General features: G+C 47.3%; 50 protein-coding genes (1 of these 50 running past the window's edge). 29 read left to right on the forward strand and 21 right to left on the reverse strand.

Annotation, left to right across the window (positions count from 1 at the left end; all coding sequences use genetic code 11):
- Nucleotides 1-205: 205 nt before the first annotated feature.
- Together ACNA7P_RS04025 and ACNA7P_RS04030 are read right to left on the reverse strand one after the other, a co-directional pair.
- Nucleotides 206-538 (reverse strand): hypothetical protein, encoded by a 333-nt coding sequence (locus ACNA7P_RS04025; RefSeq protein WP_416257329.1) that lies wholly within the window; start codon nucleotides 536-538, stop codon nucleotides 206-208.
- Entirely contained in the window at nucleotides 538-903 is a 366-nt protein-coding gene (locus ACNA7P_RS04030; protein WP_416257330.1) for a PadR family transcriptional regulator, read from the reverse strand. The genes ACNA7P_RS04025 and ACNA7P_RS04030 overlap by 1 nt, the downstream gene beginning before the upstream one ends.
- Before the next feature lie 151 nt (nucleotides 904-1,054).
- On the opposite strand from ACNA7P_RS04030, the gene ACNA7P_RS04035 reads away from it, so the two are divergent.
- On the forward strand, nucleotides 1,055-1,708 hold the full coding sequence (locus ACNA7P_RS04035; RefSeq protein ID WP_416257331.1) for a hypothetical protein: 654 nt from the start codon (nucleotides 1,055-1,057) through the stop codon (nucleotides 1,706-1,708).
- A 54-nt stretch (nucleotides 1,709-1,762) separates the two neighbouring features.
- On the forward strand, nucleotides 1,763-2,314 hold the full coding sequence (locus tag ACNA7P_RS04040; protein ID WP_416257332.1) for a DUF924 family protein: 552 nt from the start codon (nucleotides 1,763-1,765) through the stop codon (nucleotides 2,312-2,314).
- 17 nt (nucleotides 2,315-2,331) lie between these two features.
- On the opposite strand, the gene pnuC is transcribed toward ACNA7P_RS04040, so the two are convergent.
- Complete coding sequence (gene pnuC / locus ACNA7P_RS04045; protein ID WP_416257333.1) at nucleotides 2,332-3,066, reverse strand: nicotinamide riboside transporter PnuC; 735 nt, start codon at nucleotides 3,064-3,066, stop codon at nucleotides 2,332-2,334.
- 104 nt (nucleotides 3,067-3,170) lie between these two features.
- On the opposite strand from pnuC, the gene ACNA7P_RS04050 reads away from it, so the two are divergent.
- The 3 genes from ACNA7P_RS04050 to ACNA7P_RS04060 all read left to right on the forward strand — a co-directional run bounded on the left by ACNA7P_RS04050 (nucleotide 3,171) and on the right by ACNA7P_RS04060 (nucleotide 7,841).
- Nucleotides 3,171-3,608: an energy transducer TonB gene (locus ACNA7P_RS04050; protein WP_416257334.1), complete on the forward strand. Its 438-nt coding sequence runs from the start codon at nucleotides 3,171-3,173 to the stop codon at nucleotides 3,606-3,608.
- Between the two features lie 198 nt (nucleotides 3,609-3,806).
- Nucleotides 3,807-5,990 (forward strand): OsmC domain/YcaO domain-containing protein, encoded by a 2,184-nt coding sequence (locus tag ACNA7P_RS04055; RefSeq protein WP_416257335.1) that lies wholly within the window; start codon nucleotides 3,807-3,809, stop codon nucleotides 5,988-5,990.
- A 42-nt stretch (nucleotides 5,991-6,032) separates the two neighbouring features.
- On the forward strand, nucleotides 6,033-7,841 hold the full coding sequence (locus ACNA7P_RS04060) for a hypothetical protein (RefSeq protein ID WP_416257336.1): 1,809 nt from the start codon (nucleotides 6,033-6,035) through the stop codon (nucleotides 7,839-7,841).
- On the opposite strand, the gene ACNA7P_RS04065 is transcribed toward ACNA7P_RS04060, so the two are convergent.
- Entirely contained in the window at nucleotides 7,838-8,812 is a 975-nt protein-coding gene (locus ACNA7P_RS04065; RefSeq protein WP_416257337.1) for a metallophosphoesterase, read from the reverse strand. The two genes, ACNA7P_RS04060 and ACNA7P_RS04065, sit on opposite strands and share 4 nt — an antisense overlap.
- Before the next feature lie 134 nt (nucleotides 8,813-8,946).
- On the opposite strand from ACNA7P_RS04065, the gene ACNA7P_RS04070 reads away from it, so the two are divergent.
- Together ACNA7P_RS04070 and ACNA7P_RS04075 are read left to right on the forward strand one after the other, a co-directional pair.
- Nucleotides 8,947-10,134: an exonuclease SbcCD subunit D gene (locus tag ACNA7P_RS04070; RefSeq protein ID WP_416257338.1), complete on the forward strand. Its 1,188-nt coding sequence runs from the start codon at nucleotides 8,947-8,949 to the stop codon at nucleotides 10,132-10,134.
- The gene (locus ACNA7P_RS04075; RefSeq protein WP_416257339.1) at nucleotides 10,131-13,250 is read left to right on the forward strand and encodes an AAA family ATPase; all 3,120 of its coding nucleotides are present in this window, start codon (nucleotides 10,131-10,133) and stop codon (nucleotides 13,248-13,250) included. The genes ACNA7P_RS04070 and ACNA7P_RS04075 overlap by 4 nt, the downstream gene beginning before the upstream one ends.
- A gap of 4 nt (nucleotides 13,251-13,254) precedes the next feature.
- Here the strand turns inward: ACNA7P_RS04075 and rnk are convergent, their stop codons facing one another.
- The 6 genes from rnk to ACNA7P_RS04105 all read right to left on the reverse strand — a co-directional run bounded on the left by rnk (nucleotide 13,255) and on the right by ACNA7P_RS04105 (nucleotide 23,666).
- Nucleotides 13,255-13,671: a nucleoside diphosphate kinase regulator gene (gene rnk, locus ACNA7P_RS04080; protein WP_416257340.1), complete on the reverse strand. Its 417-nt coding sequence runs from the start codon at nucleotides 13,669-13,671 to the stop codon at nucleotides 13,255-13,257.
- A 140-nt stretch (nucleotides 13,672-13,811) separates the two neighbouring features.
- On the reverse strand, nucleotides 13,812-15,101 hold the full coding sequence (locus tag ACNA7P_RS04085; protein WP_416257341.1) for a DEAD/DEAH box helicase: 1,290 nt from the start codon (nucleotides 15,099-15,101) through the stop codon (nucleotides 13,812-13,814).
- A 93-nt stretch (nucleotides 15,102-15,194) separates the two neighbouring features.
- Nucleotides 15,195-16,040 carry an EamA family transporter gene (locus tag ACNA7P_RS04090; protein ID WP_416257342.1) on the reverse strand — a complete coding sequence of 282 codons (846 nt, stop codon included), beginning with the start codon at nucleotides 16,038-16,040 and terminating at the stop codon, nucleotides 15,195-15,197.
- Nucleotides 16,041-16,059: 19 nt separating this feature from the next.
- Nucleotides 16,060-19,134, reverse strand: a complete 3,075-nt coding sequence (locus ACNA7P_RS04095) for an efflux RND transporter permease subunit (protein ID WP_416257343.1) — start codon at nucleotides 19,132-19,134, stop codon at nucleotides 16,060-16,062.
- Nucleotides 19,127-22,513 carry an efflux RND transporter permease subunit gene (locus tag ACNA7P_RS04100; RefSeq protein ID WP_416257344.1) on the reverse strand — a complete coding sequence of 1,129 codons (3,387 nt, stop codon included), beginning with the start codon at nucleotides 22,511-22,513 and terminating at the stop codon, nucleotides 19,127-19,129. Before ACNA7P_RS04100 ends, ACNA7P_RS04095 begins: the two co-directional genes overlap by 8 nt.
- Nucleotides 22,514-22,550: 37 nt before the next feature.
- Complete coding sequence (locus ACNA7P_RS04105; protein WP_416257345.1) at nucleotides 22,551-23,666, reverse strand: efflux RND transporter periplasmic adaptor subunit; 1,116 nt, start codon at nucleotides 23,664-23,666, stop codon at nucleotides 22,551-22,553.
- Nucleotides 23,667-23,946: 280 nt separating this feature from the next.
- Here ACNA7P_RS04105 and ACNA7P_RS04110 point away from each other — a divergent pair, with 280 nt between their 5' ends.
- Nucleotides 23,947-25,227, forward strand: a complete 1,281-nt coding sequence (locus ACNA7P_RS04110) for an O-acetylhomoserine aminocarboxypropyltransferase/cysteine synthase family protein (protein WP_416257346.1) — start codon at nucleotides 23,947-23,949, stop codon at nucleotides 25,225-25,227.
- Between the two features lie 81 nt (nucleotides 25,228-25,308).
- On the opposite strand, the gene ACNA7P_RS04115 is transcribed toward ACNA7P_RS04110, so the two are convergent.
- Both ACNA7P_RS04115 and ACNA7P_RS04120 read right to left on the reverse strand, forming a co-directional pair.
- On the reverse strand, nucleotides 25,309-26,172 hold the full coding sequence (locus tag ACNA7P_RS04115; protein WP_416257347.1) for a homoserine O-acetyltransferase/O-succinyltransferase family protein: 864 nt from the start codon (nucleotides 26,170-26,172) through the stop codon (nucleotides 25,309-25,311).
- A gap of 194 nt (nucleotides 26,173-26,366) precedes the next feature.
- Nucleotides 26,367-27,647: a citrate synthase gene (locus ACNA7P_RS04120; RefSeq protein WP_416257348.1), complete on the reverse strand. Its 1,281-nt coding sequence runs from the start codon at nucleotides 27,645-27,647 to the stop codon at nucleotides 26,367-26,369.
- Between the two features lie 292 nt (nucleotides 27,648-27,939).
- Here ACNA7P_RS04120 and sdhC point away from each other — a divergent pair, with 292 nt between their 5' ends.
- From sdhC to sucD, 8 genes are all read left to right on the forward strand, one after another.
- Complete coding sequence (gene sdhC, locus ACNA7P_RS04125) at nucleotides 27,940-28,314, forward strand: succinate dehydrogenase, cytochrome b556 subunit (RefSeq protein WP_416257349.1); 375 nt, start codon at nucleotides 27,940-27,942, stop codon at nucleotides 28,312-28,314.
- Nucleotides 28,308-28,655, forward strand: coding sequence for a succinate dehydrogenase, hydrophobic membrane anchor protein (sdhD, locus tag ACNA7P_RS04130; protein WP_416257350.1), 348 nt, complete (start codon nucleotides 28,308-28,310; stop codon nucleotides 28,653-28,655). The genes sdhC and sdhD overlap by 7 nt, the downstream gene beginning before the upstream one ends.
- Before the next feature lie 4 nt (nucleotides 28,656-28,659).
- Nucleotides 28,660-30,420 (forward strand): succinate dehydrogenase flavoprotein subunit, encoded by a 1,761-nt coding sequence (gene sdhA / locus ACNA7P_RS04135; protein WP_416257351.1) that lies wholly within the window; start codon nucleotides 28,660-28,662, stop codon nucleotides 30,418-30,420.
- An 11-nt stretch (nucleotides 30,421-30,431) separates the two neighbouring features.
- Complete coding sequence (locus ACNA7P_RS04140; RefSeq protein WP_416257352.1) at nucleotides 30,432-31,145, forward strand: succinate dehydrogenase iron-sulfur subunit; 714 nt, start codon at nucleotides 30,432-30,434, stop codon at nucleotides 31,143-31,145.
- Nucleotides 31,146-31,287: 142 nt separating this feature from the next.
- Nucleotides 31,288-34,095: a 2-oxoglutarate dehydrogenase E1 component gene (locus tag ACNA7P_RS04145; protein WP_416257353.1), complete on the forward strand. Its 2,808-nt coding sequence runs from the start codon at nucleotides 31,288-31,290 to the stop codon at nucleotides 34,093-34,095.
- A gap of 16 nt (nucleotides 34,096-34,111) precedes the next feature.
- Entirely contained in the window at nucleotides 34,112-35,725 is a 1,614-nt protein-coding gene (gene odhB / locus ACNA7P_RS04150; protein ID WP_416257354.1) for a 2-oxoglutarate dehydrogenase complex dihydrolipoyllysine-residue succinyltransferase, read from the forward strand.
- 131 nt (nucleotides 35,726-35,856) lie between these two features.
- Nucleotides 35,857-37,026, forward strand: a complete 1,170-nt coding sequence (gene sucC, locus ACNA7P_RS04155) for an ADP-forming succinate--CoA ligase subunit beta (protein WP_416257355.1) — start codon at nucleotides 35,857-35,859, stop codon at nucleotides 37,024-37,026.
- Nucleotides 37,026-37,898, forward strand: coding sequence for a succinate--CoA ligase subunit alpha (gene sucD / locus ACNA7P_RS04160; protein WP_416257356.1), 873 nt, complete (start codon nucleotides 37,026-37,028; stop codon nucleotides 37,896-37,898). Before sucC ends, sucD begins: the two co-directional genes overlap by 1 nt.
- A 124-nt stretch (nucleotides 37,899-38,022) precedes the next feature.
- Here sucD and ACNA7P_RS04165 read toward each other — a convergent pair whose 3' ends face one another.
- On the reverse strand, nucleotides 38,023-38,955 hold the full coding sequence (locus tag ACNA7P_RS04165; protein ID WP_416257357.1) for a LysR family transcriptional regulator: 933 nt from the start codon (nucleotides 38,953-38,955) through the stop codon (nucleotides 38,023-38,025).
- An 80-nt stretch (nucleotides 38,956-39,035) separates the two neighbouring features.
- On the opposite strand from ACNA7P_RS04165, the gene ACNA7P_RS04170 reads away from it, so the two are divergent.
- The 6 genes from ACNA7P_RS04170 (at nucleotide 39,036) to ACNA7P_RS04195 (ending at nucleotide 44,824) form a co-directional block, all read left to right on the forward strand.
- Entirely contained in the window at nucleotides 39,036-40,253 is a 1,218-nt protein-coding gene (locus tag ACNA7P_RS04170; protein ID WP_416257358.1) for an acyl-CoA dehydrogenase family protein, read from the forward strand.
- A gap of 8 nt (nucleotides 40,254-40,261) precedes the next feature.
- Nucleotides 40,262-41,335, forward strand: coding sequence for a phosphotransferase family protein (locus tag ACNA7P_RS04175; RefSeq protein ID WP_416257359.1), 1,074 nt, complete (start codon nucleotides 40,262-40,264; stop codon nucleotides 41,333-41,335).
- Nucleotides 41,335-42,027, forward strand: a complete 693-nt coding sequence (locus tag ACNA7P_RS04180) for a histidine phosphatase family protein (protein ID WP_416257360.1) — start codon at nucleotides 41,335-41,337, stop codon at nucleotides 42,025-42,027. Before ACNA7P_RS04175 ends, ACNA7P_RS04180 begins: the two co-directional genes overlap by 1 nt.
- Before the next feature lie 81 nt (nucleotides 42,028-42,108).
- On the forward strand, nucleotides 42,109-42,861 hold the full coding sequence (locus tag ACNA7P_RS04185) for an SDR family oxidoreductase (RefSeq protein WP_416257361.1): 753 nt from the start codon (nucleotides 42,109-42,111) through the stop codon (nucleotides 42,859-42,861).
- A gap of 41 nt (nucleotides 42,862-42,902) precedes the next feature.
- A complete protein-coding gene (locus ACNA7P_RS04190) occupies nucleotides 42,903-43,808 on the forward strand; it encodes a PhzF family phenazine biosynthesis protein (protein WP_416257362.1) in 906 nt (301 codons plus the stop codon).
- Between the two features lie 71 nt (nucleotides 43,809-43,879).
- Complete coding sequence (locus tag ACNA7P_RS04195; protein ID WP_416257363.1) at nucleotides 43,880-44,824, forward strand: alpha/beta fold hydrolase; 945 nt, start codon at nucleotides 43,880-43,882, stop codon at nucleotides 44,822-44,824.
- Between the two features lie 96 nt (nucleotides 44,825-44,920).
- On the opposite strand, the gene ACNA7P_RS04200 is transcribed toward ACNA7P_RS04195, so the two are convergent.
- Together ACNA7P_RS04200 and ACNA7P_RS04205 are read right to left on the reverse strand one after the other, a co-directional pair.
- Entirely contained in the window at nucleotides 44,921-45,619 is a 699-nt protein-coding gene (locus tag ACNA7P_RS04200; protein WP_416257364.1) for an OmpW/AlkL family protein, read from the reverse strand.
- A gap of 187 nt (nucleotides 45,620-45,806) precedes the next feature.
- The gene (locus ACNA7P_RS04205) at nucleotides 45,807-47,747 is read right to left on the reverse strand and encodes a PhoX family protein (RefSeq protein ID WP_416257365.1); all 1,941 of its coding nucleotides are present in this window, start codon (nucleotides 47,745-47,747) and stop codon (nucleotides 45,807-45,809) included.
- Between the two features lie 259 nt (nucleotides 47,748-48,006).
- On the opposite strand from ACNA7P_RS04205, the gene ACNA7P_RS04210 reads away from it, so the two are divergent.
- From ACNA7P_RS04210 to glnS, 5 genes are all read left to right on the forward strand, one after another.
- Nucleotides 48,007-48,408, forward strand: a complete 402-nt coding sequence (locus ACNA7P_RS04210) for a hypothetical protein (protein WP_416257366.1) — start codon at nucleotides 48,007-48,009, stop codon at nucleotides 48,406-48,408.
- Entirely contained in the window at nucleotides 48,401-49,162 is a 762-nt protein-coding gene (locus ACNA7P_RS04215) for a 5-oxoprolinase subunit PxpA (RefSeq protein WP_416257367.1), read from the forward strand. The genes ACNA7P_RS04210 and ACNA7P_RS04215 overlap by 8 nt, the downstream gene beginning before the upstream one ends.
- A gap of 24 nt (nucleotides 49,163-49,186) precedes the next feature.
- Nucleotides 49,187-49,948, forward strand: coding sequence for a 5-oxoprolinase subunit B family protein (locus ACNA7P_RS04220; RefSeq protein ID WP_416257368.1), 762 nt, complete (start codon nucleotides 49,187-49,189; stop codon nucleotides 49,946-49,948).
- Nucleotides 49,945-50,871, forward strand: a complete 927-nt coding sequence (locus ACNA7P_RS04225) for a biotin-dependent carboxyltransferase family protein (protein ID WP_416257369.1) — start codon at nucleotides 49,945-49,947, stop codon at nucleotides 50,869-50,871. Before ACNA7P_RS04220 ends, ACNA7P_RS04225 begins: the two co-directional genes overlap by 4 nt.
- Before the next feature lie 118 nt (nucleotides 50,872-50,989).
- The gene (gene glnS, locus ACNA7P_RS04230; protein ID WP_416257370.1) at nucleotides 50,990-52,660 is read left to right on the forward strand and encodes a glutamine--tRNA ligase; all 1,671 of its coding nucleotides are present in this window, start codon (nucleotides 50,990-50,992) and stop codon (nucleotides 52,658-52,660) included.
- Between the two features lie 75 nt (nucleotides 52,661-52,735).
- On the opposite strand, the gene ACNA7P_RS04235 is transcribed toward glnS, so the two are convergent.
- The 6 genes from ACNA7P_RS04235 to ACNA7P_RS04260 form a co-directional block, all read right to left on the reverse strand.
- A complete protein-coding gene (locus tag ACNA7P_RS04235) occupies nucleotides 52,736-53,770 on the reverse strand; it encodes a saccharopine dehydrogenase family protein (protein WP_416257371.1) in 1,035 nt (344 codons plus the stop codon).
- Complete coding sequence (gene fur / locus ACNA7P_RS04240; protein WP_416257372.1) at nucleotides 53,770-54,234, reverse strand: ferric iron uptake transcriptional regulator; 465 nt, start codon at nucleotides 54,232-54,234, stop codon at nucleotides 53,770-53,772. Before fur ends, ACNA7P_RS04235 begins: the two co-directional genes overlap by 1 nt.
- A 52-nt stretch (nucleotides 54,235-54,286) precedes the next feature.
- Entirely contained in the window at nucleotides 54,287-54,811 is a 525-nt protein-coding gene (gene fldA / locus ACNA7P_RS04245; RefSeq protein WP_416257373.1) for a flavodoxin FldA, read from the reverse strand.
- A gap of 23 nt (nucleotides 54,812-54,834) precedes the next feature.
- Complete coding sequence (gene ybfE, locus ACNA7P_RS04250; RefSeq protein WP_416257374.1) at nucleotides 54,835-55,113, reverse strand: LexA regulated protein; 279 nt, start codon at nucleotides 55,111-55,113, stop codon at nucleotides 54,835-54,837.
- 67 nt (nucleotides 55,114-55,180) lie between these two features.
- Nucleotides 55,181-55,399, reverse strand: a complete 219-nt coding sequence (locus ACNA7P_RS04255; protein ID WP_416257375.1) for a DUF2788 domain-containing protein — start codon at nucleotides 55,397-55,399, stop codon at nucleotides 55,181-55,183.
- Nucleotides 55,400-55,518: 119 nt separating this feature from the next.
- Nucleotides 55,519-56,316: an alpha/beta fold hydrolase gene (locus ACNA7P_RS04260; protein ID WP_416257376.1), complete on the reverse strand. Its 798-nt coding sequence runs from the start codon at nucleotides 56,314-56,316 to the stop codon at nucleotides 55,519-55,521.
- Nucleotides 56,317-56,456: 140 nt separating this feature from the next.
- On the opposite strand from ACNA7P_RS04260, the gene seqA reads away from it, so the two are divergent.
- Both seqA and pgm read left to right on the forward strand, forming a co-directional pair.
- Nucleotides 56,457-57,020, forward strand: coding sequence for a replication initiation negative regulator SeqA (gene seqA, locus ACNA7P_RS04265; RefSeq protein ID WP_416257377.1), 564 nt, complete (start codon nucleotides 56,457-56,459; stop codon nucleotides 57,018-57,020).
- On the forward strand, nucleotides 57,017-57,671 hold the 5' portion of the coding sequence (gene pgm, locus ACNA7P_RS04270) for a phosphoglucomutase (alpha-D-glucose-1,6-bisphosphate-dependent) (RefSeq protein ID WP_416257378.1). The gene runs 980 nt beyond the window's last position; 655 of the gene's 1,635 nt are visible here — the first part of the coding sequence; its start codon is at nucleotides 57,017-57,019; the stop codon falls past the right edge of the window. The genes seqA and pgm overlap by 4 nt, the downstream gene beginning before the upstream one ends.

Here is a 57,671-nt window from a genome sequence, read left to right on the forward strand (position 1 = left end):
GTTCAGAAGGAAAGTGTTCAGAAGGAAAGTGTTCAGAAGGAAAGTGTTTAGGTTCACACTTACTTATTGAACGAACTAAATACGCATTAATCGGCGTACATCGCGCACAATTTCATATGCAGCAATAAGTGCAACAAATAACACCGTCACCAGAATACTCAGTTCAATATGCTCAATGCTTATCGTACCTTGCCATGTTTCTGCGTTAATACTTAAAATTGGTGTATTGGCAGCAAGCCACATCGAAACGAGTAAAAATGCTCTGTAAGCTAATATGCTGCCAACTTTTACTTACCGATGGCAGTTTCTCTGGGCTCCATTCGCATTGCTTTTGTGCTTCGTTTTTCTCAGTGCGGCTAATAACCGCGAAACCTATAGTAATCCAAGAGATGGCGAAGTAGGCATTGGCGAGAAAATCACTCGCTATAGCTTCAATTTTGTCGAGAATATTGGCATTTAACTCGCGGCCGATATCTTCACGTTTTTGCTCTGGTAACTCCCGCTGCACTGCAGCTATATAACGTTCTACGATATCCATTAGTGGTGCTCCTTATCATTATTGCTGAACACGTTATTACCCAAGAGAAGAGGGCCAATCGCGTTATTTAGCGAGAGCCATTCCTGGGTTAATTGCTCTAGTAGCTCAGCACCTAACGTTGACAGTTGATAATAACGCCGTTCACGCCCTTCACCTTGCTTCCATTCACTATCAAGCAGGCCTTGATCTGCTAATCGTCTGATCAGTGGATATAGGGTTCCTTCATCAATATCTACTCCGGCGTCTTGCAGTTGTTGCCGTAATGAGTAGCCGTAATGAGCCTCTTTAAGTGACGCTAATACCGCAAGTACTAGTACCCCGCGGCGCAGTTCTAACTTAAGTTTATGCAATGGTGCAGTGCCCATAGTGTTTCCTTAGTCTTATACTATGTGATGCATACTGTTTAATGCACAGTATAGGTATACTAGGTGACGCATAGTAAAAATGCAAGAAGTTTCATGCAATAAAGGCAGTAGCAAAAATTTGTAGGTGGGGAATAATGAATAAGGACATTACATGAAGAAAATAATAGCAGTGCTGTTGTTGGCTCTTGCGGCTAGTTATTGGATGCTGCAACCAAAGGCAGTACCTGAACCTATAGTTGCGGTTGAAGCAATAGAAAATAGTGAGATCACTGCTAAAGAGCATGGCGGCTCGAGTACTTCAACTTCGGTTAGTACAGCTGTTGATGAAAAAATGGCAAGCGATGAAATATCCGCTACTGATGAGTTTTCCTCCGCCGATACAGAGGATTACTCACAACGTTCATTGAGTTCATTCTTATCAGAGGATGATGAGTATGTTGTTGTACAAACAGCGGAAATATATGGAGTAACACTTGGTGATTTGCGCACTATGACATTGAATTTAGGAGCTGATGGCCATCAGAATCAACAAGCATATGTTGCCGTATATGAATTGGAGCAAGAAATAGGCAATAGCTCCGGTGTAATTTTGGATACTGTGCAGTGTTCTAATGAGATGTGTGGCGTGATTTTTTCGAGCTATGATGCTGACCAACGTGACAGAATACTTGCAAACACGTTTCGCAATGATTCACTAAAGGCTTTTTCGCGAGGTGGCGTGCTGCGGCCAATTACGGAAGATGGTATCTTTTACGGTTTCGCTATTGTGGTTCTTGATAATGGTAAGCCGCTCAAACTGCAATGAACGAAACTTTTAACTGCATGCGGCTTAGTTTTAGATACATGGCAAGGAGCAAATATGGGTAAGCACATTGATGAACATGCGGTACTGAATTTTTGGTTTGAAGAACTCTCGCAAGAGCAGTGGTTTAAGAAAGATTCTGCACTTGATACGGAAATTCGTGAGCGGTTTGGCGCTACGTTGCGCGCAGCTGAACAATGTGAACTGTATCGCTGGCGCTGCACGCCGGCAGGGCGGTTGGCAGAGATCATCGTATTAGATCAGTTTTCGCGCAATGTATATCGGAATCAGGCTCAAGCATTTGCCAACGATGCTTTGGCGCTTGCTTTAGCTCAAGAAGCGGTGGCGCATTGCTTAGATAGCCAGTTGCCAGTGCAACAACGGGCTTTTATGTATCTGCCTTATATGCATAGTGAATCGTTAGCGATTCACAACGTGGCGCTGCAACTGTTTGATCAACCAGGATTGGAAGGTAATTTAGATTTTGAGATTAAGCATCGCGATATTATTGAGCGCTTTGGCCGCTATCCGCACCGCAACGAATTACTGGGGCGTGCATCGAGCGCGGAAGAAATTGAGTTCTTAAAGCAGCCTGGTTCTTCGTTTTAGGCTCATTATTTCTGCTATTAGGTTACTCGGCTTGAGCGCCACCAACCATACCATCCCACTACTGCGTTCACTTGGTACACCATGGTTTGAATAGCAAAAATATAGTTACTATTCGCCAAATTAACACTCAACCATACAAAGTTTACTAGAACCCATATGCTCCAACTAAAAGAATAGCGCAAAATCATGGTGGTTTGCGCGGTTACCCCCAGCACAAAGGCGATCACATTAATGGTGTACCAACTAAGATCAACACCGAGTGCGCTGATAGCGGTATCACTACTTGATTCGATAAAACTGTATTGTTGTAGCTGTTCATTAAGCCACGGGAACACCGCAAGGCCAATGGCAATAAACACTGCAGTAATAACCCATACCCCAACGGTGGCTTGGCGTGGCAGCATATTGCCATCACCATCCTGATTTTTACGCCAATAGAACAGCCCGTATACATGGGTAGCTAGGTAAAATATAGGGGCCAACATAAGGCCGGTAGCGCCGCTGCGGGCCTGTGCCATTACCTCGCCAATATTGGCGGTAATGCCAAGGCCATTGCCAATAAGATTGCGCCGAAAGGCGAGGGCAACCACACATACCAAGCCAATGATTGCCACACACAACATGAAGATATCCAAACCCGCACGATCGGTGGCGAGCCAAAAACCGGTAAATAATGCCACGGCACCACAAAGAAACCACAATACGGCCCATTGCCGTTGCCATTCGTTGGTGATTTTATCGAGTATCTTCATTAGGGTACCTTGTTATTTTTGACATGGTTGGCGCACGCCTTTACCTTAGTTCCTAGTAGTAGGTTTAGTTTTCAATAAAATTAGCGATTAAACAAGGAAAGTGAATGATGAAAAAACTAGGATTGGCAGTTGTATTAGCGCTCACATCTTTTGGGGCGCATGCCTCAGGTTATGGTCATGTGCATTTATCGCATTTAGAGCCCACGAAAAGTGAAGCAATTTGGTTGCGTGCTGTGCAAGCCACGCCAATGTACCCGCGCCAACTTGCGCAGCAAGGCGTTGTTGGTTGTGGCGTGTTCAAGGTTACCGTGGATGAAAATGGTAAAACCGATAGTGTGGATTTAGTGAGCTCTGTTCCTGCTCGTGGCATTGAACGGCCAGTAGCTAGCGTAATTCGCAGTTGGGAGTGGGAGAATGTATCGGGTGCAGCAAACCAAGCAGAAGAAAAACTGATTCGCCTTGATTTTTGCATGGGTGGTGGTTCACAAGCAGAAGTTGAGCAACTTTGTGTAGCGCAATCGCAGTATGCGTGCTCTTCATAAAAAATACCTAGATTGAATTCTAGCGCCCGCCAAATCTTCTAATCCCTTGTATTTATAAGCCTAACAAAGTGTTTACTTTGTTGGGCTTGTTCTAGTGGTATAATGCTTTTTAATTGCTCAATACAGGCATGATGCTACGTAAGCATAAACGCACTTACGCATCTGCACTTCTGATATAAAACTCTCGGTACCCCGCTCATGCAAATTAACGTTAACTTTCTGGAAAATCTTCGTTTAGAAGCTAAATTCGATGATTTTACGGTAATCGCCGATCAGCCTATTCGCTATAAAGGCGATGGTTCGGCTCCCAGCCCATTTGATTACTTCTTGGCGTCTTCGGCGTTATGTGCGGCGTATTTTGTGCGGGTGTACTGCTTAGCGCGGAACATTTCTACCGATAATATTCGTATTTCCCAGAACAATATTGTGGATCCAGAAAACCGTTATAACCAAATTTTTAAAATTCAAGTTGAACTGCCAGAAGATATATCGGAAAAGGATCGGCAAGGTATTCTGCGCTCTATTGATCGCTGCACTGTGAAAAAAGTGGTGCAAGAGGGGCCTGATTTCCAGATTGAATCGGTAGAGAACTTAGCCGACGATGCACAAGCGTTGTTACTGGTGAATCCTGCAGATGATGCGGCTACTTTTATTGCCGGTAAAGATCTGCCGTTAGAGCAAACAATTGCTAACATGTCGGCGATATTGGCTGATTTAGGTATGAAGATTGAAGTGGCTTCGTGGCGCAATATTGTACCGCATGTGTGGAGCTTACATATTCGTGATGCAGCGTCGCCAATGTGTTTTACCAATGGCAAAGGCGCTACCAAAGAGAGTGCGTTATGTTCGGCATTGGGCGAATTTATTGAACGCTTAAGCTGCAACTTCTTTTACAACGATCAGTTTTTTGGCGAAGAAATTGCCAACCGTGAGTTTGTGCATTATCCAAATGAAAAATGGTTTCAACCAGGGCCAGATAATGCGCTACCCAAGGAGATTTTAGATGCGCACTGCCTCGCGATTTATAACCCTGATGGAGAGCTGCAAGGTAGCCATTTAATCGATACTAATTCTGGCCGCACCGATCGGGGTATTTGTTCATTGCCATTTGTGCGCCAATCCGATGGTGAAACCATTTATTTCCCCTCAAATTTGATTGAAAACTTATTCCTAAGTAACGGCATGAGTGCGGGGAACACCCTTGTTGAAGCGCAAGTGCAGTGTTTATCTGAGATTTTCGAGCGGGCGGTGAAAAAACAAATTATTGAAGAAGAGATTGCCTTGCCGGATGTGCCTGCGGATGTGCTGACACATTATCCGAATGTACTTGAAGGGATTAAAGCATTAGAAGCGCAAGGCTTTCCCGTTTTAGTGAAAGATGCCTCTTTGGGTGGGCAGTTCCCTGTAGCCTGTGTAACGCTTATGAATCCGCGTACGGGTGGCGTGTTCGCCTCTTTTGGTGCGCATCCCAGCTTTGAAATCGCTTTAGAACGCAGCCTTACCGAATTGCTGCAAGGGCGCAGCTTTGAAGGTTTAAATGATTTACCGTTGCCAACCTTTAATTCAATGGCGGTTTCTGAACCGAATAATTTTGTTGAGCACTTTATTGATTCGAGCGGTGTGGTGTCTTGGCGGTTCTTTAGTGCCAGTGCCGATTATGATTTTGTACCGTGGGATTTTTCCGGTACGAATGCGGAAGAAGCAGAAACACTGTTTGCGATTTTGCATGAAATGGGCTTAGAAGCCTATATGGCGGTGCATGAAGATCTGGGTGCACCGGTGTGCCGAATTTTGGTGCCAGGTTACTCGGAAGTGTATCCAGTAGAAGATTTAATTTGGGATAACACCAATGTAGCTCTGGAATACCGCGAGGATATTCTTAATTTACATCGTTTAACTGATGCCCAGTTAGCCGATTTAGTGGCCCGTTTAGAAGAGAGCCAAATTGATAACTACACCGATATTATTACCTTTATTGGTGTGGAATTTGATGAAAACACAGTGTGGGGCCAACTTACCGTGCTGGAATTGAAACTATTGGTGTATTTGGCGCTGCAAGAACATGAAGCGGCCCTCGATTTGGTGGAGCAATTCTTACAGTACAACGATAACACGGTAGCGCGAGTGCTGTTTTATCGCGCTATGCAGGCGGTATTGGAGATTACTTTAACCGAGGATTTGGAACTTAGTGATTATGTGCACAATCTGAGCCGTATGTATGGTGATGAAACTATGCAGGCAGTGATAGGTTCCGTAGATGGCAACGTGCGTTTCCATGGTTTAACACCAACCAACATGCAGCTGGAAGGATTAGAGAAACATCAGCGCCTGCTGGAAAGTTATAAAAAATTGCATGCTGCCCGCGCTGGTTTTGCTAAGTAAGACCGCCTTAGTTAGCGATAACAACAGGAGTATTGGCAAACGTTGATCACTAACTTGCTAGCGAACATGCATGAACCGTTGTTGATCGGCTTAGTACTGCTGCTAAGTACCTTAGCGTATCAATATCTGGATGCGTTACGGATGCTACGTAGGCAAGCATTTTTAAGCCACGTATACCGGCCGGAAGGCAGTATTCGTCGGTGGTTTTGGGATAGTTTGCTGTTGCGCATTGTATATAGCGTATTCGCAGTGGTGGCAGCGCTATTGGCCCTGCTATTCACTACGCACATGCAAATGCTGGATTGGTGGGTGTTAGCCGCTGGCATCCTCAGTTTCGTGGCAATTTCCCGCATTATTCATCACCTTTTAGTGCAAGAAACCCAACCACAATTTCATGCCATTATCGTACTTCGCATGAGTGCATGGATGAATGTATTGGTAATGGCGCTGGTGCTGGCAGTGCTGCAAATCATTTGGTTAGAAGTGCCGGATACGCGGCACTTAGGTTTCACCGAAATGCTGGCCAATTCATGGCAAGAAAGCTCGTCGATTAGCGCAAAAGTACCCTTGTTTGGCTGGTTGTTGAGTGTTTCAGCATTGTTGCATGATGCTACTTGGCACGTATTACAGCAAGCCAGCCGCGTGGAGGCTGGTGCTGGTGTGAAGCTCTCTGCATGGTTACTTGTGTTGTTTATTAATGCCCTGAAACTTGGCAGTGTGCAGCTTATTGTGCTCGGTATTGCCAGTATTGTGCTGCAAGCGCGGCAAAACGGCTGGCCGCATACGCGCAAACGGATATTTCGCCGTAGTTATTTGCTTACCTTATTGGTGCTCTTTGTTGTTTATATTGTTATTAGCCGTGTGCAATGGAACCAAATTGCTGCGCAACTGCAGCCTAAGAGTGATAATGAAAGCAGCCAGCAGGTAGTACAGGATCCCTGTGCAGGGCCTACGGGAGAATTGCAGCGGCGGCGCGAGCAGGAAGCATTACAAGGTGAGTTACAAGCGCGTTTAGCGGTGCAACAAACAGCAGCGAACCGCCGTATGGAGCAATACATTGCCGAAACTGTAGCCCATGCGTATCGGCATGCAGAAAGTGGCGTAGACGCATTTTTGGATTGGAATTTTAGTATTCGAGGGCAGTATCAGCAGCTCGGTTATTTAGCTGCCTCAACCGCTGGCAGTGGTATGAGTGAGGGCTCTGTGCGCTTTTCGGAGTACCTTGGCGCACAAATGAATAGTTATATTAGTGAGCCGTTAGCTCCCGCATTAACTGCCGCGCATGCAGATATTCAGCAAGTGTTTATGGCAGAAATTCAATCCTCTGGATTAGCCTATAATCGCTTACTTAATCAGCTGGTAGCGCAAAGTAACTGTATCAGCGCGCCGGAATTTAGTTTTCGCCCCAGCAACTATATTGATAAATCCTTGGTTGGCCTTGGAGTGGCAGGGGGCGCTATTGCACTGCGCTTTGCTACTGCTGCGGGTACTCGAGCAGCTACCCGAGCCGGTGTGCGCCGAGCGATAGCCGCTTTGTTCACCCGCGGTGCGGCAAGGGCAGGGGCTGTGGGTTCTGGCAGTGCTGGAGCGTTTTGTGGACCGGCGTTTTGGCTGTGTACCCCGGCGATCATCGCTGGTACTTGGTTCAGTATTGATTATGGATTGAATAAAACCGATGAGCTGCTGAATCGCGAGCAAATGCGCGCCGAAATGCTGGCCTCGTTAGCTGAGGATCAGCAACAGGCCGCAGCTGAATTAGCAGAATTCTACCTGTTCGCCTTAAATGATTTTTATCGTGAGCTTGAAGAAACCCAACAACGGCAGTTCAATATACGCCGCGATGGTCTTTAATCCGCCCCTGCGGCCACAAAGTTTTCATTTCGCAACCGTTGCTCGCCGCTCCAGCGATACGCCACTAGTGGCCCTTTACGGGCGGCAGAGTAATCTACGCAGGCGCTTTTCTCGGTAAGAATCTGTGGTGTTCCTGCTAACCAATAATGGCCAAAAAACACCGGGCACTGCCCAGTGTAGGCCAAGCGTTGCAATACATCATTATCAGCTGCTACCCGGCCAAGGGCATCAATGGCTGGTCGATTTTGCTGCGGCATGGGGATGTGGGCAAGATCGGCGAGTGTTTCTGCTTCGGTAAGCCACCAAGATATACGCACTTCCCAACGCTCTTTACCTTTGTGATCAAGAAACGAAACCCCTTCAGGTAATGCTTCCTCCACGCCTTTTAGTAAATTTTCAACCGCCTGAAACGGCGCGCTACCCTCGTTAAAAATGGTTTCCCACGCATCGGCCCGTAGCGAGTTATCTGGATTTAAATAGGGTTTGATGATGGCGAACGAGGGTTCGTGCCAGCACGCATGAATTACCCGAAAATCACCTAAATCTAAGAACAACGGCAAGGTTTTAAACCATTCCAGCCAAGGGCGGCGTGCCTCTATGGTAGGTAAATCATCTAAAAAGGCTTGGTGATGTGCTTGATTGGTTGGTGAATGTTCCCGCAGGTATTCGCCGGTAACGGAATGCATTGTTGCCCAACCCACTGCATTAAGTTCGTGGTTGCCCATGGTGATCAATGCATGGCCACCATCTACCATCGCTTTTACGGTTTCTAATACGGCTAGGGTTTGATTGCCGTTATCAATAAGATCACCAACAAACACGGCTTTGCGCTGGCGATGTTGATAAACGCCAGCGAATTTTTGATAACCCAAGGCATGCAATAGCGCAAATAACTTATCAGCTTTGCCATGTACATCACCAATAATATCGTAGCCACTGGCAGTAGCGGCGTGGTTTGTGGGATTTAGCATCAGAAATATCCACTCACTAAGGATTAAATTTGTTATTGTTTTCATCATACGCAGTGCGGAAATATTGTTAAACTATTTCCATATTTTTTGTGCACTATGATACAGCTCATGAAACCTTGGCAAGGAGCTAGGCGTTGAAAATTTTACACACCTCGGATTGGCATTTAGGGCGTTACTTTCATCAGCAATCGCTGCTTGATGATCAGCGTTATGTATTGGCACAAGTAGAACAGTACGTTCGTGAACAAAAGCCCGACGCGGTAATTGTTGCTGGGGATATTTATGATCGTTCTTTGCCTCCCGCCGAAGCCGTAAAGCTGCTGGATGATACCCTACACACCTTGGTGCATGAGTTAGCCGTGCCGGTAATCATGATTTCCGGTAATCATGATGGTGCCGATCGCTTAGGCTTTGGTGCTCGGCAATTACGGCAAGCGGGGTTGAGTATTGTTACCTCGTTTGCGGAAATGCTTAATCCAGTAATGTTCACTGATTGCCATGGCGAAGTAGCGGTGTGGTGCATGCCGTATAACGATCCAAACTTGGTGGCAGATTATTTGCAAGTAACAGTAAATGGCTATCAACACGCTCATGAGCTTCTGGTGGAGGCCATTATGCAGCGGCAGCAGGAGTTGAAGCTTGGTAACGCGCGGCATGTATTAGTAAGCCATTGCTTCTTAGATGGGGGCAGTGAATCGGATTCGGAGCGGCCGCTTGCTATGGGGGGCGCTGATAAAGTAGCCCCTAGTACCTTTGCTGATTTCGATTATGTAGCCCTTGGGCATTTGCATCAGCCCCAGTATAAAGGCGCAGAGCATATTCGTTATAGTGGTTCGCTGCTTAAGTATAGTTTTTCGGAGCATCAACAACGTAAAAGCGTTAGCTTAGTTGAACTTGATAATGATGGCTTTGCTAGCGTTGAGCTACTGCCACTATCTGCAAAGCGCAATGTGCGGCGCATTGCTGGCGAGTTTGCAACCTTGCTTGCGGATGGCAAAAAAGATAGCGCCCGCGATGATTATTTAGAAATTACCCTTACCGATACCCAAGCCATTATGGATCCGCTCGCGCGCTTACGCACGGTGTACCCGAATATCCTTGATTTGCAGAAAGATAGGTTTAGCCATAAGCAAGGGGAGGGCGCAAGCCTTGCTCGTGAGCATTTGAAACGCACGGAACTTGATATGTTGGCGGATTTCTTTCAGCAAGTTACCGATACGCCGCTTTCTGAACAGCAGCTTGAGTTAGCCAAGCAGGTGATATCGGCCAGCACTAAAAATCAAGGCTCAGGAACCAATGGCAAGCAGGGGAGCGAGCAATGAAACCGCTATACCTAAAAATGCAAGCTTTTGGGCCTTTTGCCGGCAGCGAAGTGGTGCGCTTTACTGATCTGGGTGAGAACCCGCTATTTTTGATCAATGGGCCTACTGGCGCGGGTAAAACCAGCTTGCTAGATGGCATTACCTACGCGATGTATGGAGAAACTACCGGTGATCGCAGTGGTGAGCAAATGCGCTGTGATCATGCTGATGCCAAAACAGAAACCCAGCTTTGTTTCATTTTTCAGCTTGCCGATAAAGTGTATCGTATCGAACGCAGCCCTACGCAAATGGTAGCAAAACTGCGCGGTGAAGGCCTTACCGAGCGCAAAGCCACCGGCACTATCTGGCAGCTCACGGAAACGGCAGGTGAGGCTCCAGAAGCCTGGCCTCGCAAATTATTAGTGGATAAAAAAATTCGTGAGCTTGATGAGTTTGTGAATCAGCTAATTGGCCTTAATGCGAAACAATTTCGGCAAGTGGTTGTATTGCCGCAAGGCAAATTTCGAGAGTTGCTTACCGCTAGCTCTACCCAGCGTGAAGAGATTTTTGCCAGTTTGTTTCAAACCCAACGTTATCAGTGGATAGAAAATGGCTTTCGTGAGAAAGCAAAAGATCTGCAACGCCAGTATGCGCGGGTAACGGAAGACATTGATGCTATTTTCGGGGAAGCCGATATTCGCGCCAATGCAACCGATAACGAGAATGCGCTGGTAAGCCGAGAGCAACAGTTGCAGCAGCTATTAACCGCAGCAAAAGCGCCAATGGATGAGGCTGAGCAGCAACATCAAGCACAGAATAAGCGTTATGTGGAAGCAACTCGAAGTTATGATCGTGCTAAGCAGCTGGCCGAGCAGTTTGCGCAACGGCAAGCGCTGCTTACAGAGCAGCAACAATTGCAGGCGCAACAGGATACCATGCAACTGCTTGAGCAGAAGCTCCAGCATGCGCGTAGAGCCGCCAAGCTGCAGCCATTGTGGCAAACATTGGCGGATAATCAGCACAACATGCAAAGGGCTGAGCAGGCCTTTAGTGCAGCGCAAGAACAGGCAAAACAGGCCGAAAACACCCGTACAAAAGCGCATAGGCTGTATGAGCAGGCCGCGAGTGACGCGCAGCAAGTACCTGAACTGCGGGCGCAACTGCAACCACTTCAGCAAGCCTTAGTAGATGCCGAGAAGCTACAACATGCTCAAGCGCAACAGCTGCAACTACAAGAAAATCAGCAGCGCCAACAAGCAGTGGTTGCTCAACAAACGGAGCGCTTAAGCAAAGCTGAACAACAGGCGCAAGCCATAGAGCATGCTATTGATGCTGGTGAGCAGGCGCTAAGCGCGCAAAGTAATACGGGAGTTCAACTTGCTGAGCTGGGCACACGTATACAGCAACGTGAAGAACTGAGCCGCTTGCAGCAGCACGCTAGCGCGTTGCAGGCCGAACAAACAGCCGGGCAGCAGCAGGTAGAGCAGGCGAAAGGTGCTTTGCTAGAGGCTGAGAGCAAGGAAAAGAAAACTGTGCGAGGGTGGCATTTAAGCCAAGCCGTGCTGCTTTCTCGAGATTTAGCTGATGGTGAACCGTGTATGGTGTGTGGCAGTTTGGAGCACCCAGCATTAGCGCATAGCGCAGGAAGTGCAGTAGAGGTTGTTGAGCAAGAGGCGGTAGATGCGGCGCAATTAGCTACCAATAACTGCCGGGAAAGGGTAAATCGTGCTGAGCAGGCGCTATTACAAATTACTACGCAGCTCAATAGTACCCAGCAACGCATTAGCGAACTTGAGCAGCACTTGGGTGCTCAAGCCGCAGCGGATATCGCTGAATTACGGCAAGAGCAACAACGCTTACAGCATATAATTGAGCGCAGTGAGCAACAGAAGCAACAGCTACAGCAGCAAAAACAGCAACTGCGTGAACAGAACAGCGAGTTGCAGCAGCAACGTAGTGCTTTACAAACGGCTACCAGCGCATTGCACCGTGCCGAGCATGAAGCGCAAGCAAATGCAGCGCGAGTGCAGGAGTTAGAGCAAGAGTTACCGGAAGATAGCCGGGATTTTCCCAGTATTAAGGCGAAAATTAACCAAGTTGATGAACGTATTAGTAAATTCGAAGCTGCGCTTGAGCAGCAACGGCAACAACGAGAATCGGCAAATCAAGCGTTTACCAGTGCCGAAGCTGCAGTGCAGCATACCCAACAGCAATTTAGCCAGTTACAGGAGCAGGTTAATACGGCTGCAAGTGCTTGGCAGCAAGCCTTAGCTGCGAGTGAGTTTGCTGATGCCGCAGCATTTACTGAGGCTCAGCTTAACCAAGAGCAGGAACAGCAGGCGAGTGAGAAATTGCAACAATGGCAACAGCAAGTGCAGCGCAACAGTACCTTGCTTGAGCAACTGAGTAATGTGATCAAGGAGCAAGAAGCCCCGGATTTGGCTGCGCTTGAGAGCCAAGTGCAAACCCTTGAGCATGAGGTTAACGAAGCATTGCAGCACTGGCAAAGCAGGCGTGGTGAACATCAGCGATTACAGCATATTCAGCAGCGGTTACAGGAAAAGCAGACGAGTAGTAGTAAGCTTACCGAGCAGTATCAAGTGTTAGGCACGCTCGCTGATGCGGTGGCCGGGAACAATTCGCAGCGGCTTACCTTGCATCGCTTTGTTCTCAGCATTTTACTCGATGATGTATTGCATGAAGCTTCCGTGCGGCTAGATAAAATGTCGGGCGGGCGCTATGTATTACGCCGCGATCTTGAGGTAAGCGACAAGCGTTCGGCAGCGGGGCTTAACCTCGTAGTAGATGATGCTTATACAGGCCGAGTGCGGCCGGTAAATACCCTTTCCGGCGGTGAGAGCTTTATGGCTGCCCTCGCGCTTGCGTTGGGCCTTTCCGATGTGGTGCAAAGTTATGCTGGTGGTATTCGCTTAGAAACACTATTTATTGATGAGGGCTTTGGTAGCCTAGATGAGCACGCGCTCGATGCGGCAATCGCGGTGTTGGCAGAGCTGCGCGCTCATGGCCGCACTATCGGTATTATTTCCCATGTGCGTGAATTGAAAGAACGTTTGCCTGATCGAATTGATGTCCTGCGCCATCAAACTGGCAGTACTACACAATTGGTGCGCAGTTAGCATATTAACTGGTAAAATCACCGTCACGCTCTGGTTGGTAAACAATTTCGATTACTTCTACGTGGCTTTTACCGTGCTGGGTTGGCCACTCGATGGTTTCACCTACGCGCATACCCACTAAGGCGCTGCCAATAGGCGCGAAAATAGAAATTGAATCTTCAGTTTTTTCGGCGTCTGCTGGGTATACCAATGTTCTTTCGAACTCTTTACCTGTTTCGGTAATGCGAAACCGTACCCGCGAATTCATGGTAACCACATCCGCTGGAATATTCTCTGGTTTCACCACTGTGGCACGTGCCAACTCAGATTCTAAGTGCGCTACTTGTTTGGCTAAGCCTGGCGTTTTCTCGATCAGCCGCTCTATACGGAGCACATCGAGTTCCGACATAATCAGTTCGGGTTGTTGCATATCTTTCGCCATGTGCATACTCCTAATAAAAAACCGCCTGTACACTACAGGCGGTTGGTTATTTGTAATTTATACCCTATGTATCGCTCTTTCTGAGCTAAAAATCAAGGGGTATGGGCAATTTGCGCTCGCTACTTTTAGCGGCGGGTGCCTTACGGCTTACCGGAACCCCAAGGGTTTGGCTTTCCAGAGCTTTGCGATCTACCAGAGCCTTGTGGTTTACCACCACCCTGGTTGCGGCCAGAACCTTGGCTGCGGCCACGCTGTGCTGGTTTAGCTGCAGCACTTTTCGGTGGCGCTTTGCTTAAGTCTACAGAGATAAACTCGGCTAGTTGATATTGGCTAATCTCTTGTTTGGTTAAGCGCTCAATCGCTTTTAGTAGCTTCACTTCTTCATGGGTTACCAATGAGATAGCGAGGCCACTAGCGCCAGCACGAGCCGTACGGCCAATGCGGTGTACATAATCTTCAGCCACCTGCGGCAGATCGTAGTTCACCACCAGCGGTAACTGAGCAATATCAAGGCCGCGTGCGGCGATATCGGTTGCCACCAATACTTGTACTTTGCCATCTTTGAACTCTTGTAAGGCTTTGGTGCGAGCCCCTTGGCTTTTATTGCCGTGAATGGCAACAGCAAGAAAACCAGCTTGGCTGAGCTGTTTTACTAAGCGATTTGCGCCATGCTTGGTACGGTTAAATACCAGAACTTGGGGTGTATCAAGTTCGCGCAGCAGAGCGCACAACATGCGCACTTTTTCGCTTGGCGCTACTGGGTAAACCTTTTGTTCAACGCGCTCAGCCGTAGTATTCGGTGGCGCTACTGAAATCTCTACTGGGTTATTCACTAAGCCTTTTGCCAGTTCGCGAATTTCATTCGAGAAAGTTGCAGAAAACAGCAAGTTTTGGCGTTTCGGCGGTAGTACTTTGATAATTTTCTTGATGTCATGAATAAAGCCCATATCCAGCATACGATCAGCTTCATCAAGTACTAACATCTCTAATTTTGGAAAGCGCACAGCATTTTGCTGGTATAAATCCATTAAACGACCCGGCGTAGCCACCAAGATATCTACGCCACGGCGCAGCTTCATCATTTGCGGATTGATTTTTACACCACCGAACACCACAGCAGAGCTTAAGTTCAAGCCTTTCGAGTAAGTGGCAACACTTTCCGCAACTTGAGCTGCAAGCTCTCGAGTAGGGGTAAGGATTAATACCCGTACTTGGTTAGGTTTGGCCCGCTCGCCATCTTTTAAAAGCTGTAAAATAGGCAGGGTAAAACCTGCGGTTTTTCCGGTGCCGGTTTGTGCAGCAGCCATCACATCGCGCCCATCGAGTACGGCGGGAATGGCTTTTTCTTGAATCGGCGTAGGGGTGGTGTAACCTTGGTTTACTAAGGCTTCGAGAATGGTAGGGCATAAGCCCAAATCAGCAAAACTCATGTATAAGGGAATCTCTTTGTGAGCGTATATGTATGGTTTACAGAAGCTGTAAGAATGGCGCAAGAATACAGCAGATAGGGATTTAGAGCAAAATTAAATGCGCCGCGAGGTAAGCCACACGGCGTAAAGAATGATAGCGCCGCCAAATGCTAGTGAACCCCACTGTACATCTTGGCCCCACAATAAGAAATTCACTAACAGGCCAGCAGGAATTAAAGCGTTATTCATGGTGGCCAGTTGGCCTATATTTACGCGCTTACTGGCGATACTCCACGCTAGATAGCCCACGCCTGAGGCACCTAAACCAAGCCAAATGAGTACACTCCAGTGCACCCAAGTGGTGGGCAAGCGCTGATAATTAGCAAACAACAGCATGCCAATACCTGAAACAATGGTGGCACCGAGGAAGAACAGCGCATAGTGGTGTACCTGCGCGCGGGTATCGCCAATTGGTAATCGTTTGTAGGCTACTTGGCCAAGAGCAAAGCAAATGTTCGCGCCTTGTATCAATAGGAAGCCGGTAATAAAGCCAGTGCTTAGGCCTTGATAGCGAATAAGTGCAGCTCCTATTACAGAAAGTGCTGCAGCAAGCCACCAAACCCGCGGTAAGGGTTTGCGATTAAGTACCCATTCATCGAGCAAGGTGATGTAAAGCGGTGTAAAAATGGTGAACAGCAGAACTTCGGCCACGCTGATATATAAAAACGCATGGTATAGCAGCAGGTACATGATACCAATTTGCACGCCACCGATAGCCATTAAGCTCAATGCATTGCGGCCAGTTACATTGCGTAGCTTTAGGAATGGCAGTAACAACGCTAATGCTAATACCATGCGAATAAAAACGGCGATGTAGGCATCTACATCGCGCGCTAGAAATTCGCCAATCAGTGAAAAACTAAATGCCCATACAATGGTAACGATAATCAGAACTGGCATTGGCTTCCTTGGATTTTATTTAATGTGCTGCTTTGCGGGCTCGTAATGGTTCGCCAGAGCGTTGCCAAACATGTGCCCAATGTTGGCGCCAATACAATAGGCGGCTATATGCATGAGGCACGAAGTATAAACTAGTTAGGGTGCTAAATGCTAAACCACCAATAATGGTAATGGCCATCGGTGTGTAGGGTGGGCCATCACCACCAATTTGGGTGTCGCCCAAGGCGAGCGGCAGCATGCCAAGAATAGTGGTGGCTACCGTCATGAGAATCGGCCGTACGCGCCTTGCGGCAGCTTCAAGAATAGCATTTTCAAGAGCAATGCCTTCATCAACTAGCTGATTAATGGCATCTACCAACACAATGCCATTATTCACCACGATACCCATTAGAATCAGCATACCAATCAGCGCCATTAAATCCATCGGCGTGCCCGTAAGCCAAAGCGCCCAAAACACCCCAGTAAGGGCGAGGATGAGCGAACCAATTACCGCCGAGGGTAATAGCAATGATTCAAATAAAGCCGCCATCACCATGTACACCATGGCCACGGCAAGCAGCATATTAACCATCATGATGGTATTTTGCTGCTGTTGCGTGCGAAAGCCTCCATCTAAGGTCCAGCGATAGCCATCGGGCAGCTGCATTTGGTTCATGGTGGCAGTAATTGCAGTGCGCGCTTGGGGCATTGTTAGATCTTCAAGGTTGGCAGTGATGCGCACAGCGGTTTGCCGATCGAACCGACGAATGGTACCAAGTTGCTCCACTTCTTCGATGGTGGCAATTTGGTTGAGATGCACCAAGGTATTTCCCACGCGGGCAATTACCATTTGCTGTAATTCTGGCAAAGAAAGGCTGAAATACTCGGGGAAAGTAACCCGTATTCGCATATCACCCTCTGGGTTATGCCGGAAGGAGCGTAAATTCCGCCCTCGCAACGCCACGCCAACTTGTTCGGCAACCATACTCGGGTTTAAGCCAAACCGTTCCGCTTGTTCGCGATCGATGCGAATTTGCAGCTCATTTTTAGCGTTTCCGGTAGCGGTTTGCACGTCGGTAAGACCTTCAATGCGGCCCAGCATAGGAATGATTTCTTCGGCAAGTTGCTCTAACTCTTGGGTGGAACGACCCTGCAAGGTAACTTGTACACCGCGATTATCGCCCCCGCGGAAACCAAACACCGGTTTGCTGCGGGGCAGTGGCGGCATATTTTCGCGAATGCGGCGCTGTATCTCCGTTACCGAAAGCTCACGGTTAGGGTTCAACAATATCGTGGAAATGGCATACCCTGGGGTGTAATAACTATATACATCTTCGATTGCAAACATATCTTTGTTGGCATATAGGTAGCTTTCCATTGCCGTTACATCGCGCTCTACTTCAGAAAGCTTGTATTGCCCGGTGATGTGATAGTTCATGAAAATCCGATCATTAAAGGCCATGTCGGTTTGATCGCCACTCACATTTTTAAACGGCAGCGCAGTGCTAGCCATAATGAACAGCATAATCAAGGTGGTAAGCCGAGGGTGGCGATGGCTCCATTGTAAGCTGCGCAGGTACCCCCGCTTAAGCCGGCCAGGTTGCGGTGGCTCAGGGCTGATTTTACTGTGGATCTTGCTGAGTAATAGCGGAATTAGGGTTTGCGCAATCAATAGTGATGCCAATAGTGAAATACAGATCGCAATCGCCACATGCTCTAAGAAAATGGTAATTTCACCGCCTTCGCCAAAGATATTGGGCAAGAATACGATAGCCGTAGTGAGTGTGCCCGCGATAATCGCCAACGAAACCCGGCTAGCCCCAGCAATAATCGTATCCTGATCTTTTATTTTGCCGGTTGCTTGCTGTTCTTGTTGAATACTTTCGGTAACTACTACGGCGTTATCAATCAGCATACCTATAGCTAACATTAAGCCCATCATAGAGAGAATATTTAAGCTGTAGCCCAATAAATACATCACCCCGAGGGTAAGGCAAATGGCGATAGGTACCGAGAGCACAATGATGAGCGTAGTGCGCCAATCGCGCAAGAACAGATACAGCACAATAATCGATAAACACGCACCAATCAGGCCGGCAAAGAGTAGATCCCGCAATGAAGTAGTAACACTTTCCGCGGTGTTATCCATGGTCATTAGTTGAATGTCGGAAAACTCAGGAGTTCTTGCAACATCGCTAATTACTTGGCTGGCAGCCCGAGCAACATCTACTAAGTTAGCGCTGGATTCTTTATAAATATCTACGCCAATGGCATAGCGCTGGTTGAAGTGGCGACCATCGGTGGCGCGCGGTAGCTCATACTCAACAGTAGCAATATCACCAACAGTAAGCGTTGGAGTAATGGGTAGGGCGCGAATATCATCGAGGCTGCGATATTCACCGGCGGGCTTCACTAAAATTCGCTCGTAAGGCGTTTCCAGATAGCCGGCCGACATAGAGAAGTTAGCCTGATTTAGAATCTGGGTTATTTCACTTACGCTTAAGTTCGTAGCGCTTAGCGTTTGTGGGTTCAAACGAATTATAATTTCGCGCTGTTGCACCCCAAATAAAGCCACGCGAGAAACCCCAGCTACCCGCTCAAGGGGTTGCTTTAATTGCCGGTTAAGTAGTTCCCAAGCAAGAGATAAATCTTGTTCACTAGAGATGCGCAGCTGCATAACCGCCATATCATCGGTGTTAAATTGGTAGATAAATACCCGCTCTACATCATCGGGCAATAAGTGGCGCATGCTCTCCACGCGTTCTCGTGCCTCGATGCCACGAGCAGAAACGCTATCGTTCCAGTTAAAATTAAGCACCACATCGGCGCCATTTTCACCTGAATTAGAGCGCATTTCTTGAATGCCGGGCAGGGTAGCGAGGGCTTCTTCGAGAGGCCGTGTAATCAACCGTTCTACTTCCGCTGGTGTTGAGCCACGATAAGGCACGTTCACCACTATTTGTGGAATATCGATGCCTGGGAATTTCTCGAGCGGCAACATGCGGCTGGAAACTAGCCCCAAAATGAGAAAGCTAAGGAAAAACATGCACACGGTTACTGGCCGCTTTAAAGCGAAGCTGGCCAGCGGTGCCGCAATTTCTGCTACTTTACGCATGATTGGCTACTCCCGGCGCAGGCTCTGCATCTGCAGTGGCAGCAAAATGCTTGCGATCGAACAGTTGATAAACCAATGGGATGAACAATAAGGTAAGTGCGGTGGCGAATAGCAAGCCACTGATTACCGCAATTGCCATACTGGCGCTCAATTCGGCACCTTCACCGATACCCAAAGCGAGAGGGAGTAGGCCAAGAATGGTTGTAAGGGTGGTCATGAGTATAGGCCGCAACCGCTGGGCTGCTGCTTGCTGAATCGCCGCCAATTTAGCTATTCCTTCAACCCGCAATTGATTAATACGATCCACTAGTACAATGGCATTATTCACCACAATACCGGCCAACATGATGAGGCCGATAAATACCACTACACTCAGCGGCGTACCAGTAACCCACAGGCCTACAATTGAGCCAGCAGCGGCTAGAGGCACTGAGAACATGATCAGTAATGGGTGGCCAAAGCTTTCAAATTGTGAGGCCATTACCAAGTACACCAAGAATACCGCGAGAGCTAACGCAAGCATTAATGAATTATATGATTCATCGAGCAGTTCGCTTTGCCCGCCGATATAGGCAGTTACACCCGGTGGTAAGCGCACGCTATCGAGAATTGCCTGCAGTTCAGCTTGTGCTTTGCGCACATCTCCACCTGCAGGGCTGGCACTAATCAGCGCTACGCGTTGTTGCGATAAGCGGGTGATTTCGCTTGGCCCAATGGTGCGATTAATGGTTGCCACAGCCGAAAGCGGAAGCTCTGTGGCGCTGCCCGGGTTGATAATGAGCTGTTCTATACGGTTGGGATCTTGGCGTACATGATCTGGCAAGCGCACGCGGATATCAATTTGCCGGTCGTTTAGGTTGTATTGCGTAGCTACTTGGCCGCCAATTTGCGTGCTAATCGTGCGGGCTACATCCGGTGCTGATAAACCTACCCAAGCTAAGCGGGCATGATCAAAGATGATCTCCAACTCGGGTTGGCCACGGGTTAAGCCATTACGCACATCATTAAAGGCCGGATTTTTTTCCAGCAAATCGGTAATAAGTTCAGCGCTATTTAGTAATCGATCAAGCTCAAAACCATACAATTCAACCACCATAGGCATATCGATTGATACAAGCTCTGGGAAATCAATGCGTGCTTGCACATCCGGTTGGCGATCCAAAAATGCGCGTAAATCAGCAATTAGGGCATCACGTTCAGATTCCAACACAGTGGGCTTCGCTACCACATGGAAGCGACCCCAATAATCACCACCTTGGTTGGCTTGAATTTGCATGAGTGAACCAGAACCAGCCACGGAATAGGTGCGCAATACCCGCTGATCATCACTTAAGAATGCTGCGATTTCGCCCATAAATTCATCGGTACGGTTAATGGGGGTGCCACGCGGTAGTTCGATATCAACGAAGAACTCGCGTTGTTCCATTTGTGGAATCAATTCAGCACCAAGGCGCGGTACTAATGCAAAGCATCCGATAGTAACAGCTGCAAACAAGGTGAAAAATAACCATGGTTTGCGTTGCATGCCCTGCAGGCTGCGAGAATGGCCGGAGCTTACAGCAGCGAAGCCATAATCAAACGCGAATACGATAGGTTTTGCGGCTTTAGCAAGTATCCAACCGATACCAGCAACGCTGCCACGTAAGGCTTTCAGCACCAGCAACGGTAGCCAAAAGAAGAATACCTTACTAAGTAAACGGAAGGGCCAGCCCAGCCAGAACAACACGCGTTGAATCAATGCACGGCGGGTTGGGGGCACCGCGGCGGTTGTTGGCTGGGTGGCATGTTGCCCGGGTAGTTCGGTGGCGTGCTTTGTGGTGTGCTCTGTGGCGTGCTCTGTGGCATAGCGACGAAACTCGCGGCTCGCCAACATAGGAATAAGAGTTAAAGCAACGAATAAAGAGGCAATCAGCGCAAAACTCACGGTGAGCGCTTGATCAGTGAACAGTTGCCCTGCCATACCACTTACAAACACTAGCGGCACAAAAACTGCTAGTGTGGTTAAAGTGGCAGCGATTACTGCCCCAGTAACTTCTTGAGTGCCGGTAATCGCGGCTGCGCGATAGCCTTCACCAAGCTTCTTGCGGCGATCAATATTTTCCAACACTACAATCGCGTTATCTACCAACAAGCCTACGGCCAGTGCGATGCCACCTAACGACATTAAATTCAGGCTTAGGCCGCCCATAAACATAAATAGGAACGTGGCGATAACCGATACGGGAATGGCTAACGAAATAATGAAAGTTGGGCCTAGTTGGCGCAAGAATAACAAGATTACGGCCATAGCCAGCACACCGCCGAAAATCGCGTTTTGTTTTACTGAACTAATCGCATTGCGAATAAAGGTAGATTGGTCGGCAAGTAGCTCAAGGCTGTAATCCGCAGGTAGCTGTTGATTAATTTGCGGCAAGCGTGCGCGCACTTCGTCGGCTACGGTTACCGTATTGGCATCTCCTTCGCGATATAAGTTCAGCTCAATTGATTCGCGGCCATTTACTCGGCTAATGGCAGTGCGATCTTTATGGCCACTGCGCACCGTAGCGATATCTTTTAACTGAATGGGTGCACCGTTGCGGGTAGCAATGAAGATATTTTCCATGTCTTCAAGCGATTTAAATTGGTTTACCGTGCGCACTAAAAATTCTTGCGTACCGGTTTCAATGCGGCCACCCGATTGATTCATGTTCTCGGCGCGCAGGCGGCTAACAATGGTTTGCATATCGATGTTGAGCTGGCTAATGCGGTGCTCATCAATAAGAATTTGCACTTCATCTTCATAGCCACCGCCTGTGCGTACAGCGGCAACGCCCGGAATACTCTCTATGCGGCGTTTGAGCTCATCATCTGCGTAGCGGCGCAGCTCCTGTAGTTCCCAAGGTGTGCCTACCGAGGCTTCGCGATTTAAAGCAAGGCGCATAATGGGCTCTAAATTCGGATTAAAGCGCAGCAGGGTAGGCTTTTCGATATCCAGCGGCAGCATTACCATATCGAGTTTCTCGCGTACCTCGATACCGGCGAAATCCATATTGGTGCCCCAAGCGAATTCCAACACGATATCGGATTGCCCAGCACGGGCATACGAAGTGATTTGCCGAACACCTTTTACGGTGCCTAAAGTTTCTTCAATGGGGCGATTAATGAGCTGCTCAATCTCACTTGGCGCAGCACCCACATAAGCGGTACGCACGGTAAGCGTGGGGTAACTCAAATCAGGCAATAAATTTACCGGTAAACGGCCTAAACTTACGAAGCCAAATAGCACGATGGCTAAGGTAAACATGATAATAGTAACAGGACGACGTACCGCTAAAGCTGCAATACCCTTCTGGCGCACAGGCGCAGAATTAGTTGCCGATGAATTGTTAGCTGCAGGCATGGCTCAAATTCCTTCTGAAATTTAGGTTCGCGTTAACTTACAGCTCAACAACTTCTACGAGTGCGTTGTTACGAAGCGTGTTTTGGCCGGTAACGATCAGTAGTGCATGCTCTGCTAATCCTACGGTTACCTCAACCCAACCATTTTCACGAATACCGGTGCTAACAGGCACGCGTTGGGCTTTGTTTTCATGCACCACAAATACATAATTACTTTGATCTACCCGCACGATAGCGTGATGCGGAATACGCACAGCATCATGCTTTTGAGCGTAATGCAGATTTACGCGAGCAAACATGCCAGAACGCAGGGCATGGTTTTCATTTGGTACCGAAAGTACCACGCGGAAAGTGCCAGACGAGGCATCTACTACGGTACTTACGCGAGCTACTGCAGCAGTAATATGCTCGTTAGCACCGCTGGCTTGCAGTTGTAAATCAGCTTGCTGGCCAACTTCAATATTGCGCAGCGCATGCTCGGGCAAGTTCACCGTGGCGCGCAAGGTGTTGGCATTCACAATATGGAATAGTGATTTCTGTTGGTAGGCCTGAATCATGTTGCCTGTTTTCACATAGCGCTCAGAAATATGGCCGGAAATAGGCGCCCGAATTACCGCTTCGGCATAATCTAGCTCGGCAATTTGGAGCTGAGCAGAAAGCGCATCGTGGCGTGATTGCAGCCGCTCAAGCTGCTCGGTACTTACCATTTGCTGGCCGGCAAGTTGGCGCATACGGGTAAGCTCTTGGCTAACCCCACGCAGCTCGGCAGCAATTTGCTCGCGGCTCAAGCGATAACGGGATGATTCTAAACGAGCCAGCGGTTGGCCTTGCTCTACATAATCGCCTTCTTCTACCAGGATATCTTCCACAATACCGCTTACGCGAGCGATAACATCGGTTTCCTCTTCTGCTTCAAGAATAGTGCTGGCTTGGAAACTCGCACGCACGGTGCCTTTTCCTACGCGTACCGTTTCTACCGGCACACCGCGCTCGGTTTCATCGGGCTTGGCTGCTACTTCGCTGGGATTCACGTTGCCACAACCAGAAAGGGTAGTTGCCAACACGAAAGTGGTGAAGATGGCGAGTAATAACGTTTTTGGATGAGTTCTAAAATTGCCGCTGTGCATAATATTTTCCATTATTTGATTGAACACTAGCTTAGTTCCTTAAGAATATGCGAAAAGCGTGCCAATAAATGTAAGATAATGAAAAATAACACATTAGTGGCTTGCTTTTGTATTTCAGCGCTAGCGAAGTTGGTGAATTCTACATGGAATTTGCTGCAAGTTAGTGAATTCCACCACTATTCTCGCCATAGTGCTTACTTTTTGCGCCCAAATTATTATAATTAGCTGTAGACATTTAGCCGTCTAAACGTGTAGAGTTCCGTTATCGTGTTTTTATCTAATTTGTTTATCCTGTTAAGGAGATGCCATGCGCCTCGAAACTCTTGCTCTACATCATGGTTATACTGCGGAAGAAACTACGCGAGCCGCAGCTGTACCCATTTACCAAACCACCTCTTTCACCTTTCGAGATACTCAGCATGGTGCTGATCTATTTGATTTGAAGGTGGAAGGAAATATTTATTCGCGCATTATGAATCCCACAAATGCGGTGTTGGAGCAGCGTTTAGCAGCTATTGAAGGCGGTGTTGGCGCGTTAGCTGTTGCCTCGGGCATGGCCGCTATTAATTACGCGATTCAAACCATTACCGCAGCAGGCGATAATATTGTGAGCATCAGCAAACTGTATGGGGGTACCTATAACTTTTTTGCCCACTCACTGCCGCAGCAAGGAATTGATGTGCGCTTTGCTGATGAGGATGATTTAGCAGGCATTGCGGCGCTGATTGATGAGCGCACGAAGCTGCTGTTTTGTGAATCAATTGGTAATCCAGCGGGTAATATTGTAGATATTCAAAAGCTTGCCGATGTTGCTCATGCACATGGCATTCCGCTGGTAGTGGATAATACGGTGCCTACGCCAATTCTTTGTCGGCCAATAGAGCAGGGCGCTGATATTGTGGTGCACGCCCTTACTAAATATATAGGCGGACATGGTACCACTATTGGCGGTATTATTATTGATAGCGGTAAATTTGATTGGGCTGCGCAACCAGAGCGTTTTCCGCAACTGAATAAGCCAGATCCTTCCTATCATGGCGTGGTATATACCGAAGCGCTAGGCCCAGCAGCCTTTATTGGCCGCGCACGCGTAGTGCCGCTACGTAATACCGGTGCTGCGCTTTCGGCCCAAAGCGCGTTTAATTTCTTGCAAGGTTTAGAAACCTTGGCACTTCGTATTGAGCGGCATTGCGAAAATGCGCAGAAAGTTGCCGAATATTTGCATCAACATCCAGCGGTTGAATGGGTGAATTATGCCGGGTTACCTGGTGATCACTATCATGCATTAGCGCAGAAAATTACCCAAGGTAAAGCATCAGGAATTCTTAGCTTTGGCGTAAAAGGTGGCTATGCGGCGGCGGTGAAGTTTATTGATGCATTACAATTATTCTTGCGCTTAGTAAATATTGGTGATGCGAAATCGTTAGCCTGCCATCCAGCCTCTACCACTCATCGGCAGCTATCGCCGGAAGAGTTGCAACGGGCTGGCGTAAGTACAGATTTAGTGCGTCTTTCAGTTGGGATTGAGCATATTGATGATATTTTGCTAGATCTTGAGCAAGCTCTGCAAATAAGCCAACGTACTTAGTTACTGCAAACCATAAGTTGCATAAAACAAACAAAGGTGCCTGGGCGCCTTTGTTTGTTTTACTATCGCGTACTATATATTTTAACGCGCCCACAGATTTAGCCAGTTTTTTAGTAAAACAGCACCACTTTCTTGCCACATTGGCTTTGGTAACGCAAAGGTTTCGGTATCCACAAAGTAGTATTCTGGTGGGTGCGGATCTTTACCCGCATCGAAATCTCGTTTGAATTCTTTTTGTAGAGTATCGGCTTCATATTCTGGATGGCCAAAAATAAAGGCGCGGCGCCGCAAATCGTCGGCTGCTAAAAAGGCGCCGGCATTTGGCGCTTGCATCACTACTCGTACCTCAGGATGAGCAAATAGTACCGATTGGCGTGCTTCCGCATAACGTGAATGCGGAAATTGCACGCCAATCTGCATGTTTTTTACCATCTCGTGTTGGCGAAGAATACGATGCTCATATATACCACTTACCTTACGGGCGCGTTGCCTGCGCGGAATATTATAGAAATGATACAACGCGGCATTGGCCGCCCAGCAAGAGTACAAGGTGGTGTTCGCATAATAATTAGCCATATCGAACAGCTCGCGCAACTCGCTCCAGTAGGGAACATCTTCGTATTCTTTCGTGCCGAGTGGTGCACCGGTAACAATTAACGCATCAAAATCAGAGCTTTGATCTAGGGTTTGGTAATGTTGTTGTAGATGGTTTACTGAAGCTGATTTTGGTAGCCAAGAATGTAAGCGAATAAAGTGTACTTCAGTTAACAGTGGTATTTTCGCCAGCAAGCGCAGCCATTGGCGTTCGGTATCCATGTGGTTGGGCATTAAATTCACAATACCTACGCGCATTTTCCCCTGCAAGCCAGGCGCATACTTGATCGCACAGCCCTCCTGTTGGAGTTCTTCGATGGCAGGTAAAGGGCTATGGAGAAGCACCGGCATAAGCATTCCTAAATAAGATCGAGCATGAATATATGGGCTGATATATTTATTATCTGCATCCGTGCACGCACTATCTTAAAGAACAGTTACCTTAACTAAAAGTATTCTTGCGTAAAAATTCTTATTTCCGGTACGTTAGGCATAAAAAAGCCGCTCAAGTTAAGAGCTTGAGCGGCTTGTGAACATATTTACTGTTACTTTTTGATTGGGCTGAAATCGCGTTGCGCTTCACCAGTATATAACTGACGAGGTCGGCCAATTTTCTGGCTCGCTTCGCTGAGCATTTCGTGCCAATGAGAAATCCAACCAACGGTACGCGATAGCGCGAAAATCACCGTGAACATGTTGGTAGGAATACCAATTGCTTTCAAGATAATGCCAGAGTAGAAATCTACGTTTGGATAGAGTTTCTTCTCTACGAAGTATGGGTCTTCTAATGCAATGCGCTCGAGCTCCATAGCAACATCTAGCAACGGATCTTGAATGTTGAGTTCGCTCAACACTTCATGACAGGTGTCGCGCATAACTTTGGCACGCGGGTCAAAGTTTTTATACACACGATGTCCGAAGCCCATTAAGCGGAACGGGTCGTTTTTATCTTTCGCTTTCTTGATAAACTCTGGAATGCGGTCTACTGAACCAATTTCAGCTAGCATCTTCAAGCATGCTTCGTTAGCACCGCCGTGAGCCGGGCCCCATAATGATGCCACGCCCGCTGCGATACATGCATAAGGGTTGGCACCTGAAGAGCCGGCTAAACGCACGGTTGAAGTTGAAGCGTTTTGCTCATGGTCTGCATGCAAGGTAAAGATACGATCCATTGCTTTAGCAATCACAGGGCTTACTTCGTAATCTTCCGCAGGTACAGAGAACATCATATTTAAGAAGTTTTCGGAGAAGCTTAAGCTGTTCTTCGGGTACACGAACGGCTGGCCAACATTGTGCTTGTAGCACATTGCTGCAATCGTTGGGATTTTCGCAATTAACCGATAAGCACTGCGTACTCGTTGCTCAGGATCAGCAATATTTAAATCATCGTGATAGAACGAAGATAAAGCGCCGGTTACTGCGCATAGCATTGCCATTGGGTGTGCGTCTCTACGGAAACCACCGAAAAAGCCATGCAGGCCTTGATGCACCATGGTGTGGTTGGTAATGGTTTCTTTAAATTCGTTATATTGCTCAGTATTCGGCGCTTCGCCGTGAATGAGCATGTAACAAACTTCAAGATAATCAGCTTCAGTTGCAAGTTGATCGATTGGGTAACCGCGATGCAATAGCACCCCGTTTTCACCATCAATGTAGGTAATCTTTGATTCACAAGAGCCGGTAGCGAGGAAGCCAGGGTCGAAAGTGAAGTAGCCGTGCTTGCCTAAGGTCCGTACATCTATTACATCGTGACCGGCGGTGCCTGTAAGCACCGGCAGCTCGATACTGTTGCCATCGATTTGGATTGTGGCTTTACGCTCAGCCATGGAAATCTCCTTGTATTCTGTGCGAATTAGCGAAAAAAGTGCGCTAGTTTTACTTGATCTAAGGGGGTTTTGTCAATTTTACGTAAGGAGTACAATAATGGATGCTGCGCAAAAGCAATTTACTACTTTAGTCTAAAAGCAATCATCGATTTATAGCCGAAGCCGATTTCTATTGGGATTGCGAGATAAATTGAACCAGATTTAGGCGCAGGGAGTAATTGTAATTGTGTATCTCGCTAGATATACTTGCAAGCACAAATTTCAACAATGTTTTCAGATAAGGCAAACAGTTGTGAAAAAACAAAGACCTGTTAATTTAGATCTGAGCACCATAAGTTTACCCCCCGCAGCATTATCATCGATTTTACACCGTGTGTCTGGTGTGATCATGCTTGTGCTCGTGGGTTTACTGGTGTGGTTGCTCGCCAAATCACTTAGCTCTCCGCAAGGCTTTGCCGAAGCACAAGCTATTTTCCAACACCCTGTGGTGAAATTTCTAGTTTGGGGCTTCCTTGCTGCGTTGGGCTACCACTTGCTAGCCGGTATTCGCCATATTTTCATGGATCTTGGCTTTGGTGAAGAAAAAGAATCAGGTAGAACTACTGCAATCGCTGCGATTGTTGGCGGTGTTATCCTCGCAGTATTAGCAGGAGTATGGTTATGGTAAAAATAGCATCTACATTTGGCCGTAGCGGCACGCATGATTTTATACTGCTGCGCGCAGCAGCTGTGGTAATGGCTGCCTACACTATTTTCTTAGTGGTATGGTTAGTGTGTAATCCTGGCTTTGGTTACAACGAGTGGATTACGCTATACAGCCACCTCAGCATGAAAATCTTCACATTACTTACACTTACCGGCCTGCTGATTCACGGTTGGATTGGTATTTGGCAAGTGCTTACCGATTATGTGAAAAAATCTTTATTACGCGGCGTTATTCAATACATTGTTGTGCTTGCATTGCTCGTGTACTGGTTCACCGGTTTGTTCGTATTGTGGGGTATTTAACAACATGAAAGAACTTCAATTTGATGCAGTAGTAATCGGTGCTGGTGGCGCGGGTATGCGCGCTGCTTTGCAAATTTCTGAAAATGGCATGAGCTGTGCGCTGATGTCGAAAGTATTTCCAACGCGCTCACACACAGTATCTGCGCAAGGTGGTATTACCGTAGCTTTAGGTAATGCTCACGAAGATAATTGGGAATGGCACATGTTCGATACCGTAAAAGGTTCGGATTACATTGGTGACCAAGACGCAATCGAATACATGTGTAAAACCGGCCCAGAAGCGATTTTGGAAATGGAGAACATGGGTTTACCGTTCTCGCGCTTTGAAGATGGTCGCGTATATCAGCGTCCTTTCGGCGGCCAATCAAAAAGCTTTGGTGGTGAGCAGGCAGCGCGTACAGCAGCAGCGGCAGACCGTACAGGCCATGCGCTATTACATTTGCTTTATCAGCAAAACGTAAAAAACAAAACAACCGTGCTTTCCGAGTGGTATGCGCTTGATATCGTGAAGAATCAAGATGGTGCAGTTACTGGTGTAACCGCAATCGAGATTGAAACCGGCGAAATGTTCTATATCAAAGCGAAAGCGGTGATTTTAGCTACCGGCGGTGCAGGGCGCATTTATGCCTCTACTACGAACGCCCACATTAACACGGGTGATGGTATTGGTATGGCATTACGCGCTGGCGTACCAGTACAAGATATGGAAATGTGGCAGTTCCACCCAACTGGTATTGCCGGCGCTGGCTCTTTGGTAACAGAAGGGTGCCGAGGCGAAGGTGGTTATCTGCTGAATAAAGACGGTGAGCGTTTCATGGAACGCTACGCACCGAATGCTAAAGATTTAGCAGGCCGCGATGTTGTGGCCCGGGCGATGATGACCGAAATTCGCGAAGGCCGCGGCTGTGATGGTCCTTGGGGTCCGCACATTAAGCTGAAGCTCGATCACTTAGGCCGCGAAACACTAGAATCACGCTTACCAGGTGTTTGTGATTTGGCGAAAACTTTCGCTCACGTAGATCCCGCAGAAGAACCAATTCCAGTAATTCCAACTTGCCATTATATGATGGGTGGTATTCCTACCGATGTTCATGGCCGTTGTTTATCAGTAGACGATAACGGTAAAGCAACACCAATTCAGGGCTTGTTTGCCTGTGGTGAAATCGCTTGCGTATCGGTGCATGGTGCTAACCGCTTGGGTGGTAACTCATTGCTTGATTTGGTGGTATTTGGCCGCGCAACAGGCTTGCATTTGGAAGAATCGTTGGCAGCCAATACGGAAGCGCGTGATGCATCGCAAGATGATATTGATGCGGCATTAGCACGAGTTAACCGTTGGAATACTACACAGAAGGGTGAAGACCCGTTCCAAATCCGCAAAGATTTGCAGAACTGTATGCAACTCAACTTTTCGGTATTCCGTGAAGGTGATGCAATGGCTGAGGGTATGAAAGAGCTGCAGGAAATTCGTGAGCGCCTCGATAATGCGCGTTTGGACGATACCAGCACTGATTTCAACACCCAACGCATTGAGTGTTTAGAGCTTGATAATTTAATGGAAACTGCGTACTCAACTGCGATTTCGGCGAACTTCCGTACCGAAAGCCGTGGTGCCCACAGCCGCGCAGATTTCCCTGAGCGTGATGATGACAAGTGGCTATGCCACACCGTTTATCGCCCAGAAGATAACTCTATGGTTACTCGTGAAGTAAACATGGCCCCGAAACTCCGTGAAGCGTTCCCGCCGAAAGCGCGCACATACTAAGAGGGATAACGATGAAGAAGTTGAAGTTTTCCATCTATCGTTACAACCCAGACGTGGATAAGAAGCCACGGATGCAGGATTACGAGCTGGAAGTTGAAGAAGGCCGCGATATGATGGTGCTTGATGCACTGTTGGCATTGAAAGAACAGGATCCTACGCTGTCTTTCCGCCGTTCGTGCCGTGAAGGTGTTTGTGGTTCTGATGGCTTTAACATCAATGGCAAGAATGGCCTTGGATGTATTACGCCAATTTCCTCGTTGAAAGGCAACACGGTGGTTATTCGCCCATTGCCAGGATTGCCAGTAGTGCGCGATTTAATCGTGGATATGACGCAGTTCTATAAGCAATATGAGCGTATTAAGCCGTTCCTTATCAATGATGAGAAAACGCCACCAGCACGAGAGCGTTTACAATCACAAGAAGACCGCGCGAAGTTAGATGGTTTGTACGAGTGTATTCTTTGTGCATGCTGTTCTACTTCTTGCCCTTCATTCTGGTGGAATCCAGATAAATTTGTTGGTCCTGCAGGTTTGCTGCACGCTTATCGTTTCTTGATTGATAGCCGTGACACAGCCACCGAGGAACGGCTAGACGAGTTAGACGATGCGTTCAGTGTTTTCCGTTGTCATGGAATTATGAACTGCGTAAACGTTTGCCCGAAAGGCTTGAACCCAACGAAGGCTATCGGACACATTAAATCCATGCTATTGAGCCGTGCGGTTTAGCGAAACCGCTGAGCTTCTGGTATAGTAGTGGTGTAGTTGTTTGAATAGCCATCCCGCTACGGATGGCTATTTTTTTAAATAACTTTTTTATTAACGCGTATCTGCTGTTTTTTCGCAGTCCAAACCAGTGAAAGGAAAAGCAATGCAAGAAGGCGCAATGCAAGCCTGGATTGAATCCTCCCAATTTTCTGGGGGTAACGCAGCTTATATAGAAGAGCTGTTTGAGCTGTATCTTGATAACCCTGGAGCAGTACCTGCCGAATGGCGAGAGCTATTTAATAGCCTGCCTAGAGAAGGTTCTGCAACCGATGTTAAACACAGTGAAGTGCGTGAGCAGTTCCGCGAAGCGGCCAAGCAAAAGCTGAAGCAAACCGGCGGTAATGGTTCATTCAATTCCGAGCTCGCTGAAAAGCAAGTTCGTGTGTTGCAGCTAATTAATGCTTACCGTTTTCGTGGCCATCAACACGCCAATCTTGATCCGCTCGGATTGTGGAAGCAGGAAACGGTACAAGATTTAGACCCTCAGTTTCATAGCCTCACCAAAGATGACATGGACACCGAGTTCAATGTTGGCTCATTAGTGATTGGCAAAGAAACCGCCAAATTAAAAGATATTCAGCAAGCACTTGAGGCCATTTATTGTGGTTCAGTGGGGGCTGAGTATATGCATATCGTAGATACCGAGGAAAAACGTTGGATTCAGCAGCGTTTAGAATCGCAGCTTGGAAAGCCAAAATTCTCAGAAGAAGATCGCAAGAAAATCCTTAAAGAGTTAGTTGCTGCTGATGGCCTTGAAAAGTATCTAGGTTCAAAATTCCCAGGTGCAAAACGCTTCTCGCTCGAGGGTGGTGATGCATTGGTGCCATTAGTGAAATCACTAATTCGCCGCGCTGGTAACCAAGGCGCAAAAGAAGTAGTGATCGGTATGGCCCACCGTGGCCGCTTAAACCTTTTGATTAACGTACTGGGTAAAGCGCCACAACAGTTGTTTGATGAGTTCGCTGGCAAAAACACCACCGATAAAGCAGGTGATGTGAAGTATCACATGGGCTTTTCATCTGATTTTGAAACCGATGGCGGCAATGTACACTTAGCGCTTGCGTTTAACCCATCACACTTAGAAATTGTAAACCCAGTAGTTATTGGCTCGGTACGTGCACGCATGGACCGCCGGGATTGCAAAGATGGCAGCCAAGCATTACCGATTACTATTCATGGTGATGCAGCAATCGCTGGCCAAGGGGTTGTACAAGAAACCTTTAACTTATCGAAAACTCGCGCCTATCAAGTGGGCGGAAGTATTCGCATTGTTGTTAACAACCAAGTTGGTTTTACAACGTCTAAGCAGGAAGATGCGCGTTCTACACAATATTGTACCGATATCGCGAAGATGGTGCAGGCGCCGATTTTCCATGTGAATGCGGATGATCCAGAAGCTGTATTGTTTGTTGCGCAGTTAGCAGTAGATTACCGCAATACGTTCAAGCGTGATGTAGTAATTGATTTGGTATGTTATCGCCGCCATGGCCATAACGAAGCTGATGAGCCAAATGCAACGCAGCCGTTGATGTACCAGAAAATTAAGCAGCACCCTGTGCCACGCGATATATATGCGCAGCGCTTATTAGAAGAAAAGGTTGTTGATGAAGACAGCGTGAAAAAAATGGTAGCCGATTTCCGTGATGCGCTAGATAAAGGCGATTGCGTAGTAGATGAGTGGCGGCCAATGAAGAACCATTCTGTAGATTGGTCTCCATATATCGGTAACGAGTGGGATGTTGCGTACGATTCCGCGATTAATAAGAAAGAGTTGCAAGATCTTGGTGAGAAAGTAAGTAAGGTGCCAGATGGCTTCAAACTGAACTCACGTGTAGGCAAGGTTTACGAAGAACGTGCGAAGATGGCTAAAGGCGAGCGCGATCTTGATTGGGGTATGGCAGAAATGATGGCTTATGCTTCGTTAGTGAAGCATGGATATCGTATTCGCATGACCGGGCAAGATTGTGGCCGCGGCACATTCTTCCACCGCCACGCAGTTCTGCATAATCAAAAAGATGCAGCAACGTTCATGCCACTTACTGCAATTGATGAAAAACAAGCACCTATCGAAATTTACGATTCAGTGCTTTCAGAAGAAGCAGTAATGGCGTTTGAATATGGCTATGCAACAGCTGAACCGAACACGATGGTGATTTGGGAAGCGCAATTTGGTGATTTCGCCAACGGCGCTCAGGTTGTAATCGATCAGTTCTTGAGCTCGGGTGAGCAGAAATGGGGCCGTTTATGCGGTTTAACTCTGCTACTGCCGCATGGTTATGAAGGCCAAGGCCCAGAGCATAGCTCAGCGCGGTTAGAACGGTTCTTGCAATTATCAGCAGATCACAACTGGAGTGTGTGCATTCCTACTACACCAGCGCAGGTGTTTAATATGCTTCGGCGCCAACAATTACGTCCGGTTCGCCGGCCATTGATTGTAATGACTCCGAAATCGTTATTGCGCCATCCAGATGCAATTTCAAGTTTAGATGATTTAACTATCGGTAGATTCCAGAACGTTATTGGAGAAATTGATAAGCTTGATGCGAAAAAAGTGAAACGCGTGGTGTTCTGTAGTGGTAAAGTTTACTACGATTTATTGAACGCGCGCCGCGAGCGTGAACAGAACGATGTGGCGATTATTCGGGTAGAGCAATTGTATCCATTCCCACATGAAGAAATGGCTGATGTTCTTAAAGAGTATGCGCACGTGAAAGATTTCGTGTGGTGCCAAGAAGAACCGCAGAACCAAGGCGCCTGGTATTGTAGCCAACATCATTTCAGGGCCTCTATTCCAGATGATGCCAAACTAGTATATGCAGGCCGTGCAGCATCTTCATCACCAGCGGTAGGTTACGCATCGGTGCATAAAGAGCAGCAAGAAAAACTCATTAACGAAGCGTTAAGTATTTAACAGGTGAGATCACATCATGGCGATTGAAATCAAAGTACCAGAATTACCGGAATCCGTAGCAGACGGCACCATCGCAACTTGGCACGTTAAAGAGGGCGATAAAGTTAGCCGCGATCAAAACCTGGTTGATATTGAAACCGACAAAGTTGTTTTGGAAGTTGTAGCCGAGGCTGATGGCGTAATCGGTAAGATTGATGCTGATGAAGGTGCAACAGTAAAAAGCAAAGAAGTAATCGGCAGCATTGAAGAAGGCGACGCAAGTGCAGATTCTGCTGATGATTCTTCGCAAGACGACGATAAATCAGAGAAAAAAGAAGAATCTTCATCTGCAGAGAAAGAAGAGAAGAAATCTGCAGACAAAGATGATTCTGCAGGCAAAGATAACGCAGAAGAGAGCGATGATGCTGACAAAGCAGATGCTAGCGGTGAAGAAATTGAAGTGAAGGTACCAGAGTTACCTGAATCAGTTTCAGAAGCCACTATTGCAACATGGCATGTGAAAGCTGGCGATAAAGTGAGCCGCGATCAGAATCTAGTAGACATTGAAACTGACAAAGTAGTACTAGAAGTGGTTGCAGAAGCAGACGGCGAACTTAGCGAAATTATTCATGATGAAGGCGCTAATGTGAGCGCTAAAGAAGTGATTGGTAAGATCGTGAAAGGTGCTAGTGGCAGCAAACCAGCGCCAAAAGCTGAAAGCTCGGATAAAGAAGCCAGTGATTCTGACAAAGATGCCGATGCAGTAAGCCCTTCAGTGCGTAGATTACTTGCCGAACACGATATCAAAGCAAGCGATGTGAAAGGCTCAGGCAAAGATGGCCGGATAACTAAAGAAGATGTAGAGAAGCACGTGAAATCATCTACTGAGAAGAAATCTGAAAGCAAATCTGCAAGCGGATCTGCAAGCAAGCCTGCTGCGGTAAGCGGCGATCGCACCCAGAAACGGGTACCGATGACGCGCTTGCGCAAAACTATCGCGAAACGTTTACTGGAAGCGAAAAACTCTACGGCAATGCTAACTACGTTTAACGAAGTAAACATGAAACCAATCATGGACATCCGGAAAACGTATCAGAAAGAGTTTGAAGAGCGCCATGGCATTCGTTTGGGCTTTATGTCGTTTTACGTTAAAGCTGTAGTTGAAGCACTGAAACGCTTCCCAGAAGTGAATGCATCGATTGATGGTGAAGATATCGTTTATCACAACTACTTCGATGTAAGCATTGCTGTATCAACGCCGCGCGGCTTGGTTACGCCAGTATTACGTGATTGCGATAAATTGAGCTTGGCGGAAATTGAGGCTGGCATCAAAGAGCTAGCAATCAAAGGCCGTGATGGCAAATTAACAATGGACGAAATGCAAGGTGGTAACTTCACCATCACCAATGGTGGTGTGTTTGGTTCTCTCCTTTCAACTCCTATCTTGAACCCGCCGCAAAGCGCTATTTTGGGAATGCACAAAATCCAAGATCGGCCAATGGCGGTGGATGGCAAGGTAGAAATTCTGCCTATGATGTATCTGGCGATGTCTTACGATCACAGAATCATTGATGGCAAAGAATCGGTAGGCTTCTTGGTTACCGTGAAAAACCTGCTGGAAGATCCGCAACGTTTGTTGTTGGATATCTAAAGCTTCTCAGCGGCGGCCAATTTAGTGCTGCCGCTGTCATTTTGCGCGAGATAAACGTATAATCCCGCGCGAATATTCGGGTAAGCAGCCTCGGCTGCTTTCGTTTTGAATGAACAAACGGAATAAGCATCATGAATTTGCATGAGTATCAAGCAAAACAGCTTTTCAGAGAGTTTGGATTACCAGTATCTGATGGATACGCGGTAGACACTGCTGATGAAGCCGTAGAAGCAGCCAAGAAAATTGGCGGCGACAAGTGGGTAGTGAAATGTCAGGTTCACGCTGGTGGCCGCGGTAAAGCGGGCGGTGTGAAACTTGTATCATCACTTGATGAAGTTCGTGCTTTCGCAGATAACTGGGTTGGCAAAAACTTAGTTACTTATCAAACAGATGCGAATGGTCAGCCAGTAGCGAAAATCTTGGTTGAAAGCCTCACCGATATCGACAAAGAGCTTTATCTTGGTGCAGTAGTAGACCGTGCAACGCGTAAAATTGTTTTCATGGCCTCTACAGAAGGCGGCGTGGAAATTGAAACGGTTGCTGAAGAAACGCCAGAGAAAATTCTGAAAGCGATTATCGACCCAACGGTTGGTGCACAGCCTTATCAAGGCCGCGATTTAGGATTCCAACTAGGCCTGAACCCAGAGCAAGTGAAGCAATTCACTAAAATCTTCCTGGGCTTGGCAAAAATGTTTGAACAGTATGATTTTGCGCTATTAGAAATCAACCCATTGGTAATTACCGATGAAGGCAACTTGCATTGCCTAGATGGCAAAATCAATATCGATAGCAATGCGATTTATCGCCAGCCAAAAATCAAAGAAATGCACGATCCTTCGCAAGAAGATGCGCGCGAAGCGCATGCTGCAAAATTTGAACTGAACTATGTTGCGCTTGATGGCAACATTGGTTGCATGGTAAACGGTGCTGGCCTAGCAATGGGTACCATGGATATCGTTAAGCTAAGCGGTGGCGAGCCTGCTAACTTCCTAGATGTTGGTGGCGGAGCTACAAAAGAGCGCGTTTCTGAAGCATTCAAGATCATTTTATCTGATAAGAGTGTGAAAGCCGTATTTGTGAACATCTTCGGTGGTATCGTGCGTTGCGATATGATCGCTGAAGGTATCATTGGTGCTGTTGAAGAAGTTGGCGTTAAAGTACCAGTTGTTGTGCGCCTTGAAGGTAACAACGCTGAACTTGGTACGCAAAAGCTAGCGGAAAGCGGTTTGAACATTGAAGCTGCTACCAGCTTATCTGACGCAGCTCAGAAAGTTGTAGCTGCAGCAGCTGGAGGTCAATAATGAGCATCCTGATTAATAAAGACACCAAAGTAATCTGTCAGGGTTTCACTGGCGGCCAAGGCACGTTCCACTCAGAGCAAGCAATTGCTTACGGAACGAAAATGGTTGGCGGCGTAACTCCAGGTAAAGGTGGCCAAACGCACCTAGGTTTACCTGTATTTAACACCGTTAAAGAAGCGGTAGCGCAAACCGGTGCAACTGCATCAGTTATCTACGTACCAGCTCCTTTCTGTAAAGATTCAATCATTGAAGCTGCTGATGCAGGTATTGAACTGATTGTATGTATTACCGAAGGCATTCCAACTATTGATATGCTGTACGTGAAAGAATACCTAACGCACAAAGGCGTTCGCATGATCGGCCCGAACTGCCCAGGTGTTATCACGCCAGGCGAATGTAAGATTGGTATTATGCCAGGCCACATTCATAAGCCAGGTAAAGTAGGTATCGTTTCACGTTCTGGTACTCTTACTTACGAAGCAGTGAAGCAAACTACAGATGAAGGCTTTGGCCAATCAAGCTGTGTTGGTATTGGTGGAGATCCAATTCCTGGTTCTAACTTTATCGATATTCTCGAGATGTTCGAAAAAGATCCAGCTACTGAAGCCATCGTAATGATCGGTGAAATTGGTGGTACTGCTGAAGAAGAAGCAGCGGAATACATTAAAGCGAATGTAACCAAGCCTGTGGTTTCTTACATTGCTGGTGTTACTGCTCCTCCAGGTAAGCGCATGGGCCATGCTGGTGCGATTATTTCTGGCGGTAAAGGTACTGCAGACGAGAAATTCGCAGCACTTGAAGCTGCTGGTGTTAAAACTGTGCGTAGCCTTGCCGATATTGGTAAAGCATTGCGCGAAAAAACAGGTTGGTAATTCGTTTTTCTAGCGAACCCAATAACTTTGCCAAGGTACACCCATAAAAAAACGCTGCATGAGCAGCGTTTTTTTATGGGTGCTCTGGGCACGGCGGAGCTGTAGTTGTTATTTTTGCTTAGTATTACTCGGTAGATATTTCGATAACGGTTTGCAAATTTTTCAGTAGCCAAGTTAATGCAGGATCATTTTCATACGCTGCGTGCCAATATACCTGCAAGCGCGTTGCTGGCACGGCGATGGGCATTGGCCAACTACGCAGAGAATATTGCGTAACCAAGCGCTGCGCGATACGTGCAGGTAACGTAAGTAACGCTCCGGTGGCAGTTACTAGTTGTGCTGCAGTTTGGTAACTTTGCACCCGCGCGAGTATGTGCCGCTCTACACCCAATTCCCGTAGCAACATATCTTCAAGCACAGAGCCGCGTGCGCGGGTAGACACCGCTAGGTGAGAGCTTGCTAAATAGCGTTCACGAGTAAGTTGCTGTTGCTCGTTGGCTCGGCTTAGTACGGCAAATGGTTCTTGTAAAAAGGGCTGTTGCTGAATGGGGCTGCTCATAGCCATTGCTACATCAATCACCACATCGGCTTTGCGATTCAACAGATAATCACTAATTTGTGTATGCGGCACGGCAATGCTTTCCAGCTTGGCCTGCGGTGCTGCCTGCTGCAACCGTTTATAAATACGCGGAAACAGCTCGGCCTCTAACGCTTCGGGCATACCTATTCGAAAGGTACGTTGGGTTGTTGTAGGGCTGAAATTACGGCCTCGGCTTACTAACCCTTGCATGCGCGCTAACACTTCATTGAGTTCTGGTACCAATTTTTCACATAAGGCTGTTGGCTGTTGATAGCGCCCGTTGCGCACGAATAGCTGATCATCGAAGGTATCACGCAAGCGCCGTAAGGCATGGCTAATAGCGGAGGGGGTGAGTGCAAGCTCTGCTGCAGCACGCCCTAACTGCCGTTCACGATAAATTGCTACTAATACCCGCAAAAGGTTGAGATCAACCTTGCTATGGTTTGCAGTATGCTGATTAGAATGAATTTTATTCATGTTATACCTTTAATAACTTTCACTTCATTCATGTTAAGAAACTTCGTAGGATGTAGCCACTATTATTTTGGAGAATTGCCATGTTTGGATTATCAGAAAATGCTCAACAGTATTTAGGTCGTGTAAAAGCCTTCATGGCTGAACATGTGTATCCGGTGGAAGCGGAGATATTGGCTGAAATTAACAGTAAGCACGCGCATGGCAACTGGCGTGAATGGCAGGTACCCGAGCAACTCGCGAACTTAAAAAAACAGGCCCAAGCGGCAGGCTTATGGAATCTATTTTTGCCGGATGCCCGCTTAGGGCAGGGGTTATCAACCAGTGAGTACGCTCCATTAGCAGAACAAATGGGGCGCAGTATTATTGCGCCAGAGATCTTTAATTGTAATGCGCCTGATACCGGCAATATGGAAGTGCTTTACCATTACGGTTCCGATGCGCAGAAGAAAGAATGGTTAGAACCGTTACTGCGTGGGGAAATTCGTTCGGTGTTTGGCATGACCGAGCCACAAGTTGCGTCTTCGGATGCCACCAATATGGAAACACGGATTATTGCTGATGGTGATGATGTAGTAATTACGGGCCGTAAATGGTGGAGTACTGGGCTTGGCCACCCGAACGCGAAAGTGGCGATTGTAATGGGGTTAACTGATCCTGATGCGGATAAACATCAACGCCATTCTATGGTTTTGGTGCCACTAGATGCCGAAGGCGTTACCATTGAACGCATGCTACCGGTATTTGGGGATTACGATGCGCCTTATGGCCATGGGGAAGTAAGCTTTAATGGCGTAAGAGTGCCAAAAGGGAACGTAATTGGTAAGCTGGGAGCTGGTTTCGCTATTGCCCAAGGCCGTTTAGGGCCAGGTAGAATTCACCATTGTATGCGCGCATTAGGCGCAGCGGAGCGCTCATTAGAAATGATGATTAACCGTGCTATGCACCGTGTAGCATTTGGTAAACCATTGTTGCAATTAGGCGACAACGCCACGCGGATTGCCAAACATCGTATGGCAATTGATCAAGCACGCCTGTATACCATGTACACGGCATCAGTAATTGATCATCAAGGTGTGCGCGCTGCCGCCAGTGAAATTGCGGGTATTAAAGCGGTAGTGCCTACGGTGCTGCAAAACGTAGTGGATGATGCTATTCAAGTGCATGGTGGTGGTGGCTTAAGCCATGATTATGTACTTACCGGGTTTTATGCCATGGCACGAGCGCTGCGCTTAGCGGATGGGCCCGATGAAGTTCACCAAGCCATGGTGTTACGCCAAGAAATGAAGAAATATCGATAGGAATCGTGATGAGCACTACAAATCAAGTAATAGACCAAGGTGTTGCCGTTCGCGAACAAGAGCAATTTGATGTGGCTACGGTAACCCAATGGTTGCAGAATAAACTACCTGAATTAAATGATACGCCAACCTTAACGCAATTCCCGGGTGGTGCATCAAATTGGACCTACCGGCTTGAATACAACACTGCAGACCTAATATTGCGTCGTCCTCCGGCGGGAACGAAGGCAAAATCGGCACACAATATGCAGCGTGAACACGATATTCAGCTGATGTTGAAGAAGTATTACCCGGTAGTTCCAAAGATGGTTGGCTATTGTGCCGATGAATCACTGATTGGTAGTGATTTTTATGTAATGGAACGGGTGCCTGGCATTATTCCCCGGAAAAATATGCCCCGAGGCGTTGAGCTTTCCGAGCAACAGGTGCGTGAGCTCTGTACCAACATGCTCGATCAACTGATTGCTCTGCATAAGGTTGATTACCGCATGGCCGGTTTAGATACCATTGGCAAGGGTGAAGGCTATATTGATCGGCAGGTAAAAGGCTGGTGCGACCGCTATCGACGTGCAAAAACTTGGAATGTGCCATCCGGTAAGAAGATTATGCAATGGTTAGAGGCGAATAAGCCTGCGCGGGAAATGCTCTGCATTACCCACAATGATTTTCGCTTCGATAACTTGGTGTTGAACCCAGATAACCCCACAGAAATATTGGCGGTGCTGGATTGGGAACTTGCTACCATTGGTGATCCGCTCGTAGAGCTAGGCAATATGCTCGCATACTGGGTGCAGGCTGATGATGATCGGGTGGCGAAAGCAACTCGGCGACAGCCTACGCATCTAAAAGGAATGCTAACGCGGGATGAAGTAATTGCGTATTATTGCGAGAAAATGGGTTTTGATGATGTAGATATGCGCTTCTACCAAGTGTTTGGCTTGTTCCGTTTATCGGTGATTGCGCAGCAAATTTATTATCGCTACTACCATAAACAAACGCGCAACCCAGCGTTCAAAAACTTTTGGTTTGTGGTGCATTACTTACACCGCCGTTGCCGCAAATTAATGCGAGCAAGTGCGTAATGGCTATTGTTACGCTAGTGCGCCATGGGCAAGCTTCGTTTGGGGCTGCTGATTATGATCAACTTTCACCTTTAGGAGTTCAGCAGCTCGAGCACTTGGGTTCTTTGTTGCGCGCACAAGAGGAACAATTTGATGTGCTATTACGCGGTAGTTTGCGTCGCCATGAACAGAGTGCCGCCGCATTTCTAAATGGCTATCAAAAGCCGCTCACGCTGCAGGAACAACCGCATTGGAATGAGTTTGACCATCGTGCAGTAATGCATGCGCTTGCCCATGAAGAGCCGCAGTTGCGTGAGTTATTCGCCGCTGATGGTAAGCCAGAGGTGAGTGAGCAAGAGGTATTGGCATTATTTATGCGGGCGGTACAGCGCTGGCAATCAGGTGCATGTGATGCCGATTACGTAGAGCCTTGGCCAGCATTTGTGGCTCGTGTAGAAGAAGCTTGGCAGAAGCTGCATTCGCTTGCCGAGCATAAACGCATTTTGGTGATTACATCTGGCGGCCCGATTGCGATATCAACTATGGGTAGTTTGGGGATGCCGGCTGAACAAATGATGTCGATAAACCAGCATTTGGTGAATTCAGGTATCAGCCGTTTTCGCTGGCAGCCTGAGCAACCACGGCAACTGATTAGCTTGAATGAGCATGCCCACGTAACGGGGCGCTATAAACATTTACTGAGCTATCGTTAGATAGTGAGCCTGCTTGTATCCTGTGCAACATTAGCAGAGGAGTAGTGAGGCGGAATCGATTACTAGTAAAAAGGAATAATGATGCGTAAACGTATTTTAATTACTGGAGCAAGCTCTGGTTTGGGTGAAGAAATGGCGCGGCAATTTGCAGCCAAAGGCCATGATTTAGCCCTGTGTGCTCGCCGTACTGAACGCTTAGAGGCGCTGCAAGCGGAAATTGCTGAGAAATACCCACAGGTAACAGTAATTTTGCAGGCCTTGGATGTGAATGATCACGATGCTGTGTTTCGTGTGTTCAATGAATTTAAAGAAGAGCTGGGTGGTTTAGATCGCGTAATTGTAAATGCGGGAATGGGTAAGGGCGGTTCGCTAGGTACAGGCCTGTTCAAATATAATAAGCTTACGGCAGAAACGAATTACATTGCTGCGTTGGCCCAGTGTGAGGCGGCGTTGGAAATATTCCGCGCGCAGAACGATGGCCATTTGGTAACCATATCCTCGGTAAGTGCGTTGCGTGGTATGCCGCGGGCGTTAACAGCATATGCTTCGAGCAAAGCCGCATTGGTAAATCTTAGCGAAGGAATTCGAGCAGATTTGCTGCGCAGTAAGAGCCCCATTAAGGTAAGTTGCATTATGCCGGGCTTTATTCGCTCGGAAATTAATGAGAAAGTAAAGAATACGCCATTTATGTGCGATACCGTGCCAGGCGTGCGTAGCATGGTGCAGGCCATTGAAAAAGAGCAAGCATCTGCTTATGTACCAGGTTGGCCATGGAATGTGATTGCATTTCTAATCAAGCGCCTGCCATTACGAATTGTAATGAAAATGGGCTAGTAGTACCTGACAAGCAGGTTGATGCAGAATAAGAGGGTGTTATGGATATTAAAATCTATCAAGTTGATGCATTTACCGATCGCGTGTTTGGTGGAAATCCTGCAGCTGTTTGCCCTCTTGGCGGTTGGCCAGAAGATGAGCTGCTGCAAGCTATTGCAGAAGAAAATAATTTATCGGAAACGGCATTTTTTGTGCCCGATGGCAGCCGCTTTCATTTGCGTTGGTTTACCCCAGAAGCGGAAGTAGATTTGTGCGGCCACGCTACTCTCGCTGCCGCTCACGTGCTATTCCACCATTTACGTTATGGCGAGCCAGAAATTATCTTTCGCACCCGTAGTGGCGAGTTGCGCGTAGCCTTAACGGAGCAGGGTATTGCAATGGATTTTCCGGCCTCGTTACCTAGGGTGATTGCTATCCCGCCGAAATCGCTGTTAGCAGGCCTACAATTAACCGATGCTCAGTTGGCTACGGTAAAAGTATTTGCTTCTTATGATTATATTGTGGAGCTGGCTAGCGAGAATGAATTACGTAGGTTAGCCCCTGATTTTGCGGTATTAAGTGAACTGGATGGCCGTGGTGTTGTGGTTACTGCTCCTGGTAAAGCGCATGATTTCGTAAGCCGTTGCTTTTTCCCTAAATTGCGGGTGAATGAAGATCCAGTAACAGGCTCAGCGCATTGTGAATTAGCGCCATTTTGGGCGCAAAAGCTTGGTAAAGAAGAATTACTAGGTGCGCAGTTATCTAAGCGTGGTGGCGTAGTGCATTGTAAAATGGTGCGCGAAGCGCCGGTGGCAGAACTAAGCCCAGAACTAAGCCCAGAACTAAGCCCAGAACTAAGCCCAGAACTCAGTTCGGAAACTGTGAACGAGCGCGTTCAGAGTAAAGATCGGGTGATTCTTAGCGGTAACGCTGCGGATTACATGCAAGGTATGATTAGTATTGATTAAGCCACTCTTCAGAGTGGTAGCGCTAACTTTCTTTAATTTTCTCCAGCAATAGTTCGCATAAGGGTAGCAAAATGAAGGTGTTGAAATGGTTCGGCTTCGGCTTAGTGTTGCTGTTGCTGCTGATATTCGCTTATGTATTTTTTAGCTACAAAATTAATGTGAATGAACACCTCCGATTAAATGATGAGGTACGTGCGAATGCGCCAGGTGCGTTTATTGAGCTAACGGATGGTTATACGCACTACCAGTTAACCGGCCCTGATACAGCGCCTACTGTGGTGTTAGTGCATGGCTTCAGCATTCCGATGGAAATTTGGGGTACAACTCATCGCAGATTGCAAAATGCAGGTTACCGCGTATTGCGTTACGATTTATTTGGCCGAGGGTATTCAGATCGCCCGCGCACCCAATACACCGGTGAAGTATTTGAACGGCAATTATTAGAATTACTCGATGGTTTAAACATTGAAGGACCGGTAGTGTTAGCTGGGCTTTCAATGGGTGGGCCTATTGTGATGCGATTTGCCGCCAATCATTCACATCGCGTGCTTGGTACGGTTCTTATTGCACCGCTGCACCAACCGTTGCAGCCGCCACCCATGCCGGAGCGAATTGGCCATATCATGCTTGGCGCATTTTATGTGCCCAGCATCCAACAAAGTTTTGCGGCGCCTTATTTAACCGCGGAAGATGCCCAAGCACTGCAAACAGCCTATTCTGCGCAGAAGGAAATTCGTGGCTTTACTCAAGCACTCACCTCATCGTTTTATGCGTTTAGTGCGCAAGACCACCGTGAATACTATCGGCAAACACGGGAGTATGGAGTGCCTACAATGTTGGTGTGGGGCACCCATGATAATGTGGTGCCTTACAGCCATGCAGAGGGTGTACAGAATGATGCATTAGTGGTGCACATGGTTACCGCAGAGGGAGCAGGACATACGCCACATTTGGAGCAACCAGAGCTAGTAAATGGCTACATTTTGGCCTTTATTCAAGATTTAACCTTGGAGTAGTGCGAAGCGCAGTGCCTATGGCCAACAAAAAGGCAGACACGTAGATGTCTGCCTTTTTCGTGTTAGTACACTATATCCAAGAAGCGCTTGCCTGGGTTAAATTTTCCAGCGCACACCGAGCATTGCAACTAGCGGATCGATATCCACATTCACGCTCTGTACGCTAGCCCCGTTCACTTTTACCTTGCCTGTGGTATCGATAGCCATTTTGCTCACCATAAAGTGTAAGCCAAGCTTTTCGTTTATTTGGTAGTTGAAGCCCGCTTGCATTGCTAAGCCCCAGGATTCACTTAAACTAAGGCTCACGTTATCGCTACTCGTAGTAACATCTAAAGCGATTAAGGCGCCTTCTAAATCACCACTGATTTTTTCATCAAAGAATGTAGTGTAATTCAGGCCGATACCAACAAATGGCTGAAAAGTAGCATGTTGAGTAAAGTGGTATTGAGCCAGTAATGTTGGCGGTAAATGCTTCGTTTTACCAATATTTAAACCATTAATTGGCGAGCCTTTCACTTTCAGATCATGGCTAAATGGCGTAGCGGCTATTAACTGTAATCCGAAATTTTCGTTAAACCGGTAATCAAAGGTTAGGCCGAGCTGGGTATTATTGCTCACACTTACGCCCGTTGAGCCCGCAGGTAAGCCTGCTACTGTTTCGATAACGTTTAGGTTACTGCTACTTTCATCTGGCATTACGCTGATGGCACCAACGTTTACCGAAAAATCAGCTAGCGCTGGCGCGGCAAGAAAAGAAGACAGGGTAATCGCAAGAACAGATAATTTGGTTTTCATAGTTACTCTCCAGTGTTGGGAACTGGGGCTATTATGAAATGAATTGGCGCGCACATATTGTGCCAGATCAAAGATAACCATGCACAAAATGTGGAATAGCAGCAAAGTTTGCGCTAGCGCAAACTTTGCTGGTTAATGCTCGAGGCGTTACTGCGTTTACGGATACTTAGTGTGCTGCAAAACGATATTAGCTGCCGATCACCTTGCTATCGCGATGGCGGATCACCACCGTACTCGAACGCGGGCGAGCGCTCCCACCATCGGGCCAATGGCTAGTGGCTGCATTTGGTGTGGAGCCTTCTCCAGGATGTTGAACGTTAACGAACATGGTTTTGCGATCGGGCGTAGTAACCACACCGGTAATTTCACAATCAACGGGCCCAGTTAGAAAGCGTTTTACTACTCGGGTATCGGGGTTGGCTACGAGCATTGCATTATTACCGTAGGTTTCTCCGCCCTGAATTGCACCACTCATATCGGTTTGAATCCACAGTAATCCGGCTGCATCAAACCATAAACCATCTGGACAGGCATGGTGGTTGCTGGCATCCAGTTCGATAGCGGTATCGCGGGTATATGTGCCGGGAGCACCGCCGAGCAAGAAAATATCCCATTGGAAACCATTGCTAAGCTCGCGCCAACGAATAATGTGGCCAGCGTAGTTTTCTGCTCGTGGGTTCGCCGCATCCACTTGAGCACTGGTGCGGCGCGTATTGTTAGTAAGGGTAAAATACACCTCATGGGTAAGCGGATGTACCGCCCCCCATTCGGGACGATCCATTTTCGTAGCGCCCATAATATCGGCTGCTAAACGTGTGTTGAGAAGTACATCACCTTGATCGCTGAAGTATTCTCCAGCCGCCACAACACGCGCTGTAAACTCTGGTGCGTTGATATCAAGTGGTAACCATTCACCACTACCATCATCGTTAAAACGCGCTACATAAAGTGTACCATGCTCCAGTAAATGTGAGCCGGCGGTGGCGCGGTAATATGGCTGTGCAGATACAAACTTATAAATGTATTCAAAGCGCGCATCATCACCTGAGTAGGCAACCAAGGGTTTGCCTTCTTCAGCTGGCGCAAAAACGATGCCTTCGTGCGCAAAACGCCCCAATGCCGTGTGCTTTTTTGGCATGCTTTCTGGGTTGAACGGATCGATTTCGACAATCCAACCAAAGGTGTTGGCTTCGTTGCGGTAATCATCGAGCGCAGATTCACCCTGTGGGGTAATATCAAAACGTGCATACTCGTCGGCACTTGGCGTTGCGGTTTCCCAGTAGTAGCGGCCATTTTCTTTGCTAACACCATAACGCGATTGCTCACGGGTATGCGTTTCTTTGTTCACAAAACAGCGTGCCCAGTTCTCTTCGCAGGTTAGGTATGTACCCCATGGGGTAAAACCATGCGCACAGTTATTTAGGGTGCCTCGGGTATGGGTTCCGTTTGGGCTGTATTTGGTTTGCATTTTACGATGTCCCGCAGCAGGGCCTACTAACTGCATTGGGGTGCTGCCAGTAATACGGCGATTAAGCGCACTTTGCTGGAGTAATTGCCACTCTCCATTAATTTCCTTGATGTGCGCTACTGAAATACCATGCGCGGCAATTTCTTTGTGCACTTCCGCTAGTTGCCGCGGCGCTGCTTGTGGCGCATTGGCATGTAAAAATGCTGGATCCACATATTCATGGTTCATTACTAACAAGCCTTCGCTTGAGTTAGTACCAGTGGTGTGGGTATCAATTGGGAAAAAATGCATACCATCATGATGTGAACCAATTTGTTGTTCTTGGTCGCTACCGGTGTTACTTCCATCACCTGCGTAACTTGGCGCATTTGCGGTGAGTGGGGTACCCCATGGTAAAAATGCACTGGCCAAGTATTCTTCCGGCACAATAACGCTATCGCCAAAGGCGACAGGAACCGGTTTAAACGCCATTGCAGGTTGCTGGCGCAATGTGCCTGTAGCACTGGTACATCCGGCCACGAAAGCTGTTGCCGCTATAGCTGCACCGCCTTGAAGAAACCGGCGGCGGCTGATGTTCACATTGATCACATCAGCAAAGTTGCGGTTTGCAGAGAAGTTTGTTTGCGGATCTGCATCATTAATATCGAATTTTATAGGCATGATTGGTTCCCTTTCTCGGGGCTTCATATTAAACGTCAGCCAACATTGAGAGTGTATAAAGATAGATACACTACAGCACATAGCGGTTACATTTTTATGACAATCATAAGGGTGTATGCCTGTTAACGGTTTACTCGCAGTACTTCGTGCAGTGCAGCCCATTACTATAGCTTTTGGGGTTTCTGCTACTATGGTCTGGTTTGTATATTTTTGCGCATCTGGCATTATCATGAGTAGCACAACAATGAATGGATAATTTATGAACATACAACGCGTTATTGCTTTGGTTACTGCCCCAGTTGGGTTGCTTTTTTTACTCTCAGATCCACAAAGTTTGTTACGTTTTATCGCCAGTACAGGGCTAAACTGGTACCAAGTGTTTAACCCGATTGCATGGGGCATTATTTTAGGCACAGCCGCAGGATTATTGCGGTTTCATCAAGTGCAGAAATTTGCGGTGTGGGGTACCTATGCAGCTACTGCCCTTACTACTTTTGGTGCGGTAGGTACCATTGCCATCTATTTTGAGCACCGTTTGTGGTATTTGGGGTGGCCCACCATGTGGGTTGCAGCCTTAGGAATTGGTATTTATTCATTCTTTTTGATGCAACTTCGCTTTGCAGAGAAATTTCAAAAAGACAGTGAGGAAGATAGTGAGTAAGCGTATTTTACTCAATAGTGATTTAGGCGAAGGCTTCGGCGCTTGGCGCATGGGTGAAGATAGCCTGATCATGCCGTATATCGATTGTGCCAATATCGCCTGCGGTTTTCATGCGGGCGACCCACTCATTATGCAAAACACAGTATCTGCTGCGGTTAAGCACGGCGTGCAAATTGGTGCACATCCAGCGTACCCGGATTTAGTTGGGTTTGGCCGCCGCTCGATGGCGCTACAGCCAGCTGAAGTAGAAGCCTTAGTGATGTACCAGATTGGTGCATTAGCGGCATTCTGTAGCGCTGCAGGCACTGCAGTTGCCTATGTAAAGCCGCATGGTGCGTTGTATCACGATATGCTGAAGAACGATGCTTTGTTTGCCGCAGTAGTGCGCGCAGTTAAGCAGGCAAGCAGCGGTGCGAGTAAACCACTGCCGCTAGTGATGCTGGCTAAGGTAGATGCTAGCCATTGGCAAAAAATGGCTAGTGAGTATGGCGTAGAGCTATGGTTTGAAGGCTTTGCCGATCGTGCCTACAACAATGATGGTACCTTAGTAGCCCGCACTCAGCCCGGTGCCGTAATTCACGAGCCAGAGGCAATGTTGAAGCAGGCATTACAATTTGCCGAGCAGAGCGAGATAACTACCATTAACGGGCAACGATTAGCGCTGCATATTGATACCTTATGCGTGCATGGCGACACCCATGAAGCATTAGCAGCGGTGCAAGCAATTCGCAGCCATGCTGCATTTGCGAAATAGCGTTTTATTTACATTGAGGTAAACATGAGTTCAACCGGGCAATTTACCACACGGCCAGAAGTAACCTTTGCAATTGCTGGGGTAGATGCTTTATTGCTACAGTTTGATCAGCAACTTGATCCATGTATGCCGGGTTTTCTCGCCAATATCCGGCAAACAATTTTGCGCGAGCATGGTGATGTAGTGCAGGAAGTAGTGCCTTCGTATGCCAGTTTGTTGGTGTATTACGAACCACGGTTAGTGCGCACGTATGATTTACAGCAACTGTTGGAAGTAGTAGTAAATGATACGCCTTGGCTATGTAGTGTGTGGTCTGTTGATACCGAAGCACCAGGAAAGCTTGTGGAAGTACCGGTATGGTATTTTCCTGAGGGGCATAATACTGCACCTGTAAATGATATGGCCGCTATTTGTAAGCACACAGGTTTAAGCCAAGAAAAGGTTATTGCCGAGCATAGTGGGATTGATTATCAAGTATATGCACTTGGTTTTGCGCCGGGCTTTGCTTATTTAGGCCGAGTAGCCGAGTGTTTGGAAATGCCGCGTTTAGCTAAGCCGCGGCAACATGTGCCAGCCGGCAGTGTAGGGATTGCTGAGCAACAAACAGCGGTTTATCCGCAAGCATCTCCCGGCGGTTGGAATATTTTGGGATTAAGCCCCTTTCAGTGGTTTAACCCTAATTCTAAACCAATGACACCTGTACAAGTGGGTGATCGAATTCGTTTTAACGCCATTAGTGAGGCCGAATATAAGCAACTGTTGCAAGCGCAAGGAGGCCAATCGTGATCGGATTTCGAGTGGTGAAAAGTGGCATCCTCGCACTAGTACAAGACACCGGGCGCCTTGGTTATCAGCATCTAGGCGTTACTCGGGGCGGGCCGCTTGATGCAAAATCGGCATACTGGGCGAATCGCTTGTTGAATAATCCAGCCGATGCTGCAGTGCTGGAAATCACCGCTGGTGGGGTAGAACTCGAATCACGAACGCAAACCATGGTTGCGGTTACCGGAGGTGATTTAAACCTTACCGTTAATGGTGAACCACAAGTGCCGTGGCAGAGCTTTTGGGTACGCCAAGGTGATCGATTAAAATTTGCTACTCCACGTTATGGTTTTCGTGCTTATTTAGCGGTAAGTGGTGGTTTGCAATCAAAACCGATACTCGGCAGCAGAGCTACAGTGCAGCGCGATCACCTGGGCGGCATTCATGGCAATGGTGAACCTTTAAAGGTTGGCGATGAGTTACCCTGTAAGCATTTAGCAGAAGAGGAAATTAGCCGGCAAATTCCGCAGCAGTATTTACCGCAAATCAGCCAAAATATAACCTTACACTTAATTCCGGGGTATCAACAGCACTTGTTTAGCAAAGCGGCCTGGCAGAAATTTTGGGGCAGCGAGTTTTCACTCAGTACACATAGTAACCGCATGGGCGCACGGTTATTTGGGCCAGCGCTGGAAACCCCGCAAGATACCATTCTTTCTGAAGGGGTTAGCTATGGAGCGGTGCAGGTACCACCAGACGGGCAACCGATTATTATGTTGGAAGATCGGCAAACTCTGGGTGGCTATCCCAAGCTAGGCAATATCCTACCGTTAGATGGTTTTGTACTGGCTCAATGTATGCCTGGGGCGAAAATACGCTTTCAACCGCTTAGCCTCGCAGAAGGGCAGCAACAAATGCGCAGATATCTTCGCTTTTTCGGCTTGTAAGCTGAGCGTATTATTGCGATCATAAGCGCCATTTTTAAGAACAGGATTGCTGTTCAGAATTACTGCGCTGTTTGCTAGCGAACGTATCGCAACTATATAGATTTTGGAGAATACTTGAATGGCCGAAAGCGCCTCACGCCCGAGCAACTTTATTCGTAAGATCATCGATCAGGATTTAACGTCTGGAAAGCACAAGCAAGTGCATACACGTTTTCCTCCTGAGCCGAACGGTTATCTGCATATTGGTCATGCAAAATCGATTGTATTGAATTTTGGTATTGCTGATGATTACCAGGGCACCTGTAACTTGCGCTTTGATGATACTAACCCGTTGAAAGAGAGCATGGAGTATGTAAGCGCAATTAAGGCAGATGTGCGCTGGTTAGGTTACGAGTGGGAAGGCAAAGAACGCTATTCTTCTGATTACTTTGCTGCGCTGCATGGCTTTGCTGTTGAGCTTATTGAAAAAGGCTTAGCGTACGTTGATTTCTCGCCGCAAGAGGTAATTCGGGAATTACGTGGCACTTTGAAAGAGCCAGGTAAAAACAGCCCGTACCGCGATACTTCGGTAGCAGAAAACTTGGCCGAATTTGCCAAAATGACCGCTGGAGAGTATCCGGAAGGGCATTGTTCGCTGCGCGCTAAAATTGATATGAGCTCATCATTTATGTGTATGCGGGATCCAATTATTTATCGGATTCGCCATGTGCATCATCACCAAACCGGTGATCAGTGGTGTGTGTATCCGATGTATGATTTCACTCACTGTATTTCCGATGCTCTGGAAGGCATCACACATTCGTTGTGTACTTTAGAATTCCAAGATAATCGCCGCTTGTACGATTGGGTGTTAGATAACATTAGCATTCCATGCCATCCACAACAGATCGAGTTTTCGCGGTTAAATCTTGAATACACGGTAATGAGTAAGCGTAAGCTGAACTTGCTGGTAACAGAAGGCCATGTGAGTGGTTGGAACGATCCACGTATGCCCACCATTGCCGGTTTACGCCGCCGTGGTTACACACCGGGTTCAATTCGTGAGTTTGCGCATCGAATTGGCGTTACCAAAATGGATAATATGGTGGAAATGGGGATCTTAGAATCCTGCATTCGTGATGAATTAAATGAACATGCGCCGCGTTCGATGGCAGTTCTAGATCCGGTGAAATTGGTAATCGAGAACTACCCAGCAGGGCAGAGTGAGGTATTACTCTCCCCGAACCATCCGAACAATGAAGCTATGGGTACTCGAGAAGTGCCATTTAGCGGTGAACTTTATATTGAGCGTGAAGATTTCCGTGAAGAGGCGAATAAGAAGTTTAAGCGTTTAGTGCTTGGTAAAGAAGTGCGCTTGCGCAATGCGTATGTGGTAAAAGCTGAGCGCGTTGAAAAAGATGCGAATGGCGAAATTACTACTATCTTCTGTAGCTATGATCCGCAAACCCTTGGTGTTGATCCTGCTGATGGCCGGAAAGTGAAGGGCGTAATTCATTGGGTTTCTGCAGCACATGCGATACCCGCAGAAATCCGCTTGTACGATCGGTTGTTTAGTATTGCAAACCCAAGTGCAGCAGAAACATTAGATGAAGCATTAAACCCTGAATCGCTAGTGGTAATGCAAGGTTATGTTGAGCCTTCACTGGCACAAGCGAAACCTGAGCAAGGCTTCCAGTTTGAACGTATGGGCTATTTTTGCTTAGATAATCAAAATGCAAGCGCTGAAAAACTGGTATTTAATCGTACCGTTGGTTTGCGTGATAGCTGGGCTAAGATAAGTGGCGAGTAATAATCACTGATGTTAGTGAACGAAAAGCCCAGCGTTTCGCTGGGCTTTTCGTATTCATCTTTAAGATAACACACGTTATTCAGTATATAAGAACTGCTCTACTAAATCGGCTCCATACAGCTTAGATGGCGTTGTGAAGCCTCCACCTTGAGGGTTACTCAATACATGGGTAGCCATGGTGATAGCGCCTTTAGCAGTAAGTGTGTAGCCGTTTAATACTTGCTTGCGCAGTGTTTCCACATCGCCATTGGCGTTGCGTGCTTCGCCCCACACCCAAGTGTAATATTTGGCTCGTTCTTCATCTTTCGGGCCAGCTGGCTGTGCGTCGATCTTCTTCATTAACCAGTTTTTCATAAATTCCATGCGGAATAACCAACGCAGCCAATTCATTTTGCGCATGCGGCTTACCAGCTTGGGGCTCGCTGGAATATATACTTCAATATTGCCAATGCCGGTACTGTGATATGCGGTAGAAACATCCCCCCAAGGAATGGTCATGGCTAATTTCTCGCCACCACCGAAATCAATTTTCTCAGCTTTGTAAGCTAGCGGTACGGTTACGATCTTACCGTTTTTGCGCACCGAGCCACCTTCGCCAATGCGCCGAGCACTTGTTTTTGCGGTACCGCGGCTCATGCGTGAACGTGAATCAAAGCCCAACTTCAGGTGGGTAGCATCGGGTAGTTTCGCTTTCAATTGCGCCGCAACACAATCCGTAGGAATTACATCGAAACCCACGCCAGGGCAGAGCACTACGCCGGCAGCTTGAGCTTGTTCGTGAAAACTTGCGGCTAGTTCAAAAATATCGAGCTCGCCGGTGATATCCAGATAGTGCGTTTTGCTGGCAATGCAGGCTTTCATCATTACTTCGGCGGTGAGTTCAAATGGGCCTGCGCAGTGAATTACTAAATCAACATCTGCAAGCTCTGCAGCTACTTGCGATACGCTTTCAAGGGCAAAGCTTTTGCTTGTTAAGCCAAGTTCATTAGCAAGTGCAGCTACTTTCTCAGGATTACGGCCAGCAAGGATAGGTGTTTGGTTTTGTGCAATCGCTTCTTTAGCGATCAATTCACCTGTATAGCCGGTGGCGCCATAAATCATATAGTTCATTAGGATAACTCGATTCGGTGATGGTCGGCGTCTTCTGTATTGTGTTCGCAAGTTGCTGCGTTTTTACACTCGCCGTACAAATAAAGGCTATGGTTCGTGAGTTGAATACCGTGCTCTTTGGCAACCGCTAATTGGCGGCGCTCGATGGTATCATCTTCAAACTCAATCACGCGGCCACAGGTGAGGCATACTAAATGATCGTGGTGTGCTTTAGCGCTAAGTTCAAAAACAGAACGGCCACCTTCAAAGTGATGGCGGGTAACAATACCGGCATCATCAAATTGATTTAGTACCCGATATACTGTTGCTAATCCCACTTCATTGCCTTGTTCAAGGAGAATTTTGTATACATCCTCGGCGCTAATATGCTGATGAGCAGGGTTCTTCATAATTTCGAGAATCTTAATTCGCGGTGAGGTTACCTTTAATCCAGCTTTCTTCAGTTGAATATCGGAATTACTCATTTTAGACCCTCGTTGATAGTGTGTTCGCCGATTATAGCCACATTTTCTCTGCTTAAGCTAGTTGATCAAGGCCCATCTCTTCACGCAGCTGAGCACACCATTGTTGAACACGCTCTTTCGTTAGCTCAGGCTGGCGATCTTCATCAATGCCTAAGCCAACAAAATGGTTGGCATCCGCCATGCCTTTGGATTCTTCAAAATGGTAACTTTCAGTTGGCCAGTGGCCAATCACAATCGCGCCGCGAGCTTCAACGATATCGCGAATCATACCCATGGCATCAAGAAAATATTCCGCATAATCTTCTTGGTCGCCACAACCGAAAATAGCAACAACTTTGCCTGCAAAATCAATTTCTTCAAGTTCCGGGAAAAAATCATCCCAATCACATTGGGCTTCACCGTAATACCATGTTGGAATGCCGAAGATCAGTAAATCAAATTCGGCAATCTCTTCTTTACTAGATTTCGCAATATCTTGCACAGCAATCATTTGCTTACCTAGCTCTTTTTCAATCATATGAGCAACGGCTTCGGTATTGCCGGTATCGCTGCCAAAGAAAAGTCCTACTGTTGCCATAGTTACTTCATTCCAATCTATGTTTATGATTCAGTGTTCAGGGTTTGCTTCAGCAATTGCTCAATTAGAGCACTACGGCTAATACCTTTTTCCGCAGCTTGTTCGCTGAGTTCTGTGTACACGTGCTGTTCTAATTTCAATTCTACCCGCCGCAAACCTTTCTCGCGATCACGGCGTAACTGCCTACGTTTGTTTAAACGTACTTGTTCTTCCCGGGTGAGTGGATTACTTCTTGGCCGGCCGGGCCGCCGCTCACTTTGAAATAAATCGGGGGTAATTTTATCGTTTGCTTCTTTTGCCATGGTTATGCCGCTACACCAATTGGTTTTGCGTTCCTTTGCTAATGCGGAAGGCCATATACATTACGAATTATTGCAACTGCGCTTCGAGCACGAATTGAATAACACCTTTCGCTAGAAACCCAGCCATTCCTAAAAACAAAACAAGCCACACAGCAATACGGCCAAACTTTGGCACATCACCTTTCTTCAATACATCTTGAATCGCTAAGCCGATCAATAAAAATAAGCCGGCGATGGCAATATTCATCATCAGTGATTCAATTTGTTCAAGGTTATCAGCAAACATCATTCTTCCTAATTACTTGCCATCGACATGTTTCGCTCAGTTAACGGCGCTATTCTACGCAGTTCAATGCTCGTTAAATTGGCCTGCAGCATAGCATATAGCCTTATTTCTTGCGAGTATTAGACAGCGAAATGGCTTTCTAGAAAACGCTCCACTAAACCATTAAATACCGCTGGTTTTTCTGCATGCAGCCAATGGCCAGCTTCAGCAATGGTTTTCGATTCTGCTCGCGGAAATCTGCGCGTAATGGCTTCGCGATGCTGCTCTTGAATATAATCTGAATTACCACCGCGGATAAATAATACCGGGCCGGAGAATTTACCTTCTTGGGCTGGGGCGCCAATTAAATCCGCATAACATTTACGCAAGCCAGCAAGATTTAATCGCCATTCCCAACCGTTGTCTGTTTTCCGTAAATTCTTCAGTAGAAACTGCCGTACGCCTTTCGTTTCTATGGCATTCTCTAATGCCTTGTCAGCGTCTTGCCGGCTATTCACCGAATCAACATCAACAGCTTCCAGAGCATCGAGAATGGTATTGTGGCGAGCATCGTAAGCTACCGGAGCAATATCTGCGATAATGAGTGAATGCACGCGATCTGGATGCTCAAGCGCAAATTCCATTGCTACTTTACCACCGAGTGAATGGCCAAGAATATGAGCTTTGTTGATCTTGAGTTTATCGAGGAGCGCTTCTAAATCTGCAGCCATCTCCACAAAGCGCATCGTATCGGTCCAGGGGGAGTTACCGTGATTACGCAAATCAACATTCACCACATGATAATGTTCTTGCAACGCTCGGCTTATGCTTTTCAAGTTATCGAGGTCACCAAAGAGACCATGAATTAGCACTACAGTGTCGGCCTCATCGGCGGCTACGCCGAGTTCCTCAAAATTTAACGCCACGGCCTTCGACATAAATAGAATTCCTCGTTATGTTAGAGAGTGAGTTTGTGCTGTGCTTGGTATTTTCTCTGTTTGTGCTTTGCGGTGCAAACCTTCTGTTTGTCGGGTATAATTCTTCGGTGTTTTGAACAATGAGAATTAGAACCCGCCCTATGAAAAAAATTGATATCGATGATGAACTATACGCCTATATTGCATCCCATACACGGCACATAGGTGAGAGCGCTTCGAGCATTTTACGCCGTTTGCTTGGGCCTAGTTCTGGCTTGGCTGCCGATGGCGGAGCAAAGAATGATAGCGCTGCCGCTAGTGAACACCAAGGTTTGCCATCAGCAAGCCCACAAAAGCAACCTCCGGTATCTGCGCATTCTAGCAGCCGAAATCTTTTTGATGTGCTTTCGCAAGCGGATTTAGCTAACCAAAAGGGGGCTGTTGGCCGGTTTCTGTTTATTTTGGCAATGTTACATCGCTGCCATGCTCAGCAATTTCCTCGGGTGCTCGATATTCGCGGCCGCAATCGGTTATATTTTGCTGCGAGCGAAGCCCAGCTATTAGCCGCTGGCAATAGTACTAACCCGAAGCAAATTCCCGATACGGAGTTTTGGGTAGTAACGAACAATAATACAACGAAGAAGAAATCAATTCTTACCGAAGTGGCGATAGAGCTTGGCTATACGGCGTCTGAAGCTGAAAAAATAAGGGATTTTCTAGCATGAGCAAACACCCACGGGCCGGTATGCCGGCAGAAGTAAGTGATTTATGTAATATTCCGGCGCTCATGGCCGCCTATTATGTAAATGAACCGAATCCGGGCTCCGCATCACAACAGGTAAGTTTTGGTACTTCCGGGCACCGTGGCTCGGCCTTGAAGCATTCATTTAACGAGGCGCACATTTTGGCCATTAGCCAAGCAATCGTAGCGTATCGTGAAGAGCAAGGGATTACGGGCCCGCTGTTTATTGGCAAAGATACCCATGCACTCTCAGAAGCTGCATTTATTACCGCGCTGGAAGTGTTTATCGCGAATGGGTTAGAAGTACACATTCAAGCGGATTTTGGGTACACGCCAACGCCCGTGATTAGTAATGCAATTGTGCGTTACAACGCAGGCCGCAATTCTGGCCTTGCCGATGGTGTGGTAATTACTCCTTCGCACAATCCACCACAAGATGGCGGGTTTAAATACAATCCACCTCACGGTGGCCCTGCAGATGGTGAAGTTACTAAAACTATTGAGAAATATGCGAACGCCATTCTCAGTACAGAATTAATTGGTGTAGAAGTGATTTCCTGGGCGCAAGTAAAAAAATCGAAACGCTTGCAGAAAGTGGATTGGATTAGTGCCTACGTACAAGCGCTTGATAGTG

The organism is Aliidiomarina sp. (assembly GCF_047920995.1).
In the GTDB taxonomy this organism is placed as follows: domain Bacteria; phylum Pseudomonadota; class Gammaproteobacteria; order Enterobacterales; family Alteromonadaceae; genus Aliidiomarina.

Excerpts from the sequence above, each read along its gene's own strand:
- ACNA7P_RS04180 (WP_416257360.1), top strand. The coding sequence starts at position 41,335 with ATGGCTATTGTTACGCTAGTGCGCCATGGGCAAGCTTCGTTTGGGGCT.
- odhB (WP_416257354.1), top strand. The coding sequence starts at position 34,112 with ATGGCGATTGAAATCAAAGTACCAGAATTACCGGAATCCGTAGCAGAC.
- sucD (WP_416257356.1), top strand. The coding sequence starts at position 37,026 with ATGAGCATCCTGATTAATAAAGACACCAAAGTAATCTGTCAGGGTTTC.
- ACNA7P_RS04110 (WP_416257346.1), top strand. The coding sequence starts at position 23,947 with ATGCGCCTCGAAACTCTTGCTCTACATCATGGTTATACTGCGGAAGAA.
- ACNA7P_RS04040 (WP_416257332.1), top strand. The coding sequence starts at position 1,763 with ATGGGTAAGCACATTGATGAACATGCGGTACTGAATTTTTGGTTTGAA.
- ACNA7P_RS04255 (WP_416257375.1), bottom strand. The coding sequence starts at position 55,399 with ATGTTTGCTGATAACCTTGAACAAATTGAATCACTGATGATGAATATT.
- ACNA7P_RS04195 (WP_416257363.1), top strand. The coding sequence starts at position 43,880 with ATGAAGGTGTTGAAATGGTTCGGCTTCGGCTTAGTGTTGCTGTTGCTG.
- fldA (WP_416257373.1), bottom strand. The coding sequence starts at position 54,811 with ATGGCAACAGTAGGACTTTTCTTTGGCAGCGATACCGGCAATACCGAA.
- ACNA7P_RS04035 (WP_416257331.1), top strand. The coding sequence starts at position 1,055 with ATGAAGAAAATAATAGCAGTGCTGTTGTTGGCTCTTGCGGCTAGTTAT.
- ACNA7P_RS04100 (WP_416257344.1), bottom strand. The coding sequence starts at position 22,513 with ATGCCTGCAGCTAACAATTCATCGGCAACTAATTCTGCGCCTGTGCGC.
- ACNA7P_RS04030 (WP_416257330.1), bottom strand. The coding sequence starts at position 903 with ATGGGCACTGCACCATTGCATAAACTTAAGTTAGAACTGCGCCGCGGG.
- ACNA7P_RS04145 (WP_416257353.1), top strand. The coding sequence starts at position 31,288 with ATGCAAGAAGGCGCAATGCAAGCCTGGATTGAATCCTCCCAATTTTCT.
- sdhD (WP_416257350.1), top strand. The coding sequence starts at position 28,308 with ATGGTAAAAATAGCATCTACATTTGGCCGTAGCGGCACGCATGATTTT.
- ACNA7P_RS04200 (WP_416257364.1), bottom strand. The coding sequence starts at position 45,619 with ATGAAAACCAAATTATCTGTTCTTGCGATTACCCTGTCTTCTTTTCTT.
- ACNA7P_RS04210 (WP_416257366.1), top strand. The coding sequence starts at position 48,007 with ATGAACATACAACGCGTTATTGCTTTGGTTACTGCCCCAGTTGGGTTG.
- ACNA7P_RS04170 (WP_416257358.1), top strand. The coding sequence starts at position 39,036 with ATGTTTGGATTATCAGAAAATGCTCAACAGTATTTAGGTCGTGTAAAA.
- ACNA7P_RS04120 (WP_416257348.1), bottom strand. The coding sequence starts at position 27,647 with ATGGCTGAGCGTAAAGCCACAATCCAAATCGATGGCAACAGTATCGAG.
- ACNA7P_RS04050 (WP_416257334.1), top strand. The coding sequence starts at position 3,171 with ATGATGAAAAAACTAGGATTGGCAGTTGTATTAGCGCTCACATCTTTT.
- seqA (WP_416257377.1), top strand. The coding sequence starts at position 56,457 with ATGAAAAAAATTGATATCGATGATGAACTATACGCCTATATTGCATCC.
- ACNA7P_RS04220 (WP_416257368.1), top strand. The coding sequence starts at position 49,187 with ATGAGTTCAACCGGGCAATTTACCACACGGCCAGAAGTAACCTTTGCA.
- ACNA7P_RS04190 (WP_416257362.1), top strand. The coding sequence starts at position 42,903 with ATGGATATTAAAATCTATCAAGTTGATGCATTTACCGATCGCGTGTTT.
- sdhA (WP_416257351.1), top strand. The coding sequence starts at position 28,660 with ATGAAAGAACTTCAATTTGATGCAGTAGTAATCGGTGCTGGTGGCGCG.
- ACNA7P_RS04055 (WP_416257335.1), top strand. The coding sequence starts at position 3,807 with ATGCAAATTAACGTTAACTTTCTGGAAAATCTTCGTTTAGAAGCTAAA.
- ACNA7P_RS04140 (WP_416257352.1), top strand. The coding sequence starts at position 30,432 with ATGAAGAAGTTGAAGTTTTCCATCTATCGTTACAACCCAGACGTGGAT.
- ACNA7P_RS04025 (WP_416257329.1), bottom strand. The coding sequence starts at position 538 with ATGGATATCGTAGAACGTTATATAGCTGCAGTGCAGCGGGAGTTACCA.
- ACNA7P_RS04075 (WP_416257339.1), top strand. The coding sequence starts at position 10,131 with ATGAAACCGCTATACCTAAAAATGCAAGCTTTTGGGCCTTTTGCCGGC.
- sucC (WP_416257355.1), top strand. The coding sequence starts at position 35,857 with ATGAATTTGCATGAGTATCAAGCAAAACAGCTTTTCAGAGAGTTTGGA.
- fur (WP_416257372.1), bottom strand. The coding sequence starts at position 54,234 with ATGAGTAATTCCGATATTCAACTGAAGAAAGCTGGATTAAAGGTAACC.
- pnuC (WP_416257333.1), bottom strand. The coding sequence starts at position 3,066 with ATGAAGATACTCGATAAAATCACCAACGAATGGCAACGGCAATGGGCC.
- ACNA7P_RS04095 (WP_416257343.1), bottom strand. The coding sequence starts at position 19,134 with ATGCGTAAAGTAGCAGAAATTGCGGCACCGCTGGCCAGCTTCGCTTTA.
- ACNA7P_RS04085 (WP_416257341.1), bottom strand. The coding sequence starts at position 15,101 with ATGAGTTTTGCTGATTTGGGCTTATGCCCTACCATTCTCGAAGCCTTA.
- ACNA7P_RS04115 (WP_416257347.1), bottom strand. The coding sequence starts at position 26,172 with ATGCCGGTGCTTCTCCATAGCCCTTTACCTGCCATCGAAGAACTCCAA.
- ACNA7P_RS04090 (WP_416257342.1), bottom strand. The coding sequence starts at position 16,040 with ATGCCAGTTCTGATTATCGTTACCATTGTATGGGCATTTAGTTTTTCA.
- glnS (WP_416257370.1), top strand. The coding sequence starts at position 50,990 with ATGGCCGAAAGCGCCTCACGCCCGAGCAACTTTATTCGTAAGATCATC.
- ACNA7P_RS04205 (WP_416257365.1), bottom strand. The coding sequence starts at position 47,747 with ATGCCTATAAAATTCGATATTAATGATGCAGATCCGCAAACAAACTTC.
- ACNA7P_RS04235 (WP_416257371.1), bottom strand. The coding sequence starts at position 53,770 with ATGAACTATATGATTTATGGCGCCACCGGCTATACAGGTGAATTGATC.
- rnk (WP_416257340.1), bottom strand. The coding sequence starts at position 13,671 with ATGGCGAAAGATATGCAACAACCCGAACTGATTATGTCGGAACTCGAT.
- ACNA7P_RS04165 (WP_416257357.1), bottom strand. The coding sequence starts at position 38,955 with ATGAATAAAATTCATTCTAATCAGCATACTGCAAACCATAGCAAGGTT.
- ACNA7P_RS04260 (WP_416257376.1), bottom strand. The coding sequence starts at position 56,316 with ATGTCGAAGGCCGTGGCGTTAAATTTTGAGGAACTCGGCGTAGCCGCC.
- ACNA7P_RS04065 (WP_416257337.1), bottom strand. The coding sequence starts at position 8,812 with ATGCTAAATCCCACAAACCACGCCGCTACTGCCAGTGGCTACGATATT.
- ACNA7P_RS04185 (WP_416257361.1), top strand. The coding sequence starts at position 42,109 with ATGCGTAAACGTATTTTAATTACTGGAGCAAGCTCTGGTTTGGGTGAA.
- ybfE (WP_416257374.1), bottom strand. The coding sequence starts at position 55,113 with ATGGCAAAAGAAGCAAACGATAAAATTACCCCCGATTTATTTCAAAGT.
- ACNA7P_RS04175 (WP_416257359.1), top strand. The coding sequence starts at position 40,262 with ATGAGCACTACAAATCAAGTAATAGACCAAGGTGTTGCCGTTCGCGAA.